Source organism: Mycobacterium sp. SM3041, assembly GCF_039668335.1.
In the GTDB taxonomy this organism is placed as follows: Bacteria; Actinomycetota; Actinomycetes; order Mycobacteriales; family Mycobacteriaceae; genus Mycobacterium.
Genome location: NZ_JAYXBQ010000020.1, coordinates 1 through 57,671, shown reverse-complemented (window position 1 = coordinate 57,671; position 57,671 = coordinate 1). Strand labels below are relative to the sequence as shown.

The 57,671-nt window shown below is 68.0% G+C and carries 41 protein-coding genes (1 of these 41 running past the window's edge); 26 read left to right on the top strand and 15 right to left on the bottom strand.

Features of this window, described 5'->3' with window-relative positions; all coding sequences use genetic code 11:
* The 3 genes in view from VXD91_RS05815 to VXD91_RS05805 are tightly spaced (at most 3 nt apart) and all read right to left on the bottom strand, a layout consistent with a single transcriptional unit that may run on beyond the window.
* Nucleotides 1-745, bottom strand: partial view of an FAD-dependent oxidoreductase gene (locus tag VXD91_RS05815; protein ID WP_346414902.1) — the 5' end (the start) only. 977 nt of this gene lie to the left of the window's left edge; the window shows 745 of its 1,722 coding nt (coding positions 1-745); the start codon lies at nucleotides 743-745; the stop codon falls past the left edge of the window.
* Entirely contained in the window at nucleotides 742-1,533 is a 792-nt protein-coding gene (locus VXD91_RS05810) for a carbon-nitrogen hydrolase family protein (RefSeq protein ID WP_346414905.1), read from the bottom strand. The genes VXD91_RS05815 and VXD91_RS05810 overlap by 4 nt, the downstream gene beginning before the upstream one ends.
* A gap of 3 nt (nucleotides 1,534-1,536) precedes the next feature.
* Nucleotides 1,537-2,934: an amino acid permease gene (locus VXD91_RS05805; RefSeq protein ID WP_346414901.1), complete on the bottom strand. Its 1,398-nt coding sequence runs from the start codon at nucleotides 2,932-2,934 to the stop codon at nucleotides 1,537-1,539.
* Nucleotides 2,935-3,151: 217 nt separating this feature from the next.
* Here VXD91_RS05805 and VXD91_RS05800 point away from each other — a divergent pair, with 217 nt between their 5' ends.
* Complete coding sequence (locus VXD91_RS05800; RefSeq protein WP_346414900.1) at nucleotides 3,152-4,555, top strand: cytosine permease; 1,404 nt, start codon at nucleotides 3,152-3,154, stop codon at nucleotides 4,553-4,555.
* Nucleotides 4,556-4,560: 5 nt separating this feature from the next.
* Here the strand turns inward: VXD91_RS05800 and VXD91_RS05795 are convergent, their stop codons facing one another.
* Nucleotides 4,561-5,160 carry an XRE family transcriptional regulator gene (locus VXD91_RS05795; protein WP_318984592.1) on the bottom strand — a complete coding sequence of 200 codons (600 nt, stop codon included), beginning with the start codon at nucleotides 5,158-5,160 and terminating at the stop codon, nucleotides 4,561-4,563.
* 88 nt (nucleotides 5,161-5,248) lie between these two features.
* Between VXD91_RS05795 and speB the strand changes: the two genes are divergently transcribed.
* A complete protein-coding gene (speB, locus tag VXD91_RS05790; protein ID WP_346414899.1) occupies nucleotides 5,249-6,229 on the top strand; it encodes an agmatinase in 981 nt (326 codons plus the stop codon).
* Here speB and VXD91_RS05785 read toward each other — a convergent pair whose 3' ends face one another.
* A complete protein-coding gene (locus VXD91_RS05785; RefSeq protein ID WP_318984594.1) occupies nucleotides 6,230-6,796 on the bottom strand; it encodes a helix-turn-helix domain-containing protein in 567 nt (188 codons plus the stop codon). It abuts the gene before it with no gap.
* Between the two features lie 74 nt (nucleotides 6,797-6,870).
* Entirely contained in the window at nucleotides 6,871-9,693 is a 2,823-nt protein-coding gene (gene acnA, locus VXD91_RS05780) for an aconitate hydratase AcnA (protein ID WP_346414898.1), read from the bottom strand.
* Nucleotides 9,694-9,854: 161 nt separating this feature from the next.
* On the opposite strand from acnA, the gene VXD91_RS05775 reads away from it, so the two are divergent.
* From VXD91_RS05775 to VXD91_RS05740, 8 genes are all read left to right on the top strand, one after another.
* Nucleotides 9,855-10,484, top strand: coding sequence for a DUF6676 family protein (locus VXD91_RS05775; RefSeq protein ID WP_135355955.1), 630 nt, complete (start codon nucleotides 9,855-9,857; stop codon nucleotides 10,482-10,484).
* A 237-nt stretch (nucleotides 10,485-10,721) separates the two neighbouring features.
* Nucleotides 10,722-12,155, top strand: a complete 1,434-nt coding sequence (ripA, locus tag VXD91_RS05770; RefSeq protein WP_135355956.1) for an NlpC/P60 family peptidoglycan endopeptidase RipA — start codon at nucleotides 10,722-10,724, stop codon at nucleotides 12,153-12,155.
* A 58-nt stretch (nucleotides 12,156-12,213) separates the two neighbouring features.
* The gene (gene ripB, locus VXD91_RS05765) at nucleotides 12,214-12,894 is read left to right on the top strand and encodes an NlpC/P60 family peptidoglycan endopeptidase RipB (RefSeq protein WP_209841001.1); all 681 of its coding nucleotides are present in this window, start codon (nucleotides 12,214-12,216) and stop codon (nucleotides 12,892-12,894) included.
* A 149-nt stretch (nucleotides 12,895-13,043) separates the two neighbouring features.
* Complete coding sequence (locus tag VXD91_RS05760) at nucleotides 13,044-14,192, top strand: MoxR family ATPase (RefSeq protein ID WP_020100548.1); 1,149 nt, start codon at nucleotides 13,044-13,046, stop codon at nucleotides 14,190-14,192.
* Nucleotides 14,193-14,245: 53 nt separating this feature from the next.
* Nucleotides 14,246-15,163 carry a DUF58 domain-containing protein gene (locus VXD91_RS05755; protein ID WP_346414904.1) on the top strand — a complete coding sequence of 306 codons (918 nt, stop codon included), beginning with the start codon at nucleotides 14,246-14,248 and terminating at the stop codon, nucleotides 15,161-15,163.
* Nucleotides 15,164-15,250: 87 nt separating this feature from the next.
* Nucleotides 15,251-16,015, top strand: coding sequence for a 3-oxoacyl-ACP reductase FabG1 (gene fabG1, locus VXD91_RS05750; RefSeq protein WP_135355959.1), 765 nt, complete (start codon nucleotides 15,251-15,253; stop codon nucleotides 16,013-16,015).
* A 48-nt stretch (nucleotides 16,016-16,063) separates the two neighbouring features.
* The gene (gene inhA / locus VXD91_RS05745; RefSeq protein WP_061000853.1) at nucleotides 16,064-16,873 is read left to right on the top strand and encodes an NADH-dependent enoyl-ACP reductase InhA; all 810 of its coding nucleotides are present in this window, start codon (nucleotides 16,064-16,066) and stop codon (nucleotides 16,871-16,873) included.
* A gap of 84 nt (nucleotides 16,874-16,957) precedes the next feature.
* On the top strand, nucleotides 16,958-17,959 hold the full coding sequence (locus VXD91_RS05740; protein WP_346414897.1) for a ferrochelatase: 1,002 nt from the start codon (nucleotides 16,958-16,960) through the stop codon (nucleotides 17,957-17,959).
* Between the two features lie 6 nt (nucleotides 17,960-17,965).
* On the opposite strand, the gene VXD91_RS05735 is transcribed toward VXD91_RS05740, so the two are convergent.
* On the bottom strand, nucleotides 17,966-18,802 hold the full coding sequence (locus VXD91_RS05735; protein WP_135355961.1) for a hypothetical protein: 837 nt from the start codon (nucleotides 18,800-18,802) through the stop codon (nucleotides 17,966-17,968).
* A gap of 59 nt (nucleotides 18,803-18,861) precedes the next feature.
* On the opposite strand from VXD91_RS05735, the gene VXD91_RS05730 reads away from it, so the two are divergent.
* The 3 genes from VXD91_RS05730 to VXD91_RS05720 are packed head-to-tail and all read left to right on the top strand — an operon-like array spanning nucleotide 18,862 to nucleotide 20,882.
* The gene (locus VXD91_RS05730) at nucleotides 18,862-19,293 is read left to right on the top strand and encodes an NfeD family protein (protein WP_020100542.1); all 432 of its coding nucleotides are present in this window, start codon (nucleotides 18,862-18,864) and stop codon (nucleotides 19,291-19,293) included.
* An 18-nt stretch (nucleotides 19,294-19,311) separates the two neighbouring features.
* Nucleotides 19,312-20,517: an SPFH domain-containing protein gene (locus VXD91_RS05725; RefSeq protein ID WP_244872557.1), complete on the top strand. Its 1,206-nt coding sequence runs from the start codon at nucleotides 19,312-19,314 to the stop codon at nucleotides 20,515-20,517.
* 2 nt (nucleotides 20,518-20,519) lie between these two features.
* Nucleotides 20,520-20,882: a DoxX family protein gene (locus VXD91_RS05720; RefSeq protein ID WP_318984597.1), complete on the top strand. Its 363-nt coding sequence runs from the start codon at nucleotides 20,520-20,522 to the stop codon at nucleotides 20,880-20,882.
* Here the strand turns inward: VXD91_RS05720 and VXD91_RS05715 are convergent, their stop codons facing one another.
* Nucleotides 20,883-21,605 (bottom strand): TVP38/TMEM64 family protein, encoded by a 723-nt coding sequence (locus tag VXD91_RS05715; RefSeq protein ID WP_212811505.1) that lies wholly within the window; start codon nucleotides 21,603-21,605, stop codon nucleotides 20,883-20,885.
* A gap of 223 nt (nucleotides 21,606-21,828) precedes the next feature.
* Between VXD91_RS05715 and mutA the strand changes: the two genes are divergently transcribed.
* The 8 genes from mutA to VXD91_RS05675 all read left to right on the top strand — a co-directional run bounded on the left by mutA (nucleotide 21,829) and on the right by VXD91_RS05675 (nucleotide 39,898).
* Nucleotides 21,829-23,694, top strand: a complete 1,866-nt coding sequence (gene mutA, locus VXD91_RS05710) for a methylmalonyl-CoA mutase small subunit (protein WP_346414896.1) — start codon at nucleotides 21,829-21,831, stop codon at nucleotides 23,692-23,694.
* 2 nt (nucleotides 23,695-23,696) lie between these two features.
* Complete coding sequence (gene scpA, locus VXD91_RS05705; protein WP_346414895.1) at nucleotides 23,697-25,946, top strand: methylmalonyl-CoA mutase; 2,250 nt, start codon at nucleotides 23,697-23,699, stop codon at nucleotides 25,944-25,946.
* A 10-nt stretch (nucleotides 25,947-25,956) separates the two neighbouring features.
* Nucleotides 25,957-26,931 (top strand): methylmalonyl Co-A mutase-associated GTPase MeaB, encoded by a 975-nt coding sequence (meaB, locus tag VXD91_RS05700; RefSeq protein ID WP_212811502.1) that lies wholly within the window; start codon nucleotides 25,957-25,959, stop codon nucleotides 26,929-26,931.
* Between the two features lie 357 nt (nucleotides 26,932-27,288).
* Nucleotides 27,289-28,581 (top strand): serine hydrolase domain-containing protein, encoded by a 1,293-nt coding sequence (locus VXD91_RS05695; protein WP_346414894.1) that lies wholly within the window; start codon nucleotides 27,289-27,291, stop codon nucleotides 28,579-28,581.
* 623 nt (nucleotides 28,582-29,204) lie between these two features.
* Nucleotides 29,205-35,480: a type I polyketide synthase gene (gene pks2 / locus VXD91_RS05690; protein WP_135355966.1), complete on the top strand. Its 6,276-nt coding sequence runs from the start codon at nucleotides 29,205-29,207 to the stop codon at nucleotides 35,478-35,480.
* A gap of 63 nt (nucleotides 35,481-35,543) precedes the next feature.
* Entirely contained in the window at nucleotides 35,544-37,013 is a 1,470-nt protein-coding gene (locus tag VXD91_RS05685; RefSeq protein ID WP_346414893.1) for a condensation domain-containing protein, read from the top strand.
* Between the two features lie 3 nt (nucleotides 37,014-37,016).
* Nucleotides 37,017-38,429: a hypothetical protein gene (locus tag VXD91_RS05680; protein WP_346414892.1), complete on the top strand. Its 1,413-nt coding sequence runs from the start codon at nucleotides 37,017-37,019 to the stop codon at nucleotides 38,427-38,429.
* Between the two features lie 56 nt (nucleotides 38,430-38,485).
* Nucleotides 38,486-39,898, top strand: coding sequence for a hypothetical protein (locus tag VXD91_RS05675; protein ID WP_318984605.1), 1,413 nt, complete (start codon nucleotides 38,486-38,488; stop codon nucleotides 39,896-39,898).
* 21 nt (nucleotides 39,899-39,919) lie between these two features.
* Here VXD91_RS05675 and VXD91_RS05670 read toward each other — a convergent pair whose 3' ends face one another.
* Nucleotides 39,920-41,158 (bottom strand): glycosyltransferase, encoded by a 1,239-nt coding sequence (locus VXD91_RS05670; RefSeq protein WP_346414891.1) that lies wholly within the window; start codon nucleotides 41,156-41,158, stop codon nucleotides 39,920-39,922.
* Nucleotides 41,159-41,377: 219 nt separating this feature from the next.
* Between VXD91_RS05670 and VXD91_RS05665 the strand changes: the two genes are divergently transcribed.
* Nucleotides 41,378-44,575: an RND family transporter gene (locus VXD91_RS05665; RefSeq protein ID WP_234785276.1), complete on the top strand. Its 3,198-nt coding sequence runs from the start codon at nucleotides 41,378-41,380 to the stop codon at nucleotides 44,573-44,575.
* Between the two features lie 149 nt (nucleotides 44,576-44,724).
* The gene (locus tag VXD91_RS05660; protein ID WP_061000822.1) at nucleotides 44,725-45,564 is read left to right on the top strand and encodes an FkbM family methyltransferase; all 840 of its coding nucleotides are present in this window, start codon (nucleotides 44,725-44,727) and stop codon (nucleotides 45,562-45,564) included.
* A gap of 60 nt (nucleotides 45,565-45,624) precedes the next feature.
* On the opposite strand, the gene VXD91_RS05655 is transcribed toward VXD91_RS05660, so the two are convergent.
* From VXD91_RS05655 to VXD91_RS05645, 3 genes are all read right to left on the bottom strand, one after another.
* A complete protein-coding gene (locus tag VXD91_RS05655; protein ID WP_073696517.1) occupies nucleotides 45,625-47,364 on the bottom strand; it encodes an AMP-binding protein in 1,740 nt (579 codons plus the stop codon).
* A 166-nt stretch (nucleotides 47,365-47,530) separates the two neighbouring features.
* Nucleotides 47,531-48,265, bottom strand: coding sequence for a hypothetical protein (locus tag VXD91_RS05650; RefSeq protein WP_043396370.1), 735 nt, complete (start codon nucleotides 48,263-48,265; stop codon nucleotides 47,531-47,533).
* Between the two features lie 45 nt (nucleotides 48,266-48,310).
* Complete coding sequence (locus VXD91_RS05645) at nucleotides 48,311-48,664, bottom strand: hypothetical protein (RefSeq protein ID WP_020100525.1); 354 nt, start codon at nucleotides 48,662-48,664, stop codon at nucleotides 48,311-48,313.
* 134 nt (nucleotides 48,665-48,798) lie between these two features.
* Here VXD91_RS05645 and VXD91_RS05640 point away from each other — a divergent pair, with 134 nt between their 5' ends.
* Nucleotides 48,799-49,443, top strand: a complete 645-nt coding sequence (locus VXD91_RS05640; RefSeq protein ID WP_138249237.1) for a hypothetical protein — start codon at nucleotides 48,799-48,801, stop codon at nucleotides 49,441-49,443.
* Between the two features lie 292 nt (nucleotides 49,444-49,735).
* The gene (gene ileS / locus VXD91_RS05635; RefSeq protein WP_346414890.1) at nucleotides 49,736-52,882 is read left to right on the top strand and encodes an isoleucine--tRNA ligase; all 3,147 of its coding nucleotides are present in this window, start codon (nucleotides 49,736-49,738) and stop codon (nucleotides 52,880-52,882) included.
* 16 nt (nucleotides 52,883-52,898) lie between these two features.
* Here the strand turns inward: ileS and VXD91_RS05630 are convergent, their stop codons facing one another.
* A complete protein-coding gene (locus VXD91_RS05630) occupies nucleotides 52,899-53,108 on the bottom strand; it encodes an RNA-binding S4 domain-containing protein (protein WP_061000815.1) in 210 nt (69 codons plus the stop codon).
* A gap of 33 nt (nucleotides 53,109-53,141) precedes the next feature.
* Here VXD91_RS05630 and VXD91_RS05625 point away from each other — a divergent pair, with 33 nt between their 5' ends.
* Complete coding sequence (locus VXD91_RS05625) at nucleotides 53,142-54,503, top strand: DNA polymerase IV (protein WP_346414889.1); 1,362 nt, start codon at nucleotides 53,142-53,144, stop codon at nucleotides 54,501-54,503.
* On the opposite strand, the gene VXD91_RS05620 is transcribed toward VXD91_RS05625, so the two are convergent.
* A complete protein-coding gene (locus VXD91_RS05620; protein ID WP_346414888.1) occupies nucleotides 54,500-56,533 on the bottom strand; it encodes an acyltransferase family protein in 2,034 nt (677 codons plus the stop codon). The two genes, VXD91_RS05625 and VXD91_RS05620, sit on opposite strands and share 4 nt — an antisense overlap.
* Nucleotides 56,534-56,692: 159 nt before the next feature.
* The gene (locus VXD91_RS05615) at nucleotides 56,693-57,616 is read right to left on the bottom strand and encodes an asparaginase (protein WP_346414887.1); all 924 of its coding nucleotides are present in this window, start codon (nucleotides 57,614-57,616) and stop codon (nucleotides 56,693-56,695) included.
* Between the last annotated feature and the right edge of the window lie 55 nt (nucleotides 57,617-57,671).

The window sequence follows — 57,671 nt, the reverse complement described above, 5'->3', positions numbered from 1 at the left end:
AGCTCGGGTAGTCGGTGTCCCAGCCGCCCGTGCCGAAGCCGACCTTGCCGAAGATCTCGCGCAACTCGAACGACTTGAAGTGGTGCGACTTGGTCAGGAAGCCCCAGAACGTCTCGTCGTCGAGTTCGCGAACGAGCTTGCCCCACGCCGACTTCAGGGCCTGCGTGTCGCGCTCGCGGATGGCGTTCTGGATCGCGTGCAGGTCGGCGCCGTCCTCGAGCGTCTGGCGCCACGCGTCGGCGACGTCGGTGAAGGCCTGCGGCAGGTCGGCGAGTTGCTCGGCGTAGTACGTCTTGCCCTTGAGGTCGACGACGGTGCTGGGCGCCGCCGCCGACAGCGGGTTGGGGAACTCGAACGTTTCGATGCCGACCTTGTCGAAGTACTGGTACAGCGTCGTGGACGTGGGTGGGAACCGCATCGATCCCATTTCGGCCACCGCGTCCGGGGCCTGCTCGAAGGGGATGGACCGCATGCGGCCGCCGATCTGATCCGCCTCGTAGACAACGGGTTTCAGGCCCATCTTCATGAGCTCGTAGGCGGCGGTGATGCCAGCGCAGCCGGCGCCGACGATCGCGACCTCGGTGCCGTGCCGGTCGGCCGGGATCTCACCGAGGCCGTCGGCGGAGGACACGTAGTCGTCGTAGGCGAACGGGAAGTCGGGACCGAACATGGTGATCGGCTTGTCGGACGACCGTGGTCCGGTCTCCGACAGCTGCGTCTCTTCGATGGGCTGGGGGACGGTCATCGGGTCTGGTTCTCCTGGTAGAGATCTCGGCGGCGATCGCCGAGATGGGTGTTGACGGCGCGGGACACGGCCACCGCGGCGGGATCGATATGGGTGACGAGCAGTTCCTCGGTGCGGCCACCGCGACTCAGTTCGGTCGTGTCGGGCGCGATGGTGCAGCTCAGTCCGCAGTACTCGAGGCCGTTCTCGAACCCCGTGCGGTTGACGTACGACAGGAACAGCTGGCTCTCGTAGGCGCGGGCCGGAACGATGTGTGTCGCAACGAAACTCCACGGCTCCATGAGTCCGGTGGGGACGACGAGCCACTGGGTGCCGGCGTCGGCGTGGGCGCGCGCGTTCTCGGGGAATTCGATGTCGTAGCAGATCAGCAGTCCGCAGGTGACGCCGTCGAGTTCGAACTGGGTGACCCACTGCGAACCGGGGGTGAAGTGGTCGCGGTCGAAGCCGTACAGGTGCGTCTTGCGGTAGTTGGCGAGGGCTTCGCCGTCCGGGCCGACGACCTGGACGCTGTTGTACGGCTTCTCCGGTCCCGCCTCGGGATACCCGTAGACGACGGCGATTCCGTTGTCGCCCGCGATCTTCCGGACTGCTTGGAAGATCGGGCCGTCGGCGGGTTCGGCGCGTGCGGCGATCTCGGTGCCGATGTTGTAGCCGGTGGCCGACATCTCCGGTGTGACGATGATCTGGCAGCCGGCAGCGGCGGCCTGCTGCGCCGCCGCCGCGATGGCGGCGAGGTTCTCGGCGACGGTCCCGGATTCCTGCGGACCTTGGAACATGCCGACGGTGATCATCTACGCAGCGTCCACTCGCAGCTTGGACCTGCGAATGCTGTAGCCGAAGTAGACCGCCAGGCCGAGGGCACCCCAGATGCCGAACGCGATCCACGTCGCGATGGGCAGCGCCCACATCAGGTAACAGCAGAACAGGAATCCCAGTACCGGTGCGACGGGGAACAGTCGCAACCGGAACGTGCGGTGCAGATCGGGGCGTGTGCGCCGCAGGATGATGACGGCGATGTTGACCAGCGCGAAGGCGAAGAGGCAGCCGATCGAGGTGGCGTTGGCCAGCTCACCCAGCGACACGAAGCCGGCCAGCAGCGACACGACGACACCGCAGATGACGATGTTCCAGGTCGGCACGAAGGTCCGCGGGTTGATCTTGGCGAACAGCGCGGGCACCAGGCCGTCGACGGCCATGGTGTAGAGGATGCGGGTCTGCCCGTACTGGACGGCGAGGACGACGCTGGCGATCGCGATGACGGCACCGATCGACAGGATGATGGCCGGCACATTGCTGGTGGTGATGCCACTGAGTGCGACGGCCAGGGTGGCGCCTTCGTCGGCGCTGAACTTGGTCCAGCTCATCGCGCCGAGAGCGGCGAGCGCGACGGCGAGGTACAGCACCGTCACGATCAGCAGTGAGGCCATGATGGCGCGCGGCAGATCCCGCTTCGGATCTTTGGCCTCGTTGCCCGCGGTGGATGCCGCATCGAAGCCGATGTAGGAGAAGAAGACCTGCGAGGCGGCGGCGGAGACGCCGAGGAAACCCAGGGGCATGAACGGGGTGAGGTTGCCGGCCTTGAACGCGGTGAAGGCGACGGCGCAGAAGAACACCAGCACGACGCACTTGAGGACCACCATCGCGGTGTTGACGGCGGCCGACTCGGACGCGCCCTTGAGCAGCAGGATCGACGCGAGGACCACGATCGTGATGGCGGGCAGGTTGATGACACCGCCTTCGCCCGGCGCGCCGGTGATGGTGGCGGGAAGCTCGATGCCGAACAACTGGTGGAGCAGTGTGTTGATGTAGCCGCCCCAGCCGACGGCCACGGCAGCGACCGAGACGCCGTACTCGAGCATGAGACACCAGCCGCACACCCAGGCCCAGAATTCGCCGAGGGTGGCGTAGGCGTAGGAGTAGGAGCTGCCGGAGACGGGGATGGTGCCTGCCAGTTCGGCGTACGACAGCGCCGAGAACAGTGCGGTGACGGCGGCGAGGATGAACGAGATCAGGACGGCCGGGCCGGCTTTCGGGACCGCGGCGCCGAGAATGACGAAGATTCCGGTGCCGAGCGTCGCGCCGATGGACAGGGCGGTCAGATGGATGAAACCCATCGAGCGCTTGAGGTGCGGGCCGTCGGGCGTTTCGTTGGCGGCGACGATGTCGTCGACGGATTTTTGTGCGCTCATGGCGCGCAGAATGCCCGGCCGTGGGGCCTCGGTGATGGCCAAGGGGAGCTCCGTGGAGAGGAGGGCGCGCCACGAGATTTGTGACTCGCGTAACAGAGTGCGGTACGTCACTCCCATCTGTCAACATGTGGAGTGAACTAGGAAACAATTGTTGCCTTTGGCGGTCGGAAATGCCTACCCTAGGGCCAGTGATCTGAGCCACATCAAAGGGGATGCCATGGCAGGCGCAATCGAGACCCGGTCCATCGACTGGATTCCGACCGGCGAACGCAGGGGCAAGGTGCACCACCAGGCGCCGTTCTGGTTCACCGGGAACTTCGTGTTGACCACGATGGTGACGGGCTTCCTCGGGCCGGCCAACGGCCTGTCCGCCGGGTGGTCGGTGCTCGCGGCGGTCGCAGGCGCCTGCTTCGGGACGCTCTTCATGTGCTTCCACGCCAACCAGGGCCCCACGATGGGCCTGCCGCAGATGATCCAGTCGCGCGCGCAGTTCGGCTCGCGGGGCGCGCTCGTCCCGTTCGTCGCCGTCGTCTTCGTGTACATCGGCTTCAACGTCTTCAACACGATCCTCGCCACGTCGGGCTTCAAGACGGTCTTCGCGGGCCCGAACTGGCTCTGGTATCTCGGGCTGATGGTCGCGGCGATCGTCATCGCCGTCGTCGGCTTCGACCTGATGATGGTCGTGCAGCGGTGGCTGACGTACCTGCTGATCGTGGTGTTCGGTGTCCTCACCGTCTACGCGTTGTCGACCCTGCATCTCAACGCCGCGGTTCCCGACGGCGGCAAGTTCTCGCTGACGGTGTTCCTGATGCAGTTCGCCGCGGCGGCCGGATATCAGATCTCGTATGCGGTGTACGTGTCCGACTACTCGCGGTACCTGCCGGAGAACACCTCGGCCAAGCACGTCATCTGGTGGACCTATCTGGGTGCCGCGGGTTCGTCGGTGTGGCTGATGTCGCTCGGCGCGGTGCTGGCATCGGCGCTGCCGACGCCGGACGCGATCGTCTCGATCCAGACCGTCGGCAACCAATTACTGCCCGGCTTCGGCACTTTCACCGTCGTGGTGGCGTCGATCGCCCTGGTGACCATCATGTCCGTCAACGCCTACGGCGCCAGCCTGACGAGCATGAGCGCCCTGGACGCCTTCCGGCCCATCACGCCGACCGTGCGCCTGCGGGTGATCGGCATCGCGCTCACGTCGTTCGTCGCGTTCGTCGTCGCGCTGTCGCTGCCCGAGGGTTACCTCGAGTCGTTCAACACCTTCGTGCTGCTGATGCTGTACTTCCTGATCCCGTGGACGGCCGTCAACCTCGTCGACTTCTATTTCGTTCGGCGCGGGCACTATTCGATCGTCGACATCTTCCGGCCCGACGGCATCTACGGCCGGTGGTCATGGCGCGGACTGGCGGCGTACCTCGTCGGCATGGTGTCGATGGTGCCGTTCATCTCACTGCACTTCTATGAGGGGCCGGTCGCCAAGATGCTTGGGGGAGTGGATATCTCGTTCCTCGTCGGGCTGGCGGTGTCCGGCGTGGCGTACTACGTCCTGACCCGTGGTGTGGACCTGGCGCCCGAGCATGCCGCCGTCGAGCGCAGTCGTCAGGAGCTGACCGCCGCGTAGGCGGTTTACTCGGCGGCCTCGGCCAGGCGCCGGTGCGCCAGGGCCGGCGTCAGCACCCACAACACCTTCGCGCCGGACTGTGCGTCGGCGTGGAAGGCGTGCGGGCGGTCGGCCTCGAACGTCAGGGCATCGCCGCGGTCGAGGGTGATGCGGCTGCCGTTGCCCTCGACGAAGTCGATGTGCAGCCGGCCCTCGATCACCATGGCGAACTCGACCTCGGCCGGCAGCGAGTAGGTGTCGGTCCCGCTGCCGCCGCCGGGCGCGATGTCGCTCATCAGGACCTGGAACCGTCGCTCGCCCGTCGGCGTGAGCTGGAATTCGGTCATGTGGGTGCCGCCGAACTCGATGCGCGGGTACTCGCCGGCGCGGACCACCTCACCGACGGGCGTCTCGTCGAACAGGGATCCGACCTGGAGTTCGAGCGCTTCGCAGATGCGGATGAGCGCGGCGACGGACGCGTTGGACTGGCCGCGTTCGACCTTCGAGAGGTAGCCCTTGGTCACGCCGCTGGCCGCGGCGAGCTCGTCGAGGGTCATGCGCTTGGCGCTGCGGGCGGCCTTCAACCGTGCGGCGATCGTTAGTTGCGTTGCCGGCGAACCGCCCACGTTTTCCTCCTAGGAAACAAAGGTTGACAATAATTCTACTGCCGGAAACAATGAGACCCAAGCCACACGCCACGACTTTGGAGAACTGATGAGCTTCGACCGGTACATCACGACCACCGCGCCCGACGGCCGCGAGATCATCGGCCAGGTCGACGCCAGCCGGTTCCCGCGCTACGCCGAACCGGCGACCTTCGCCCGGGTACCGCGTCTGGACCAGGTCTCGTCGCCCGACGTCACGATCCTCGGCGTCCCGTTCGACTCGGGGGTGTCCTACCGTCCGGGCGCGCGGTTCGGCCCCGGGCACATCCGTGCCGCGTCCAAACTGCTGCGGCCGTACAACCAGGCCCTCGACGTGTCGCCGTTCGCCAATCAGCAGGTCGCCGACGCCGGTGACATCGGCGTCAACCCGTTCAACATCAGCGAGGCCATCGAGACCATCGACTCCGAGGTGACGGCGCTGCGCAAGGACGGCAGTGCCGTGCTCACGCTCGGCGGCGACCACACCATCGCGCTGCCGATCCTGCGGTCGCTGCACCGTGACCACGGCCCCATCGCCGTGCTGCATTTCGACGCCCACCTGGACACCTGGGACACCTACTTCGGCGCCGCCTACACGCACGGCACCCCGTTCCGGCGGGCCAGCGAAGAGGGCCTCATCGACATGGAGCGTTCACTGCACATGGGCATCCGCGGTCCGCTGTACAGCAAGAAGGACCTCGAGGACGACGCGATCCTCGGCTTCCAGGTGATCCGCTCCGACGACTACCAGGTCGACGGTCTGGCCAGCGTGCGCGAGCGCATGGTCAAGCGGCTGGCCGGTGGTCCGGTCTACGTGTCGGTCGACATCGACGTGCTCGACCCGGCGCACGCGCCCGGGACCGGCACCCCGGAGGCCGGCGGACTGACGTCGCGTGAACTGCTGCATTCGCTGCGCTCGCTGACCGGGCTGAACGTCGTCGGCGCCGACATCGTCGAGGTGTCACCGGCCTACGACCATGCCGAGCTGACGGGCATCGCCGCCGCGCACGTCGGTTACGAGCTGCTGTCGGTGATGAGCGCGAACCGCTAGCTAGGGCTTGCGCCGCACGGACGCCTCGACGATGTCGAGCACGGCGCTCAGATCCTCGCCGGTCTGACCCGACGCGAGCCGCGCGATGAGGCCGTCGAGCACCAGGTCGAGATAGATGTGCAGCACTTCGGTGGGCACGTCGTCACGCAGGGTGCCGGCGGCCTTCTTGCGTTCCAGGCGCGCGATGGTGGCCTGGTTGAGTTCCTCGTAGCGCTGCTGCCACTCGGCGCGGAACTCGGCGTCGGTGCGGAGCCGCCGGGCGATCTCCAGCCGGGTGCCCAGCCACTGGTAGTTCTCCGGCTTGGCCAGCATGTTGCGCATGACCTGTACGAGGCCGTCCTTCTCGACGGTCTCGGCCATCCGCTCGCCGTCCTCCTCGGCGAGCGCGAAGAACAGCGCGTCCTTGTCGCGGAAGTGATGGAAGATCGCGCCGCGCGACATCGCGGTGGCTTCTTCGAGAAGCCGCACGGTCGCACCTTCGTACCCGAACTCGGAAAAACAGCGTCGGGCACCGTCGAGGATCTGCGCTCGACGGGCGGCGAGATGGTCGTCGCTAACTTTGGGCACCAGGACTCCTACTGGCGTTCGGTTGGGCAGCGCCCTCGTATGTCCAGGGGCTGCCCAACCGAATCAGCCAGCTATCAGGCCTCGCTACCCGACCGCAGCATGTTGCGCAGCACGTACTGCAGGATGCCGCCGTTGCGGTAGTAGTCGGCCTCACCGGGGGTGTCGATGCGGACCACGGCCTCGAACTCGACCTTGGTGCCGTCCTCCTTGGTGGCGGTCACGTGCACCGTCTTCGGCGTCTTGCCGGCGTTGAGCTCCTCGATGCCGGTGATGTCGAAGGTCTCGGTGCCGTCCAGGCCCAGCGACTTGGCGCTCTCGCCCGCCGGGAACTGCAGCGGGATGACGCCCATGCCGATCAGGTTGGAGCGGTGGATGCGTTCGAACGACTCGGTGATGACGGCCTTGACGCCCAGCAGCGTGGTGCCCTTGGCGGCCCAGTCACGCGAGCTGCCCGAGCCGTATTCCTTGCCGCCCAGGACGACCAGCGGGATGCCGGCCTTCTGGTAGTTCATGCACGCGTTGTAGATGAACTCCTTCGGGCCACCTTCCTGCGTGAAGTCGCGGGTGTAGCCACCCTGCGTGCCCTCCAGGCCGATGGTGTCGAGGATCCGGTTCTGCAGGCGGATGTTGGCGAAGGTGCCGCGGACCATGACCTCGTGGTTGCCACGACGGCTGCCCAGCGAGTTGTAGTCCTTGCGGGCCACGCCGTGCGCGTCCAGGTAGTCGGCGGCCGGGGTACCCGGCTTGATCGGGCCGGCCGGGCTGATGTGGTCGGTGGTCACCGAGTCACCCAGCAGCGCCATGACGCGGGCGCCCTTGATGTCCGAGACCGGTGCCGGCTCGAGCTCCATACCGTCGAAGTACGGCGCCTTGCGGACGTAGGTCGAGGCGTCGTCCCACGCGAAGGTGTCGCCGTCCGGGGTCGGCAGGTTGCGCCAGTTGTCGTCGCCCTTGAACACGTCGGCGTAGGACTTGCGGAACATGTCCTGGCTGATCGCGCTCTTGATGGTGTCGTCGATCTCCTGAGCCGACGGCCAGATGTCGCGCAGGAAGACGTCGTTGCCGTCGGTGTCCTTGCCGAGGGAGTCCGTCTCGAAGTCGAAGTCCATGGTGCCGGCGAGGGCGTAGGCGATGACCAGCGGCGGCGAGGCCAGGTAGTTCATCTTGACGTCGGGGGAGATGCGGCCCTCGAAGTTGCGGTTACCGGAGAGCACCGCGGTGACGGTCAGGTCCTCTTCGTTGACGGCCTTGGAGATCTCCTCCGGCAGCGGGCCGGTGTTACCGATGCACGTGGTGCAGCCGTAGCCACCCAGGTAGAAGCCCAGCTTCTCCAGGTACGGCCACAGGCCGGCCTTCTCGTAGTAGTCGGTGACGACCTGGCTGCCCGGGGCCATGTTGGTCTTGACCCACGGCTTGCTGGACAGGCCCTTCTCGACGGCGTTGCGGGCCAGCAGGGCGGCACCGATCATGACCGACGGGTTGGAGGTGTTGGTGCAGGAGGTGATACCCGCGACCGCGACGGCGCCGTGGTCGAGGATGAACTCGCCGCGCTCGCCCTTGACGCGCACCGGCTTGCTCGGGCGGCCCTCGGCGCCGTTGGCGGCGGACTGGACGTTGACGGCACCGTCGTCCGCGAACGACAGGGCGGCCGGGTCGGAAGCCGGGAACGACTCCGCAACGGCCTCGTCGAGCTTGGTCTCGGGCGCCGGGTGCTGCTCCTCGACGTAGTTGTGGATGTCCTTACGGAACGCGATCTTGCTCTCCGACAACAGGATTCGGTCCTGCGGGCGCTTCGGGCCGGCGATCGACGGCACGACCGTCGACAGGTCCAGCTCGAGGTACTCCGAGAAGGCCGGCTCGCGGTCGGCGTCGTGCCACATGCCCTGGGTCTTGGCGTAGGCCTCGACCAGCGCCAGCTGCTCGTCGGTGCGGCCGGTCAGGCGCAGGTAGTTGATGGTCTCTTCGTCGATCGGGAAGATCGCACAGGTCGAGCCGAACTCGGGGCTCATGTTGCCCAGGGTGGCGCGGTTGGCCAGCGGCACCTCGGCGACGCCCTTGCCGTAGAACTCGACGAACTTGCCGACGACGCCGTGCTTGCGCAGCATGTCGGTGACGGTCAGCACCACGTCGGTGGCGGTGACGCCCGGCTGGATTTCGCCGGTCAGCTTGAAGCCGACGACGCGGGGGATCAGCATCGAGACGGGCTGGCCCAGCATGGCGGCCTCGGCCTCGATACCGCCGACGCCCCAGCCCAGCACGCCCAGGCCGTTCTCCATGGTGGTGTGGCTGTCGGTACCCACACAGGTGTCGGGGTAGGCCTGGCCGTTACGGACCATGACGGTGCGGGCCAGGTACTCGATGTTGACCTGGTGGACGATGCCGGTGCCCGGCGGGACGACCTTGAAGTCGTCGAAGGCGCCCTGGCCCCAGCGCAGGAACTGGTAACGCTCGGCGTTGCGCTCGTACTCGAGGGCGACGTTCTTCTCGTAGGCGTCGGCGGTGCCGAACACGTCGAGGATGACGGAGTGGTCGATGACCATCTCGGCGGGTGAGAGCGGGTTGACCTTGTTGGGGTCGCCGCCGAGGGCGGTGACGGCCTCACGCATGGTGGCCAGGTCGACGACGCAGGGCACGCCGGTGAAGTCCTGCATGATCACACGGGCCGGGGTGAACTGGATTTCGATGCTCGGCTCGGCCGACGGATCCCAGTTGGCCAGGGCCAGGATGTGATCCTTGGTGATGTTGGCGCCGTCTTCGGTGCGCAGCAGGTTCTCCGCAAGCACCTTGAGGCTGTAGGGAAGCTTCTCGGTACCCGGAACCGCGTCGAGGCGGAAAATCTCGTAGCTGTTTTCCCCGACAACGAGCGTGTCACGGGCTCCAAATGAATTGCTGCTCACATCAACTCCCGGCTAGATCTCGCCGCGACGGGCTGTGTCAGCGGCGCGTTGCTACCCTAACAGTACGCTTGTCCTATGAGCGCCCAGGGGGTGGCTACAGTCTTGTCGGGTTCCGGGTGCGCCGTCAGGGAGTTCGAGGAAATTCCAGTACCGTTTGCCGCGTGACAACTTTCGCGGCATTCATTCCGCCGGACGTCTGCGCCACGGTCGGGCAGGACCCGGCCAAGACCCCTGTCGACGTGTGTATGGCGACAGTGATCACGCAGGTGCGTGACGGTGGGGTCAGCGCGCCGGGCATCGCGCCCGCCAAGACGCCGGCCACGCCGCAGGAGGCGAAGCAGGCGGCCGAGGCCGCGCAGGAGGCCGCCGCCCTGCGTCAGGTCGTCGCCGACGCCCACGCCAAGGGCATCGACCTCAAGATCGTGGTGCTGCCGACGAGTCCGGGCATCGACACCCCGCTGCGCGACATCGCCGCGGACGTGGGCCGGGTGTACCCCGAGTCGACGGTGCTGACCCTCAGTCCCGGCTTCGCCGGCTCGGTCAGCCCGACCTATGACAGGTCGCTGTTGGAGGCCGGTCAGGATCTCGCGAAGACACCGAGCGTTGTGCAGAACTCGAAGAATTTTGTGAGCCAGCTGGAAACCCCGATATTTCCCTGGACGTCGTTCACTGTGGTGGTCATCCTCGGCGTGGTGGCGGCTGCCGTGGGCACCCGGTTTCTGCAGGTCCGGGCCCGGAAAGCGGCCGCGGCTGCGGCGCCGCAGGACGCCGCCGCGCCCGCATCTCGGTAGCTGCGCGCGGGGCGCCGCGAATTCGAATATCACTATTCGGTCACACCTTTTTCAATTACAACGGTGTGGTTTGTTACTAACGTTTCATTTGTGCAACCTGTGACGTACGGTGCAGTTGGTACCGCTTGTTGCAGTTGTGATGATTTGTGATTTCTGCGACTTACGGGACCAACGGATCGAGCCCGCTTTTGCCTTAGGCGGGCACCAGCGCGCTGGAGCCTTAGGAGACCTGAGTCAATGGGACGCAGCATTCGGCCCTTCACCGGTGGGCTGGCCACCCGGCTGGGCAGTCGCGTCGGCACCGGGTCGCTCGTATTCGGTGTCATGACCGCGTCCGTCTTCGCCTCCGGTATCGCGTCGGCCCAACCCGGCAGCAGCGAGATCGCCGCCCTGGTCACCGAACTCGCCAATGCCAACCAGAAACTGCAGGACCTCGGCGCCGCCATCCAGACCCGGCAGGAATCGGTCAACAAGGCGATCGCCGACGTGCAGACCGCCCGGGACGACGCCGCGACCGCCCAGCAGGACATCGACACCAGCCAGACCGGTCTTAAGGACGCCAACGCGGCCATCGCCGCCGCCCAGGCGCACTTCGACAAGTACGCCGAGGCGGCGTACATCAACGGGCCGTCCGCGTCCTACCTGACCGCGACCGATCCCGGCGAGATGATCAACACCGCCGCCACCGGCCAGGCGCTGACCATCAGCTCACAGGAGGCCATCGCCGATCTGCAGCGCAGCCGGACCGAACTGGCCAACCGCGAATCCGCCGCCCGACTTGCCAAGCAGAAGGCCGACCAGGCCGTCAAAGATGCCCAGGCCAGGCAGGACGACGCGGTCAAGGCCCTGACCGACGCCCGGACCACGTTCGCCGACCAGCAGACCCAGTTGGACCAATTGGTCAGCCAGCGCGACGCGGCGCAGGCCAAGCTCAACGCCGCGCGCACGCAGTGGGCCGCGAGCGCCCCGGCGTCCGGAACTCCGGCGGCCGACCCCGGCCGGTATGCCGACAACTGGGACGGCGCGCCCGCCGCGGCCGGCCCCCGCAAGTGGGACGACGGCGGCTGGGACCCGACCCTGCCCAAGATTCCGAGCGCCAACATCCCCGGTGACCCGATCGCCGTCATCAACAACGTGCTCGGCATGACCGCGACCTCGGCACAGGTCACCCAGCAGATGGGCCACAGCTTCCTGCAGAAGCTCGGCCTGGTGCCCGCCACCGTCACCAAGTCGGGATACACCAACGGCGCCATCCCGCGCGTGTACGGAAAGCAGGCCTCGGAATACGTCATCAAGCGCGCCATGTCGCAGATCGGCGTGCCGTACTCATGGGGCGGCGGCACCGCCGCCGGTCCCAGCACGGGCATCGACTCGGGTGCCGGCACCGTCGGCTTCGACTGCTCGGGTCTGATCCTCTACGCCTTCGCCGGCGTCGGCATCAAACTGCCGCACTACTCCGGCAACCAATATGAGGCGGGCCGCAAGATCCCGACATCGCAGGCCCGCCGCGGGGACGTCATCTTCTACGGCCCGGGTGGCAGCCAGCACGTGACCCTGTACCTCGGCAACGGGCAGATGCTCGAAGCGCCCTACACCGGTTCCAACGTCAAGGTGTCGCCCGTACGAACCAGCGGCATGACGCCGTACGTGATCCGTTACATCGAATACTGATACAGGGGTTATTGCATTGCAGGGCAAGGAATTTCACCGGAGAGACCTCCTCGCGGGCGTGGGCGCGCTGGCGCTGGCGCTCGCGTTCGGGCCTGCGCCGAGTGCGGTTGCCGACCCCGACGGCGGCTGGGATCCGACCTTGCCTGCGAAACCCAGCTCCGGCGCGCCCGGTGACCCGGTGGCCATCGCCAACGCGACGTTCCAGGCCAGCCAGCTGGCCCTGCAGACCACCCAGAACCTCGGCCAGAGCTTCCTGTCGAGCCTGGGCCTGGGCGGCAAGCCCAGCGGCGGTGGCGGCGGCAGCGCCACGATGATGCCGGGCGGCCGCGTCGGCGGTAAGCAGGCCATCGAATACGTCATCCGGCGCGGCGGCTCCCAGATGGGCGTCCCGTACTCGTGGGGCGGCGGCACCCTGACCGGTCCCGGCCCCGGCGTGGACTACGACGCCGGCAAGATCGGCTACGACTGTTCGGGTTTCACCCGCTACGCCTACGCCGGTGTCGGCGTGCAGATCCCCAAGTACTCGGGCGACCAGTACAACACCGGGCGCGCCATCCCGCCGTCGCAGGCCAAGCGCGGCGACCTGATCTTCTACGGCCCCGGCGGCAGCCAGCACGTCACGATCTACCTCGGCAACGGGAAGATGCTGGAGGCGTCCGGCAGCGCGGGCAAGGTGACGGTCAGTCCGGTCCGGACGGCCGGCATGTCGCCGCACCTGTCCCGCATCATCGAGACCTGATAATCACCTAAGTCCGTCGTGGCAACGTCGACGGATACGCAGCCGCCTGGAATAGTTGACTCCGGGCGCGCCGCTATATTGGCGGCTACCCGCTAGACCAGCGATTTTGCGCCGGACACCCGGCCGAAACAATTGTGGGAGGAAGCTAGATGACGTCACCGAGTGGGCCGCCCGACGGCGCCGGAGGCTACCCAGGCCCGGCACCCACACAGGGTTACCCGCCCGGGGCGCACGCCGCCCCCGCCGCGCAGCAGCCCGTCAGCGGCTCGTTGCAGTCCGAGGTGCACACCCTCGAGCGCGCCATCTTCGAGGTCAAGCGCATCATCGTCGGCCAGGACCAGCTGGTCGAGCGCATGCTGGTCGGCCTGCTGGCCAAGGGCCACGTCCTCCTCGAAGGTGTCCCGGGTGTCGCCAAGACCCTCGCCGTGGAGACCTTCGCCAAGGTGGTCGGCGGCTCGTTCGCCCGCATCCAGTTCACCCCCGACCTGGTGCCCACCGACATCGTCGGTACCCGCATCTACCGCGTCGGCAAGGAAGAGTTCGACATCGAGCTCGGCCCGGTGATGGTCAACTTCCTGCTCGCCGACGAGATCAACCGCGCACCCGCCAAGGTGCAGTCGGCGCTGCTGGAGGTCATGGCCGAGCGCAAGATCTCCATCGGCGGCAAGACGTTCCCGCTGCCCAGCCCGTTCCTGGTCATGGCGACCCAGAACCCCATCGAGCAGGAGGGCGTCTACCAGCTGCCCGAGGCGCAGCGCGACCGCTTCCTGTTCAAGCTCAACGTCGGCTACCCGTCGCCCGAGGAAGAGCGCGAGATCATCTACCGGATGGGCGTCAAGCCGCCGGAGCCCAAGCAGATCCTCACCACCGAGGACCTGCTGCGCCTGCAGGACGTGGCCGCCAACACCTTCGTGCACCACGCGCTCGTCGACTACGTGGTGCGCATCGTGACCGCCACCCGCGAGCCGGAGAAGTTCGGTATGCCCGACGCCAAGGCGTGGATCGCCTACGGCGCCTCGCCGCGCGCCTCGCTGGGCATCATCAGTGCCTCCCGTGCGCTGGCGCTGGTGCGTGGCCGTGACTACGTCATCCCGCAGGACGTCGTCGAGGTCATCCCGGACGTGCTGCGGCACCGCCTCGTGCTCACCTACGACGCGCTCGCCGACGAGATCTCCGCCGAGACCGTCGTCAACCGCATCCTGCAGACGGTCGCGCTGCCGCAGGTGAATGCCATTCCGCAGCAAGGACATTCGGTTCCGCCCGTGATGGCCGGCGCAGCTGGGGCCTCTGGTCGGTGACCGCCCCCGGGTCTGATCGTTCGGCTTCGCCGCAGACCGGCCGGTCCGTCGATCTGCCGTCACTGCAGCGCGGCCAGATTCGCGATCCCGAACTGTCGGCCGCCCTGCGCAAGCTGGAGCTCACCGTCCGGCGCAAGCTGGACGGTGTCCTCCACGGCGACCACCAGGGTCTGATCCCCGGGCCGGGTTCCGAGCCGGGGGAGTCCCGGCTCTACCAGCCCGGCGACGACGTCCGCCGGATGGACTGGTCCGTCACGGCCCGTACGACGCATCCGCACGTGCGGCAGATGATCGCCGACCGGGAGCTGGAGACCTGGCTGGTCGTCGACATGTCGGCGAGCCTGGACTTCGGCACCGCCGGCTGCGAGAAGCGTGATCTGGCGGTCGCCGCGGCGGCCTCCATCGCGTTCCTCAACAGCGGTGGTGGCAACCGGCTCGGCGCGATCATCTCCAACGGCGACACCGTCCGCCGGGTGCCCGCACTGTCCGGCCGGTTGCACGAGCAGGAGCTGCTGCGCGCCATCGCCACCACACCCAAGGCCCCGGCCGGGGTCCGTGGTGACCTGGCCGCCGCCATCGACGCGCTGCGCCGGCCGGAGCGCCGCCGCGGCATGGCCGTGATCATCAGTGACTTCCTCGGCCCGATCAACTGGATGCGCCCACTGCGGGCCATCTCCGGGCGCCACGAGGTGCTGGGCATCGAGATCATCGACCCGCGCGACGTGGAGCTGCCGGCCGTCGGGGACGTGGTGCTGCAGGACGCCGAGTCCGGCATCACCAAGGAATTCACCATCGATGAGCAACTTCGGGACGACTTCGCCCGCGCCGCCCAGGCGCACCGCGACGAAGTGGCTCGCACACTGCGCCGATGCGATGCCCCGCTGCTGACGCTGCGCACCGACCGGGACTGGATCGCCGACGTCGTCCGGTTCGTGGCGAACCGTCGCCGCGGCGCCATGGCGGCGCGCTGAGCGGACAACGCGTGCACAGACCGTTGTGCGGCTCGCCGCAGCGTGCCGATTTAGGCGTGCACCGGCCGAGACGATAAGTTGACCAGCATGAGTGACACTGTTGCCACCGAGGGTGCCGCCACGCCCGCAGCCGGCCGTCCGGCCTTCGTTTCCCGTTCCGTGCTGGTCACCGGTGGTAACCGGGGTATCGGCCTGGCCATCGCGCAGCGTCTGGCCGCCGACGGCCACAAGGTCGCGGTGACCCACCGCGGTTCCGGTGCGCCCGAGGGCCTGTTCGGCGTCGTGTGTGACGTGACCGACGCCGAGGCCGTCGACCGGGCGTTCAAAGAGGTCGAAGAGCACCAGGGCCCGGTCGAGGTGCTGGTGTCCAACGCCGGTATCTCCAAGGACGCGTTCCTGATGCGCATGACCGAGGAGCGGTTCACCGAGGTCATCGACGCCAACCTCACCGGCGCGTTCCGCGTCACCCAGCGCGCGTCGCGCAGCATGCAGCGCAAGCGTTTCGGCCGCATCATCTACATCGGCTCGGTCTCGGGCATGTGGGGCATCGGCAACCAGGCCAACTACGCCGCCGCCAAGGCCGGCCTGATCGGTATGGCGCGCTCCATCTCGCGCGAGCTCTCCAAGGCCGGCGTCACCGCCAACGTCGTCGCCCCCGGCTACATCGACACCGAGATGACGCGTGCCCTCGATGAGCGCATCCAGGAAGGTGCGCTGGAGTTCATCCCGGCCAAGCGCGTCGGCACGGCCGAAGAGGTCGCCGGTGCCGTCAGCTTCCTGGCGTCCGAGGACGCCGGCTACATCGCCGGTGCGGTCATCCCGGTCGACGGCGGCATGGGCATGGGTCACTGACCCGAATTCTTTGGCTTAGCAGAACTTTCGTTTAAAGGAGTCAGCACAATGGCAGGTTTGCTCGAAGGCAAGCGGATCCTCGTCACCGGGATCATCACCGACTCGTCCATCGCGTTCCACATCGCGAAGGTCGCCCAGGAACAGGGCGCCGAGCTGGTGCTCACCGGCTTCGACCGGATGAAGCTCATCCAGCGCATCGCCGACCGGCTGCCGAACCCGGCGCCGCTGCTGGAGCTCGACGTGCAGAACGAGGAGCACCTGGCCTCGCTCGGTGAGCGCGTCACCGAGGTGATCGGCGCGGGCAACAAGCTCGACGGCGTCGTGCACTCCATCGGCTTCATGCCGCAGAGCGGCATGGGCATCAACCCGTTCTTCGACGCACCCTACGAGGACGTCGCCAAGGGCATCCACATCTCGGCCTACTCGTACGCCTCGCTGGCCAAGGCCCTGCTGCCGATCATGAACGAAGGCGGCGGCATCGTCGGCATGGACTTCGACCCGACCCGCGCCATGCCCGCCTACAACTGGATGACGGTCGCCAAGAGCGCCCTCGAGTCGGTCAACCGGTTCGTCGCGCGCGAGGCCGGCAAGTACGGCGTGCGCTCCAATCTCGTTGCGGCAGGCCCCATCCGGACCCTGGCCATGAGCGCCATCGTCGGCGGTGCCCTCGGCGACGAGGCCGGCCAGCAGATGCAGCTGCTCGAAGAGGGCTGGGACCAGCGCGCGCCGATCGGCTGGAACATGAAGGACCCGACGCCGGTCGCCAAGACCGTCTGTGCGTTGCTGTCCGAATGGCTGCCCGCGACCACCGGCTCGATCATCTACGCCGACGGTGGCGCCAGCACCCAGCTGCTCTGATTCGATTTGTTTTCCGCCGAAACGGCGTTCCAGCAGGTTTCGACTGCCGGGACGCCGTTTCGCGTCTGAGGAGGGGACAAACCCGTGGATTTCGACGCACTGCTGCTGTTGTCGTTCGGCGGACCCGAGGGTCCCGACGACGTCCGCCCGTTCCTGGAGAACGTCACCCGCGGACGCAACATCCCGCCGGCGCGGCTCGACGAAGTGGCCGAGCACTACCTGCATTTCGGTGGCGTGTCGCCGATCAACGGCATCAACCGCGCCTTGATCTCGGAGCTCGAGGCGGCGATGCCGGATCTGCCGGTGTATTTCGGCAACCGTAACTGGGAGCCGTACGTCGAGGACACCGTCATCGCCATGCGGGACAACGGAGTTCGCCGGGCAGCGGTGTTCACCACGTCGGCGTGGGGCGGCTACTCGAGCTGCCGGCAGTATGTCGAGGACATCGCGCGCGGCAGGGCTGCGGCGGGGCCGCAGGCGCCGGAGCTGGTGAAGCTGAGGCAGTACTTCGACCATCCGCTTTTCGTCGAGATGTACTCCGAATTCGTCTCGCAGGCATTGCATTCCGCGCCTGCGGGCGCGCGCCTGGTGTTCACGGCGCACTCCATACCGGTGGCCGCCGACGAACGGTACGGACCGCGGCTGTACAGCCGGCAGGTGGCGTACGCGGCGCGTCTGGTCGCTCAGGCCGTCGGGGTGGGCGACTACGACCTGGTGTGGCAGTCACGGTCCGGCCCGCCGCAGGTGCCGTGGTTGGAACCTGACGTCGCCGACCATCTCGCCGCGCTCGGGGACGCGGGCACCACAGCTGTCGTGGTGTGTCCCATCGGATTCGTCGCCGACCACATCGAGGTGGTGTGGGACCTCGACAGCGAGCTCGCCCAGCAGGCGGCCGACGCCGGAATCACGTTGGTGCGCACCGCAACTCCCAATGCCGACCCGCGGTACGCGCGGCTGGCCGCGTCGCTGGTCGACGAACTGCGCACGGGTGCGGCGCCGGCGCGGGTCGAGGGCCCGGAGCCGGTGCCCGGGCACGGCTGCAGCATCAACGGCGCATCGTGTCTGCCGGGCTGCTGCGGCGACTGACCGGTCCTACCGCTCCCAGGCCGAGTGCAGGATGGCCGTCACGGCGGCCAGCCGGGCCGAGCGCACGATGTCGGTCAGGGGCCGCATGGCCTCGGTGGCGATCTGCATCTCCGATGCGCTCTGCAGGCCGATGGGCGCCAGCCCGGCGCTGACCGTGATGATCGCGTCGATGTGGGCCGCGGTCTCGAGCACCCGCACCGCGCGGGTGGGCGCGTGGTCCGGCAGCTTGTGCAGGTGCCCGGCCTCGAGCAGCTGCTCGACCATCTCGCGCGGATCCTCGATGTCCGAACCGGGTTCGGCCCGCAGGCGGCCGAGGGCGTCGGCCGCCGACCGAACCGCGTCGCGCAGGCGGTACTCCTCTTCGCCGAGGTCGAAGTGGCCGGCCACGGGAGCGCTGGGCAGCGAGTACACCGTCCAGGACAGGGCCTTGACCTCGGCGTCGTCGGTGTCGTCCTCGTATTCGAAATCGGGGACCAGCCCGACGGCCTCGCCGTAGTTGGAGGTGACGACGACGGCTTCGCCCATGTCGACGGCGTCCTGCTGGAACTGGGTGCCGGGGGTCAGTCCACGGACATCCCCGGGTACGGGCAGTACCAGGTTCAGGGCCGGCTCCGAGCGCGCGGCGCCGGCCGCGTGCCGCAGCGTCTGCAGCAACGTGACGCCGCCGTAGTTGGTCAGGTCGGGCCACGGCAGCCCCGTCCGGCTGGCCGCCACGGCGTCGTAAGCGGCAATGGAATGCCTTGGTGCCCACGGCGATAGCGCATCGAGGACATCGTCGGGTGCGGCCAGGCCGGCATGCCAGGCATTGGCCCACACCGTCAGCGAAACACTTGGACACCACATGATGCACGCAGTGTAAAACGCTCCGGCCGATTAAGCCTGCAAGGCGCTACTCTGGTCGCATGCCGGTGCCGTTGCTGTGGCTCATCGTGGCGATCGGGCTCGCCGGTGCCGAAGCGCTGACCGGTGACATGTTCCTGCTCATGCTGTCTGGCGGTGCCCTCGCGACGGCAGGTCTGAGCTGGGCCACCGACTGGCCCATCTGGGCCGACGGTCTCTCCTTCCTCATCGTGTCGGTGCTGTTGCTGGTCCTGGTGCGGCCGGCGCTGCGCAAGCGGCTGGGTGCCGCGGGCCTGCCCGAACCGGTGAAGGCCTTGGAAGGCAAGTCGGCGCTGGTGCTGGAACGGGTGACCCGCCATGAAGGGCAGGTAAAACTCGACGGCGAAATCTGGACGGCGCGCCCGATGGCCGACGACGATGTCTTCGAACCCGGCGATCACGTCACCGTGATGCGGATCGACGGCGCGACCGCGGTGGTCTTCCGGGCCATCTGAACGCAAGAGGAGCTGAAATTGACTGGTGCACTTGTCCTTCTGCTGATCCTGGTGGCGTTTGCCATCGTGGTGGTGGTCAAATCGGTGGCGCTCATCCCGCAGGCCGAGGCAGCGGTCATCGAGCGGCTGGGCCGCTACAGCAAGACCGTCTCGGGCCAGCTGACGCTGTTGCTGCCGTTCATCGACAAGATCCGGGCCCGGGTGGATCTGCGTGAGCGCGTCGTGTCGTTCCCGCCGCAGCCGGTGATCACCGAGGACAACCTGACGGTCAACATCGACACCGTCGTCTACTTCCAGGTGACCAGCCCGCAGGCCGCGGTGTACCAGATCAGCAACTACATCGTCGGCGTCGAGCAGCTGACCACCACGACGCTGCGCAACGTCGTCGGCGGCATGACGCTGGAGCAGACGCTGACCTCGCGTGACCAGATCAACGCCCAGCTGCGCGGCGTGCTCGACGAGGCCACCGGCCGGTGGGGTCTGCGCGTCGCGCGCGTCGAGCTGCGCAGCATCGACCCGCCGCCGTCGATCCAGGACTCGATGGAGAAGCAGATGCGCGCCGACCGCGAGAAGCGCGCCATGATCCTGACCGCCGAGGGCGCCCGGGAGGCGTCCATCAAGCAGGCGGAGGGGCAGAAGCAGTCACAGATTCTGGCGGCCGAGGGTGCGAAGCAGGCGGCGATCCTGGCCGCCGAGGCAGACCGGCAGTCGCGCATCCTGCGCGCGCAGGGTGAGCGGGCCGCCCAGTACCTGAACGCGCAGGGCCAGGCCAAGGCCATCGAGAAGACGTTCGCGGCCATCAAGGCCGGCCGGCCGACGCCCGAGCTGCTGGCCTACCAGTACCTGCAGACGCTGCCGCAGATGGCCAAGGGCGAGGCCAACAAGGTGTGGGTGGTGCCCAGCGACTTCGGTTCGGCGCTACAGGGTTTCACCAAGCTGCTCGGCGCCCCGGGGGAGGACGGCGTGTTCCGCTACACGCCGTCGCCGGTCGACGAGGCCCCCGCCAAGGATGACGACGACGAGGTCGCCGACTGGTTCTCCACCCAGACCGATCCGGCGATCGCGCAGGCGGTGGCAAAGGCGGAAGCCGAGGCCCGCACGCCGGTGCAGCAGCCCGGCTACGGCGTCCCGTCGGTGCCGGTGCCCCCGGCCCCGCCGACGCAGCCGCTCGAGGCGCGTCCGTTCCCCGAAATCGACCCGCCCGCCGGGCAGCACTCGAGGTGACCATGAGCCTGTTGACGTCCCGCCGCACCTACACCGCGCTGGCGCTTCTGATGGCCGGCGACGCGGCGGCGTGTGCCGTGCCCGTCGCACCCATCGAGAAGGCCCTGAACGGCGTGCACTTCCCGCTGGAGTACCGGTGGATCCTCGTCGGCTCCAAGGCGGCGGCTGCCGTGGGCCTGCTTGCCGGACAACGTAATTCGGCCCTGGCCCGGCTGACCACCGCGATGCTGGCGCTGTACTTCACGCTGGCCGTCGGCGCACACATCAGGGCCCACGACAAGCCGGTGAACGCGGCGCCGGCCGTGCTGTTCCTGGCGCTGTTCACCGCGATGACGGCGAAGGGTCTGCCCGAGCGCGAGTCGTAGTCAGCTGTGCGCGTCGACCGGGTGCTGCGCGGCGTGGGCGCGGCGGTGCAGCCGGATCTCGTAGATCAGCCCGCAGATCCCGATGGTCGCGGTGCAGGCCGACACGACCAGCAGCGACGGCCGGATCTGTCCGGTGAGGGCGTCGCCCAGGATGACGACGGCCGCGGTACCGGGCAGCAGCCCGAAGAACGTCGCGAATGCGTACGGCACCACCCGGACCGATGAGGCCCCGGCGGCGTAGTTGAGCACCGAGAACGGCACCGCCGGGATCATGCGCATCGACAGGATCGCCGCCCAGCCGCGTTCCTTGAGTCGCGCGTCGAGGCTGTCGATGTGCTTGTGCGACAGCTTGCTCAACTGCCAGCCGAGCACGCGCACCAGCCAGAGCGCGATCAACGCGCTCAGCGTGCTGGCAATGACGGCCAGTGTGACGCCGAGGGCGGAGCCGAACAGCAGGCCCGCGGCGAGGGTGAACGCGGTGCGCGGGAACGGCAGCACCGTGACGACGGTGTGCGCGAGCAGGAACGCCAGCGGGAACCACGGCCCGGCGGCGGCCGCCCAGTCGCGCATCTGCACCGCGTTGGGCAACGGCACCCAGATGGCGATTGCGACAAGAATCACAATTGCCGCCCCGATGCCCACGGCCCGTCGCAGCGGCATCTGTGCCGCAGTGGCCTGCACGGCGGACAGGACCGTGCGCAGCGCGCTGACAACGGAGTTCACGTGTTCCAAGGGTACGGGTTGACCGCCCGATCATCGCTGTCAGGAGCGGGCCCATGCGACGTTCGAGCGCCCTGACCCGTCGCTGTCCGGGGTATGCGCAACCGGTGTGCGGTGGAGCTACTGGGTAGTAGCGACCTGCGTGATTTAGCCTGAAAATCAAGTGTGATAGGCATTTCTGCATGCAGTGCCAGATGTCTGATGGCCGAAAGATTGGGAGTCGCCGGTGACTGTCGACGCGTCCACCGTTCGGGACCGCTACGCGCGGTGGCAAGAGAACGTCGCCGGTGTGCTCGCCAAGAGCACGCGCAAGGCTGTCGAGGATCTGCCTGCCGAACCCGAGCGTTTGCTCGATTCACCCACGTACGACGGTTTCCCGGTCCGTCCGCTCTACACCAGCCTGGACGGCTTGGCCGAGCCCGCGCTGCCCGGACACTGGCCGTTCACCCGCGGCGGTGACGCCCACCGCGACGTGCTCGCCGGCTGGAAGGTGGCCGAATCCTTCCCGATCGCCAGCGATGCCGACGTCGCCACGGTCAACGGTGCCATCCTGCTCGCCCTGACCGACGGCACGAGCGCCCTCGAGGTCCGGGTCGGTTCGGGCGGCGTGCCCGTCGACCAGCTCGACCGCGTATTCGAGGGCGTCTTCCTGGATCTGGTTCCGGTGCTCCTGGATGCCGGTGCCGACCTGGCGGCCGCCGCTGACCAGCTGCTCACGCTGGTCAAGCCGTTCGACGCCGACCAGCGTGCCCGGCTGTCGATCGACCTGGGTGCCGACCCGCTGACCGCGCCGCTGTCCGGCCGCGCTGCCGCGACCGACGCCGACGTCGTCGCCACCGCCGCGAAACTGACCGAGTACGACGGGGGAGTGCGCGCCGTCACGGTCGACGCCGCCGCGCTGCACAACCTCGGCGCGAGTGCCTCGCTGGAGCTGGCGGGCGCCATCGCCGCCGGTGTGGCGTACCTGCGTCTGCTCACCGAGAGCGGACTGTCGGCCGCCGACGCGCTGCGGCAGCTCAGCTTCCGCTTCGCCGCCGACGACGACCAGTTCGCCACCATCGCCAAACTTCGTGCGGCGCGCCGGCTTTGGGCCCGCGTGGCGGAGGTCGTCGGTGACCCCGCCGCCGGCGGAGCCGGCAATACTAAAGAAGCCGGCGCCGCGACCATCCACGCCGTCACCTCGAAGGCCATGATGTCGCAGCGTGACCCGTGGGTGAACATGCTGCGCACCACCCTCGCCGCGTTCGCCGCCGGCGTCGGTGGCGCCGACACCGTGCTGGTCGAGACGTTCGACGCCGCCATCGACGGTGGATTGCCCGGCACGGCAGTCACTTTCAGCCGCCGCATGGCGCGCAACACCCAGTTGCTGCTGCTCGAGGAGTCGCACCTGGGTCGCGTCGTCGACCCGTCGGGCGGCTCGTGGTTCGTCGAGGACCTCACCGACCAGCTGTCGCAGCAGGCCTGGGCGAAGTTCCAGGAGCTGGAGTCGTTGGGCGGCTTCGTCGCGGCCCGTGATCAGTTGAGCGCCCAGATCGCCGAGGTCGCGGCCCGTCGCGCCGACGACATCGCGCACCGGCGCACGGCGCTCACCGGAGTCAACGAATTCCCCAACCTCGCGGAAACCCCGCTCGCACAGACGGATTCGTTCCCCGGCGTGGTGCGCTACGCCGCGGCTTTCGAGGCGCTGCGCAACCGCTCCGACGCGTACCTGGCCAAGACCGGCAAGCGCCCGCAGGCCGTGCTGCTGCCCGTCGGCCCGCTCGCCGAGCACAACATCCGCACCACGTTCGCCGCGAACCTGCTGGCTTCCGGCGGCATCGAGGCCGTCAACCCCGGCACCGTCGACGCCGCGGGTGTCGCGGCCGCCGCCGCGGGCCAGGTGGCCGCGGTGGTCTGCGGCACCGACGCCCGGTACGCCGACGAGGCGAGCGATGTCGTCAAGGCCGCCCGCGCGGCCGGCGTCGCGCACGTGTACCTGGCCGGGCCGGAGAAGGCCGTCGCGGACGCGACCGACAAGCCCGACGAATACCTGACCATGAAAATCGATGCCGTCGAAGCGCTTTCGACCCTGCTCACCCGATTGGGGGCATGACAATGACCGCTTCTGACGTGACCACCATCGGTAGTTTCGCCGACGTCCCGCTGCACGGAGAAAGCCCGGTAGCGCCGTCCTCCAGCGCCGTTGACACCCACGTCGCCGACGCCGCGCAGGCGCACGGCTACACCGCGGAGCAGCTCACCTGGTCGACGCCCGAGGGCATTGACGTCAAGCCGGTGTACATCGCCGAGGACCGTGACGCCGTCGCCGCGGCCGGCTACCCGCTGGACAGCTTCCCGGGCACCCCGCCGTTCATCCGCGGGCCGTACCCGACCATGTACGTGAACCAGCCGTGGACCATCCGTCAGTACGCCGGGTTCTCCACCGCCGCCGAGTCCAACGCCTTCTACCGCCGCAACCTGGCCGCCGGCCAGAAGGGCCTGTCGGTCGCGTTCGACCTCGCCACCCACCGTGGCTACGACTCGGACCACCCGCGCGTCCAGGGTGACGTCGGAATGGCCGGTGTGGCAATCGATTCCATCCTCGACATGCGCCAGCTGTTCGACGGCATCGACCTGGGCAGCGTCAGCGTCTCGATGACGATGAACGGTGCCGTGCTGCCGATCCTCGCGCTCTACGTCGTGGCCGCCGAGGAACAGGGTGTGCCGCCGGAGAAGCTGGCCGGGACCATCCAGAACGACATCCTCAAAGAGTTCATGGTCCGCAACACCTACATCTATCCGCCGAAGGCGTCGATGCGGATCATCTCGGACATCTTCGGCTACACCAGTACCAAGATGCCGAAGTTCAACTCGATCTCCATCTCGGGCTACCACATCCAAGAGGCCGGGGCCACAGCGGATTTGGAGCTGGCCTACACGCTGGCCGACGGCGTCGAGTACATCAAGGCCGGCCTCGACGCGGGCCTGGACATCGACAAGTTCGCGCCGCGCCTGTCCTTCTTCTGGGGCATCGGCATGAACTTCTTCATGGAGGTGGCCAAGCTGCGCGCCGGCCGTCTGCTGTGGAGCGAGCTGGTCGCCGAGTTCAGCCCCAAGAGCGAGAAGTCGCTGTCGCTGCGCACGCACTCGCAGACCTCGGGCTGGTCGCTGACGGCGCAGGACCCGTTCAACAACGTCGCGCGCACCTGTATCGAGGCCATGGCCGCCACGCAGGGCCACACGCAGTCGCTGCACACCAACGCCCTCGACGAGGCGCTGGCGCTGCCCACCGACTTCTCGGCCCGCATCGCGCGCAACACCCAGCTGCTGCTGCAGCAGGAGTCGGGCACCACGCGGCCCATCGACCCGTGGGGCGGCTCGTACTACGTCGAGTGGCTCACCCACCAGCTCGCCGAGAAGGCCCGCGCGCACATCAAGGAGGTCGCCGAGCACGGCGGCATGGCGCAAGCCATCGGCGAGGGCATCCCGAAGCTGCGCATCGAAGAGGCCGCCGCACGTACCCAGGCCCGCATCGACTCCGGCGCCCAGACGGTGATCGGCGTCAACAAGTACCAGGTGGACGAGGACCAGGAGATCGAGGTCCTCAAGGTCGAGAACAGCCGGGTGCGGGCCGAGCAGCTCGCCAAGCTCGAGCAGCTGCGGGCCGACCGCGACGAGGCCGCGACGCAGGCGGCGCTGGCCGAATTGACCCGCGCCGCAGGCGAATCCGGTCACGCCGGGGAAGACGGACTGGGCAACAACCTGATGGCGCTGGCCATCAACGCGGCTCGCGCCAAGGCCACCGTCGGCGAGATCTCCGACGCGCTGGAGAAGGTGTACGGCCGGCACCAGGCCGAGATCCGCACCATCGCCGGCGTCTACCGCGACGAGGTGGGGAAGACCGGAAACGTGAGCACCGCAACCGAATTGGTCGAGAAGTTCGCCGAGGCCGACGGCCGCCGCCCCCGCATCCTGGTGGCCAAGATGGGCCAGGACGGCCACGACCGCGGCCAGAAGGTCATCGCCACCGCGTTCGCCGACATCGGCTTCGACGTGGACGTCGGCTCGCTGTTCTCCACGCCCGACGAGGTGGCGCGGCAGGCGGCGGACAACGACGTGCACGTGGTCGGGGTGTCGTCGCTGGCGGCGGGTCACCTCACGCTGGTGCCCGCACTGCGCGACGCACTGGCCGAGGTGGGGCGTCCGGACATCATGGTCGTGGTCGGCGGCGTGATCCCGCCGGGCGACTTCGACGAGCTGTACGAGGCGGGCGCCGCGGCGATCTTCCCGCCCGGGACGGTGATCGCCGACGCCGCGATCGGCCTGTTGGGCAAGCTCGCCGAGCGGCTGGGTTACAAGCTCTGAGGTGGCGGGCATGACGACCCCGGTGCCCGAACTCGCTGCCAGGATCCGGGCGGGCGACCGGGCGGCGCTGTCGCGTGCCATCACGCTGGTCGAGTCCACCCGGGCCGACCACCGTGATGCCGCGCAGCAGTTGCTGCTCGAACTGACCCCGGAGGCCGGCAGTGCGCTGCACGTCGGCATCACCGGCGTCCCCGGCGTCGGCAAGTCGACGACGATCGAAGCGCTCGGCATGCACCTCATCGAGCGGGGCCACCGCGTCGCGGTGCTGGCCGTCGACCCGTCGTCGACCCGCACCGGCGGTTCGATCCTCGGCGACAAGACCCGGATGGCGCAGCTGGCCGTGCAGCCGGAGGCCTACATCCGGCCGTCGCCGACGTCGGGCACGCTCGGCGGGGTGGCCAAGGCCACCCGCGAGACCATCGTGCTGCTGGAGGCGGCCGGCTACGACGTGGTCCTGGTCGAGACCGTCGGCGTCGGCCAGTCGGAGGTGACGGTGGCCAACATGGTCGACACCTTCGTCTTCCTGACGCTGGCCCGCACCGGTGACCAGTTGCAGGGCATCAAGAAGGGCGTGTTGGAGCTCGCCGACGTCATCGTGGTCAACAAGGCCGACGGCGAGCACGCCGTCGAAGCCAAGGCCGCGGCACGGGAACTGTCCGGGGCGATCCGGTTGATCTATCCGCGCGAGACGTTGTGGCGGCCGCCGGTGCTGACCATGAGCGCACTGACCGGCGACGGTCTGGCGGCGATGTGGGACACCGTGCTCAAGCATCGTGAAACCTTGAGTGCGGCAGGCGAATTCGAGGCCCGGCGCCGGGCCCAGCAGGTCGACTGGACGTGGACCATGGTCCGTGACACGGTGCTGGACCGGGTGCTGTCGAATCCCGCCGTCAAGGCCAATCGCGACGAGGTGGAACGTCAGGTGCGCGAGGGTGAGCTGACGCCGGCGCTGGCGGCACAGCGCATCATCGACCTCGCGAATTGACTCCGGCCGAGCCCGGCCCGGGATTGCCGAACGGTTTGCCGGCGCAATAGGGGAATCGGCCGCACGGGTATTCGGGCCGACCGCTGGCGAAACCAATTTCGGCGCGGTGCCGTGGCCGGCCCGACATGCGGACAAAAATGCGATCCGGTGTTTCCGGCTACCTGACTTTTCTCCAGGCAGGCACCTTGACCACTGAGTTCGCCATCAGAACGCTTGCTCGGCAAGCGGTTACGCCGGCGTAAGTGCGATCTTGAAGTGGGTATACCGGACACGCCGAACCTGTGTATCCAGACTATTTAGCTAACAGATTGATAACGTCGGAGATGATCTGCGGCAGGCGCACGTCATCATTTGGTAATGACCAACGCTATTCGCCGGGAGCGCAACGTCGCGCCTCTCCGGTCCGCCGGCGGACCTCTTCCGCAGGGCGTCCACGGTGCCGCTGACCCCAACTTCGCAACTGTGGTGCGGGCGTTTTCCGCCCTGTTCCCCAGCCGATATCTGGGTGGCGGCGCCCTCTCGGTCTACCTCGACGGTGTTCCCGTCGTCGACGTGTGGACGGGGTGGGCCGACCGGTGGGGCCACCGGCCGTGGGACGCCGACACCGGCGCGATGGTGTTCTCGGCGACCAAGGGGTTGGCCTCGACCGTCATCCACCGACTGGCCGACCGGGGCCTGATCGAATACGACGCGCCCGTCGCCGAGTACTGGCCGGCCTTCGGGGCCAACGGCAAGGCCGGCGTGACGGTGCTGGAGCTGATGCGGCACCGCGCCGGGCTGTCGCAGCTGAACGGCGCGACGCGCGACGAGCTGATGGACCACCGCCTCATGGAGCGGCGGCTGGCCGCGGCTCCCATGAGCTGGATGAAGGGGCGTCCGGCGTACCACGCCATCACCTACGGCTGGCTGTTGTCCGGCCTGGCCCGCGCGGTCACCGGTCAGAGCATGCGGGAGCTGTTCCGCACCGAGCTCGCGGAGCCGCTCGGCACCGACGGTCTGCATCTCGGCCGCCCGGCCGCGGATGCGCCCACGCAGCCCGCGCAGATCATCGGCCCGCAGTTCCGCATCCGCAATCCGCTGTTCGACGCGGTGGCGCCGCACGTGGCGAGGTTGCCGTTCTCGGGCGGCTTCGGCTCGATGTACTTCACCGGCATGCGGTCCATGGCGCAGGGCGACACACCCTTGCTGGATGCCGAGATGCCGGGCGCCAACGGCGTGGCCACGGCTCGATCACTGGGACGCGTGTACGGCGCGATGGCCAACGGCGGCCAGATCGACGGGCTGCGGTTCCTGTCCGCGGGCACGGTGGCGCAGCTGCGGGGGACCGGCAGCGTTTTCCCCGACCTGGGCCTCGGCCTGCCCATGGATTTCAACCTCGGGTATCACGGCGTGCCGTTCCCGGGTGTCATGCCGGGGTTCGGGCACGTCGGCCTCGGCGGGTCGCTCGGATGGGCGGATCCGGACCGCGGTCTGGCTTTCGGCTTCGTGCACAACCGCCTGCTGACGCCGCTGATGCTGGCCGATCAGGCGGGTTTCGTGGCGCTCGCGGCAATGGTGCGGTACGGCGCGGCGCAGGCGCGCAGCAACGGCTTCTGCCGGGTCACGGAGTTCGGTGCGCCATACGCCGATCCAGCTCCGGTTGCGGGCTGACGGAGTTTGCGCGCGCGAGATATGCGTCCGCATCGGAAGCGATGCGGACCGCCCTGTGCACCGGACTTTCGAATACGCGCAGATGTCCGGCATGTTGATTTTTTGCCCGTATCGAGCGGAGTTCGTCACAGTAGATATTTCGTACCATGCGTATCGACCATTGCCGACAATACGATTTTATGGCCGCAGCCTGTAGTTCTACGATTTTCGCTGCGTTGCTCGAATTTCAATAACCATATCCGCGCAAACATTTGTGCTGCCGCAGGTCCTGTGCGGGCGCGGTGCTGGGGTGAACGATGTTCGCTACGGACCGCTATGCTTCCGCCCCGTGGCTGGTTCGAAATGGCTCCGAACCAAACCCCTGCGCAACGGCGCGCCGGGCGGGTTGGGCCTTCCGCAGCGAGTGTGCTGCGGATATCCGCTGCTGACGGTCGCCTGGTAGCGATTCGACCGAAACGGGTAGCCCCGAATCGGCGGATCAGTTAATTTGACCCGGTAGGATTTCGAGCCAGTTTGTTTAACGCGGCAAAGACGATTTCGCAGAGATTTTGAGCGCGGTCTGCAAAGCCACCCGGCACGGTGTGTCGGAGTCCGGCCGGACTGCACGGAGAGGCGGTAGCTAAGTGGGTGGGTCACCGACGACACCCGTCGCGATCATCGGCATGGCATGCCGGCTTCCCGGCGGCATCAGCTCGCCGGACGAGCTGTGGGAAGCCCTGCTGCGCGGTGACGACCTGGTTACCAAAGTTCCGCTGGAACGGTGGGACGCCGAGGAGTACTACGACCCGGAGCCCGGCGTGCCCGGCCGGTCGGTCTCCAAGTGGGGCGGTTTCCTCGACGACGTTGCCGGCTTCGACGCCGACTTCTTCAACATCAGCGACCGCGAAGCCACCGCGATCGACCCGCAGCACCGCCTGATCCTCGAAACCTCCTGGGAGGCCGTGGAACACGCGGGCATCGATCCGGCCACCCTGGCCGGCTCGCTCACCGGCGTCTTCGTGGGCATGACCCACGGCGACTACCAGCTGCTGGCCGCCGACGCCCACGCCATCGAGGGCCCGTACGGCTTCACCGGCAACAACTTCAGCCTGGCCTCGGGGCGCGTCTCGTACCACCTCGGCGCGCACGGCCCGTCGTACACGGTCGACTCGGCCTGTTCGTCCAGTCTCCTCGCGATCCACAACGCGTGCCGCAGCCTGCACGACGGCGAGAGCGACGCCGCCCTCGCCGGTGGTGTGTCGATCATGCTGGAGCCGCGCAAGATGTCCTCGGGTTCGGCCCAGGGCATGCTGTCGCCGACCGGCCACTGCCACGCCTTCGACGTCGCCGCCGACGGCTTCGTCTCCGCCGAGGCGTCGGTCATGTTCATGCTGAAGCGCCTGGACGACGCGCAGCGCGACGGCGACCGCGTCCTCGCGGTCATCCGCGGCACGGCGAGCAACCAGGACGGCCACACGGTCAACATCGCGACCCCGGGCGCGGACGCCCAGGTCGCCGTCTACCGGCGGGCGCTGGACCTCGCCGCCATCGATCCCGCCACCGTCGGGTACATCGAGGCGCACGGCACCGGAACTCCCGTCGGCGATCCGATCGAATACTCAAGTCTGGCAACGGTTTACGGCAAGCAGGGGCCCGTCGTGCTGGGCTCGGTCAAGACCAACGTCGGGCATGCGCAGTCGGCGTCGGGTGCGGTCGGCCTGTTGAAGACCGTCCTGGCCCTGCAGCACGGCGTGGTGCCGAAGAACCTCTACTTCAACGAGATGCCCGCCGAGATGGCGGCCATCGACACCGGGCTGTTCGTGCCGACGGACCTCGTGCCGTGGCCGGCGACCGCCGACCACCCGCGCCGCGCCGCCGTGTCCGCCTACGGCCTGTCCGGCACCAACGTGCACGCCGTCGTCGAGCAGGCGCCGGCCGAGTCGTCGCCGCGCGTCGTCGGGTCCGAAGGACAGGGGCTCGGCGGCAAACTGCTGTTCCCCGTGTCGTCCACCTCGGCCGAGGAGCTGCGCCGCACCGCCGGCAAACTGGCCGACTGGGCCGCCGCCCAGGGCGAGGCCCTCGACCTGGCCGACACCGCCTACACGCTCGCGCGTCGCCGCGCCCACCGGCCGGTGCGCGCTGCCGTCCTCGCCGAGGACGCCGCCGGCCTGATCCAGGCGCTCCGTGACGTCGCCGACAGCGAGACCCCGTACCAGGCCGCGGCCGGTAAGGGTGACCGCGGCCCGGTGTGGGTGTTCTCGGGTCAGGGTTCGCAGTGGGCGGCCATGGGCGCCGGCCTGCTGGCGGCCGAGCCCGCATTCGCGGCCGCCATCGCCGAGATCGAGCCGCTCATCGAGGCGGAGTCGGGCTTCTCGATCACCGAAGCCATCACCGCCGGTGAGACGGTGACCGGCATCGACCGCATCCAGCCCGCCGTGTTCGCGATCCAGGTGGCGCTGGCCGCCACGCTGCGGTCCTACGGTGTGCAGCCCGGCGCGGTCATCGGCCACTCGATGGGTGAGTCCGCCGCCGCCGTCGTCTCCGGCGCGCTGTCGCTCGAAGACGGCGTGAAGGTGATCTGTCGCCGGTCGAACCTGATGCTCAAGGTGTCGGGCTCCGGCGCCATGGCCTCGGTGGAGCTGCCGGCCCAGCAGGTGCTCTCCGAGCTGGGCGCCCGCGGCGTGAGCGACGTCGTGCTCGCCGTCGTCGCCTCGCCGCAGTCGACCGTCGTCGGTGGTGACAAGGACGCCATCCGCGCCCTGGTCAAGGAATGGGACGAGCGTGGCGTGATGGCCCGCGAGGTCGCCGTCGACGTCGCGTCGCACACCCCGCAGGTCGACCCGATCCTGGACGAGCTCGCCGACGCCCTCGAGGACCTCGAGCCCGACGAGCCGGCGGTGCCGTACTACTCGGCCACGCAGTACGACCCGCGCGACCCCGCGGACTACGACGCGGACTACTGGGTCGACAACCTGCGCCACACCGTGCGCTTCGGTGCGGCCGTGCAGGCCGCGCTCGACGACGGCTTCCGGGTGTTCATCGAGCTGGCCCCGCACCCGCTGCTGGTGCACGCGGTCAACCAGAACGCCGCGCACCAGGACATCGGCATCGCCGCCCTGGCCGCGATGCGTCGCGAACAGGACGTGCCGAACGGTCTGCGCGATGTCGTCGCCGATCTGCACACCGCCGGTGCCGCCATCGACTTCTCGGTGATCTACCCGGACGGCGTGCTGGTCGACGTACCGCTGCCGACCTGGACCCGCAACCACCTGATCCTCACGCGTGATCCGCACGAGCAGGCCCCCGGCGGTGCGTCACTGGCGGTGCACCCGCTGCTCGGCGCACACGTGCGGCTGCCGGAGGAGCCCGAGCGGCACGTCTGGCAGTCCGACGTGGGTACCGGCGTGCAGCCCTGGCTGGGTGACCACCAGGTACACAACGTCGCGGCGCTCCCGGGTGCGGCGTACTGCGAGATGGCGCTCGGCGCGGCCCGCGAGGTGCTGGGCGAGGCCTCCGAGGTCCGCAACGTGTCGTTCGAGGCCATGCTGCTGCTCGAGGAGGAGACCGCCGTGTCGGCGGTCGCCACGGCCGTCCCGTCGGGCGACATCGACTTCCTGGTCGAGACCTACCAGGACGGCGAGCAGGTGCGCCGTGCGGCCGCGACGCTGCACGCCATCGAAGACGACGCCTCCCGGCCGAGCTACAACCTGGCCAAGCTGGTCGCCGCCCACACCGAAGACGTCGACGGTGGTGACCTGCGTGCCTGGTTCGCCGAGCGGGGCATTCAGTACGGCCCGGCGTTCTCCGGTCTGACCGCTGCGCACACGACCGCGGGCACCACGGTGCTCGCCGCGGTCGCGCTGCCCGGTGCCATCCGGTCGCAGCAGAGCGCCTACACCGTGCACCCCGCACTGCTCGACGCCTGCTTCCAGGCGGTGGCCGCGCATCCCGATCTGCACGGCGACACCACCGGCGCGCTGATGCTGCCGCTGGGCGTCGGCAAGCTGCGGGCCTACGAGTCGACCCGCAACGCGCACTACTGCTACGTCAAGCTCGTCAGCCTCTCGCCGACCGCGGTCGAAGCCGACATCGACGTGCTCGACGAGAACGGCGCGGTGCTGCTGGCCGTGAGCGGCCTGCGGCTCGGCACCGGCGTGTCCGAGGAGGGCCAGCGCGAGCGGCTGCTCAACGAGCGACTGCTGAACATCGAGTGGCGCAGCCAGGACGCGCCGGTCGCCAACGTGGTCGATCCGGGTCGCTGGCTGCTGATCTCGGCCGCCGCCGACGCGGACAGCCTGACCGAGAAGCTCTCCGAGGTGCTGCAGTCCGACGAGGCCGACGTCTCCACCATGGCGTGGCCGGCCGACGCCGACCACGCGTCCAACCTGGAGTCGCTGCAGGAGACGCTGACGGCCAAGCCGTTCAAGGGCGTCGTCGTCGTCACCGGTGCCCCCGACGGCCCGGCGGCCTCGGCGTCGCTGTCCACCGCACAGCGTGGCGTGGCGCAGGTCGAGCAGCTCGTGCACATCGTGCGGGGTCTGCCGGACGTGCCGGGCCAGCCGGCGCGGCTGTACGTGCTCACCCGCGGTGCCCGCACCGTGGCGCCGGGCGACGTGGCCAACCTGGAGCAGGGCGGCATCCGCGGCTTCATCCGGGCGATCGGCATGGAGTACCCGGCGATGCGGCCGACGCAGATCGATCTCGACGTGCAGGCCGACGTGGCGCACGTCGCCGCCGAACTGCTGTCCGGCTCCGAAGAGGACGAGACGGCCTGGCGGTCGGGCGAGTGGTACACCGCGCGCCTGAACCTGAGCCAGCTGCAGCCCGAGGAACGTCGCACCACCGTCGTGCGGCCCGAGACCGACGGTGTGCAGCTGCAGATCCGGACCCCCGGTGACCTGTCGTCGGCGGAGCTGGCGGCGTACGAGCGCGTCGCTCCGGGACCGGGCCAGATCGAGGTGTCGGTCGCGGCGTCCAACCTCAACTTCGCCGACGTGCTGGTCGCCTACGGCCGGTACCCGAGCTTCGAGGGCCGGCTGCCGCAGCCGGGCGCGGACTTCGCCGGTGTGGTCACCGCGGTCGGCCCGGGTGTCACCGATCATCAGATCGGCGACCGGGTCGCGGGCATCTCGCTGACCGGTGCCTGGAAGACGTTCGTGACCTGCGACGCCAACCTGGCCGTGAAGATTCCGGACGACCTGCCCGAGGGCAGCGCGGCGGCGGTGCCCAGTGCGCACGCCACCGCGTGGTACGGCCTGCACAACCTGGCCCGTATCCAGGCCGGCGACAAGGTGCTGATCCACTCCGCCACCGGTGGTGTGGGCCAGGCCGCCATCGCCATCGCGCGGGCCGCGGGCGCCGACATCTACGCCACCGCCGGTAGCGAAGATCGTCGAAACCTGTTGCGCAGCTGGGGAATCCAGCATGTCTACGACTCGCGCAGCACCGCCTTCGCCGAGGAGATTCGTCGCGACACCGACGGCTACGGCGTCGACGTCGTGCTGAACTCGCTGCCCGGTGCGGCGCAGAAGGCCGGTGTCGAGCTGCTGACCTTCGGTGGCCGGTTCGTCGAGATCGGTAAGCGCGACATCTACGGCGACACCCGGATGGGCCTGTTCCCGTTCCGCCGGAACCTGTCGTTCTACGCGCTCGACCTGGCGCTGTTGACGCTGACCAACCCCGACATCACGCGCGGCATGCTCGAGACGATCTTCGGGCAGATCGCCGACGGTGTGCTGCCGGTGCCGGACACGACGCACTACCCGCTGGCCGAGGCCGCCACCGCGATCCGCGTGATGGGCGCGGCGGGCCACACCGGCAAGCTCGTGCTCGACATCCCGCACACCGGGGAGTTCGAGGCGGTGCTGTCGCCCGAGCACGCTCCGGTGTACCGGGCCGACGGTTCCTACATCGTCACCGGCGGTCTGAGTGGCCTGGGCCTGTTCCTGGCCGACAAGCTGGCCGCGGGTGGTTGCGGACGCATCGTGCTCAACGCGCGTTCGGAGCCGAGTGCGGCGACCGCGAAGGCCATCGAGGCCGTCCGGAGCAAGGGCGCCGAGGTCGAGGTGGTGCTGGGTGACATCGCAGCCGCCGACACCGCCGCGCGTCTGGTCGCCGCGGCCGAGTCGACCGGCAAGCCGCTGCGCGGCGTGCTGCACGGCGCCGCGGTGGTCGAGGACGCGACGTTGCCGAACATCACCGACGAGCTGATCGAACGCGACTGGGCGCCGAAGGTGTACGGCGCGTGGCACCTGCACGAGGCGACGGCCGGGTCCGAGCTGGACTGGTTCTGCTCGTTCTCGTCGGCTGCCGCCATGGTGGGCTCGCCCGGACAGGGTGCGTACGCGGCGGCGAACAGCTGGCTGGACGCGTTCACCCAGTGGCGCCGCGCGCAGGGGCTGGCGGCGACGGTCATCGCGTGGGGTGCCTGGGCCAAGATCGGCGCCGGGCAGGGCATGGCGGCCGACGAGGCCATGGCGATCGATCCGGAGGACGGCGCCTACGCGTTCGACGCGATCATCCGCCACGACCGCGCCTACGCCGGCTACGCGCCGGTCGCAGGGGCCGACTGGCTGGTGGCTTTCGCTCAGGCCAGCAAGTTTGCGGAGTCGTTCGCCAACATCGGGCGGGGCGGGGCGGGCACCAGCGAATTCCTCGCGGAGTTCCACGCCCTGTCGGAGGAGGAGCGGCCGGCTCGTCTGAGGCGCCTGATCACCGACGCTATGTCTATGATACTTAGGCGATCTGTCGATCCCGACCGTCCGTTGGCCGAGTACGGCCTCGATTCGCTCGGGGCGCTGGAACTGCGGACCCGTATCGAAGCTGAGACGGGAGTCCGGATCGGTTCGTCGGACATCACGAATGTCCGAGCACTGGCAGAACGCCTGGGGGAGGCGATTTCGACGGCGATTTCGACATGACGGGTCAGAGTAGGGCGTCACAGAAGCCGCGCGCTGAATTCACCGAAGCACAGGAGAGTGAACATGGTTGCGATTAGGACCATCCATGACTGGATGGGTTCCTCGGGTGTTCTGACTTCCTGGAACCCTTCGTCTGCATCGCTTGCCAAGCTGCGCAACGCACCGGTCAGCTCGGTACCGGTCAGCTATCAGCAGAGCCAGCACATCCGCGCGTTCCGTTCGCACGAGCGCAACGGCACGGACATGGCACGGCTGAACATCGCCGCATGGGACATGCCGGGCAAGTGCGACGTCCGGGCCATGACGCACGTCATCAACGCCTACGTGCGGCGGCATGACACGTTCCACAGCTGGTTCGAGCTGACGGAAGACGACGTCGTCGTCCGCCGGACGGCGAAGAGCCCGCGCGACATCAAGCTGGTGGCCACCGAGCACGGCGAGATGAACGCGCAGCAGTGGCGCGACCACGTCCTCGCGACGCCCGATCCGCTGCAGTGGGACTGCTTCCACTTCGGGATCATCCAGCGCGACGACCACTTCACCTTCTACTTCAGCATCGACCACGTGCACACCGATGCACTGCTGATGGGACTGGTGCTCGTCGAAATCCACCTGATGTACGCGGCTCTCGTCAGTGGCGCCCCGCCGATCCCGCTGGCCGACGCCGGCAGCTACGACGACTACTGCATCAAGCAGGCGGAGTTCACGTCGGCGCTGACGCTCGAGTCGCCGGAGGTCAAGGACTGGATCAAGTTCGCCGAGGCCAACGACGGCACCCTGCCTTGCTTCCCGCTGCCCCTCGGCGACCCGTCGGTGCCCTGCGGCGGTGAGATGCTGACGGTTCGGCTGATGGACAAGCACCAGTCGGAGCGGTTCGAGTCGGCCTGCCTGTCCGCGGGTGCCCGCGTGATCGGTGGCGTCATCGCGTGCGCGGCGCTCGCCGAGCACGAGCTGACGGGCCGGCCGATCTACAACGTCATCACCCCGACCACGACGCGCCGCACCCCGGCCGAGTTCATGACGACGGGCTGGTTCACCGGCGTCGTGCCGATCAGCGTCCCGGTGGTGCCGGAGTCGTTCGGCGACACCGCCCGCGCCATGCAGAAGGCGTTCGACGCCGGCATGGACCTGGCACACGTCCCGTTCGAGCGCGTACTCGAACTGGCCGAGGGCAAGGTGCCGGGCATTCGCAAGGCCGACCCGGGCGTGCCGATGGTGTCGTACCTCGACACCAACCTGCCGCCGCTGTCGCCGGCGATCATGAACGAGTGGGAACGGCTCAACGGCCGCGTCTACAGCGACGCCCGCTCGGCGTACCAGATCGGCATCTGGGTGAACCGTTCCGAGAAGGAAACCTCGGTCACCATCGCCTACCCGGACAACCCCATCGCCCGTGAATCGGTGGACAAGTACCTGCACGCGATGCGCGCGGTGTACCTGCGGGTCGCCGACGGCGGTTCTGGTGCGGGACGTTCGGAAGCCTTGCGCCACAACGGTTGCCGCAGCGAACTGATTCGAGCTGTGAAGGGCTGAGTTGTGACGACCTCCACGCGCCCGCCGCGCGTGCCTTTGTTGCGCCGCTGGTTGGCAGACAACAACGACGGTGATGAGAGCCGCGTGCTCGACTACGTCGACCAGGCGATGTTCCTCGGCCTGCGGGCCACCGGCCAGGCCGCTGTCATGCAGTGCGTCTGGGTGTACGAGCATCCCGTCGACATGGAGGGCCTGCGCCGGTTCCACTACAACTTCGGTCACGGCCTGGCCGGTCGGCGCATCGAGCCGTCGATCCTGCCGTTCGGCCGGCACCGGTGGGTGTCATCGCTGGGGCCGCCGGCGCCGCTGCGGGTGTACGAGACCGTGCGTCCGCGGGCCGAGCTCGGCGACTTCCTCGACGAGCATGCGCAGATCCCCGTCGACCCGGAGTTCGGCCCGGCCTGGCACATGGGTGTGCAGCCGCTCGACGACGGCGCCACGGTCGTCAGCCTCGTCGGTTCACACTGCATCGGCGACGGCGGCGGTGCCATGCTGACGGTGTTCGAGTCGGTGACGGGCCAGCTGCGCGACCTCGGTCTGCCGCAGCCGCGGACCAGGTCGTCATGGCAGGCGTTGCGTGCCGATTTCCGCCAGACCTTCCGTGACCTGCCCGAACTCGGGCGCTCGATCAAGTCGGCGGCCAAACAGGCTTACCAGAAGCGCAGCGAGCTGCGGCGTTCCGGAAAGTCGGCGGCAGCCCATCTTGATGAGGCCAGCGCCAAGGAAAACCTGCTGGTGCCGGCGATCTGGGCGTTCATCGACGCCGCGGAGTTCGACGCGCGCGCCAAGGCGCTCGGCGGGAACAGCTACGCGCTGATCGCCGGGTTCGCGGCGCGGTTGTCCGAGCGGATGGGCCGGTTCAGCGAGGCCGAGGGCGTGGTGCCGCTGGTGGTGCCGATCAACGACCGCACGCTCGAGGACACCCGTGCCAATGCGGTGCTGATCGGTGATGCCCGCGTCAACCCGAAGGGCGTCGCCGAGGATCTGACGGAGACGCGGGCGGTCATCAAGGAAGCCCTGCGCAAGATGCGCGAGGAGCCCGACGAGAAGTTGGAGCTGCTGCCGCTGACGCCGTTCATCCCGAAGCGGGCCGTCATCCAGGCCGCGGACATCGCGGTCGGGTTCGGTGAGCTCCCGGTGTTCTGCTCGAACCTCGGTGTGCTGCCGGACGATCTGGCGCGTGTCGACGGGACGCCCGCCGAGTACGTCATGGCCCGCGGGGTCGACGGTCAGGTGCCGCGTGCGGTCATGGAGCACCGCAAGGGCATCCTCACGGTCATCTCGATGCAGCTGATCGGCCGGGTGTCGATGGCGGTCATCGGCTACCAGCCGGGCGCCGAGAACACCAAGGCGACGTTGCGTGCGCACGTGGAAGCGACGCTGGCCGAGTTCGGCCTCTCCGCGGTCTACGAATAGTCCGCGTAATCCCAAGTTCGACAACCGAATAACCGAAGTGAAGGGCCAGGTCTATTTTGTCCACTGATACCCGGTCGAACGGAACCGGCCGCGGCCGGTTCGCCAAGCTGCCCCCGGAACTGGACCGTCCGCAGGACCGGCTGGACTACATGGACGAGGCGACCTTCCTGTCGTACCGGGCCAGCGGTCGGGTCCAGGTCATGCTGGCGCTGTGGTTCTACGAAGGACCCGTCGACCTCGATGGCCTGCGCCGCTTCCACGAGAACTTCGGCCGGAGCCTGGCGGCCCGGCGCATCGAGCGCTCGCCGCTGCCGTTCGGCCGGGCCCGCTGGGTGGCCGCGCCGGCCGTCGAGCGCCCGCTGGACATCGTCGAAACCGCCCGCCCGCGTTCGGAACTGACCGACTGGCTGGAGGAGCGGTCGCAGATCCCGATCGACCCGGAGCACGGTCCCGGCTGGCACCTGGGCGTCCAGAAGTTCAGCGACGGTTCGACGGGTGTCGCGCTGGCGCTGTCGCACTGCCTGATCGACGGCACCGGTGCGGTGGCCGCGATCATGGAGTCGGTGCTCGGGCAGGGCCGCGATCTGGGTTACGCCCAGCCGGGCTCCCGCACCCGCTGGCAGGGTCTGCGCGCCGACCTGCGTCAGGCGCGGCGGGACTGGCCCGAGGTCCGGCGCACGGTGGTGGCCGCCGCCAAGATGTTGCACCGCAGGCGCCACGAGATCTCCAAGTCCGGCGACACCCGGCCCGCGGTGACGGCAGGCAACCCCGACGAGTACGTGCTGCTGCCGTTCGCCGGCACCCACATCGACGTCGAGCAGTGGGACGCCAAGTGCGCCACGCTCGGCGGCAACACCTACTCCCTGGCGGCGGCGTTCGCCGCCCGGCTCGGTGTGCGGATGGAACGGCATCGCAAGCACGACAACAACATTGCGCTCATGGTGGCCGTCAACGACCGGACCTCGATGGAGGACACCCGGGCCAACGCCATGGCTTTCGCCAATCTCACCGTCGATCCGACGCACGTCGCCAAGGACCTGACGGATCTGCGGGGCGCGCTGCGTACGTCCCTGTCGACGGCCAAGGAGCAGCCGGACGAGTCGTTCATCCTGCTGCCGCTGACGCCGTTCATCCCGCTGCGCGCGGTGAACAAGACGGCCGACCTGGTGCTCGGCGACATGCCGGTGACGTGCTCCAACTTCGCCGAGCTGCCGGACCTGATGTGCCGCCCCGATGGCGTCAACCAGGCGACGTTCCTGAACTGCTGGGGCGTCGAGCAGAAGGTCAAGCGGGCCGACATCGAGCGGCCCGGCGGCCTGCTGGTGGTCGCGTCCGGCCGCTACAACGGCCGGGTGAACCTCGGCATCGTCGGCTACCAGGTGGGGGCCGAGAACAGCCGGGCCATGCTGCGTGAACTCGTCCGCGAGACGCTCGAGGAATTCGACCTCACGCCGCTGACCATCTACTGACGGGCGTTCCCGCCCAGGCCCCTAATGGGCCTGGGCGGCCTTTTCCAGCAGATCCGCGGTGCGTGCGACGCTGTCCGCGGGCTTCGTCATGCGCGCGGCAGCAGCCCGCACCCGCTCGGCGCACTCCGGCTGCAGCGCGGTGCGCAGCGCGGACTTCAGCGACGCCGGCGTGGTCTTCGAGAACCGGCGCGACGCGCCCAGCCGGAGCTTCTTGACCTGCCCGGCCCACACCGGCTGATCGGCGCTGACCCACAGCACCACCGTCGGTATCCCGGCGCGCAGCCCGGCCGCGGTGGTGCCGGCGCCGCCGTGGTGGACCAGGGCCCGGCACAGCGGGAACACCGCGGCATGGTTGACCGCGCCGACCAGCTTCACGTGATCGCCCAGCCGGGTGTCCGGCAGATCCCAGACGCCCGAGCTGATCAGCGCCCGCTCGCCGAGTTCGGCGCACACCGCGTCGATCATCGCGACAGCGTCGGCGGGCGACTCCACCGGCATGCTGCCGAAGCCGAAATAGATGGGCGGCTTGCCATTTGCGATCCACGCCATCACGTCGGTGTCGGTATCGGTCTGCAGTTCCATCGACATGGACCCGACCAGGGGCTTGGCGTCGCCGTATTCGGCCGCCAGCCCGGGGAACAGCACCTCGTCGTAGGCCTGGATTTCGAGCGCCCCACGGTCCTCGATACGGCGGACGGCCCGCACGGTGGCCGGCGGCAGCCTCAGGGTACGCCGCTGGATGTCCTCGGCTTCCTTGAGCATGCGCCAGTGGAACCATTCACCGACCGCGAAGCCGCGGCGGATCAAGGGCAGCGGCAGCGGTACCGGCAGCACCTGGCTGTTGGGGCGGAACGGGAAGTAGTGCAGCGCCGCCAACGGGATGTCGAAATGCTCGGCGACGTTGGCGGCCACCTCCTGGTAGGTGGTCCCCGCGAGCAGCAGATCCGCGTCCGCGGCGACCTCCGTGAGGGTGGCGCTCATGTCCTGCCAGCCCTGCGTCATGTAGTCCCGGAGTTCGCGGACGACGCTCACGGGGTTCTTGAGGCTCAGATGGTCGCGAAAGATGTCCGCATCCAGTTGCTGCTGAGAATCCACACCGTAGCTGGCGGGCTCGGGAAGCCCCGCCGAAGCGACGAATGAAACCAGGTTCGGCGGCACTGCCATACGGACTTCGTGGCCGCGACGCAGCAATTCTCTGGCCACGGCACCGCTGGGCTCGATGTCTCCACGCGTGCCATGGATGGCGATAGCAAACTTCACAGGACGCCAAGCATAACGGTCTGCCGCTGATCTCCGCATTGCTGGGGCATGGATGGCAACGAGGACGCCCGGCACCCGGAGGTGCGGCACAGGAGAGATGACTTCGTCAGTGGCACACCCGATTACAGCACGGCGGGGCTCAGGCGGCTCTCCGGCGGCTTCGATATTGAGGTGCCGGTCGGTGCATCAGATCGGTTTGCGGCGTGTAGCCTGTCGGGGATGCTGAAACGTGCCAGGCCAAGCGGTGCTTTGGCACATGCGGGTTTCGCCGCACTCGGCAAGTTCGTGGTGCGGCGTCCCGTCGTGGTCTTGGCGTCCTGGGTCGGCATCGCGATCGTCCTTTTTCTCGCACTTCCGACGTTGGTCGACGTCGCCAGCCGCCGCCCGCCGCCGTTCCTCCCGCCGGATTCGTCGACGCTGATCGCCAGCAACGCGATGAAGAACGCGTTCCGCGAGGCCGACGCCGGCAACATCGCGGTCGTCCTGCTGACCAACGACAAGGGCTTCAGCAAGGAAGACGAAGAGGTCTACCGGCGCCTCGTCGACAAGCTCAACGCCGACAAGACCAACGTCAGGTCGACGCAGGACTTCATCCACATTCCCGAGCTGCGCCAGGTGATGGCGAGCAAAGACGGGAAAGCGGTGCAGCTGCCCGTCAGCCTCGTCGGAAGCATGGGCACCGGCCCGGGCCAGCTGGCGTTCCGCAATGCCAAGAAGACCATCGAAGAGGTGGTCAAGGGCAGCGACCTGACGCTGAACATCGTGGGCGCATCGGCCACGTTCCAGGACATCAACGACATCGGTGCCCGCGATCAGCACATGATCGAGACGGCCACCGGCATCCTCGTCTTCTCGATCCTGATCATCGTGTACCGCAGTGTGGTCGCGATGTTGCTGCCGCTGGTCACCATCGGCGTCTCGCTGATCGTCGCGCAACAGTTGGTGGCGGGGCTGGGCCTATTGGGTCTCGCGGTGGGGCCCCAGACCCTGGTGCTGATGACCGGCATGATGATGGGCGCCGGGACCGACTACGCCATATTCCTGTTCAGCCGATATCAGGAGTTCATCAGACAGGGCGTCGCCACCGATGCCGCGCTGGTCTCCGCGCTCACCTCGATCGGTGAAGTCATCGCCGGCTCGGCCGGCACCGTCGCCATCACGTTCCTGGCGCTCTCGTTCGCCACCCTCGGGGTCTTCGCCACCATCGGACCGGCGCTGGCCGTGACCGTGCTGGTCGGCTTCCTCGCGTCCGTGACCATGCTGCCGGCGCTGATCGTCCTGGTCGGGCGGCGCGGCTGGATCAAGCCGCGCAAGGACATGACGGGCAAGTTCTGGCGGCGCTCGGGCGTCAACATCGTGCGCCGTCCGGTCACCCACCTGGCCGGCAGCCTCGCGGTGCTGCTGGCGCTCGCCGGGTGCGCCACGATGGTCCGCTACAACTACGACAACCGCAAAGACCTCGACCCCGACGCGGCGAGCAACGTCGCCTACGAGGCGCTGAACAAGCACTTCCCGATCAGCACGACGATGCAGCAGTTCATCCTGATCCAGTCGCCACGCGACCTGCGGGCGCCGAAGTCGCTCGCCGACATGGAACAGATGGCGCAGCGCGTCGCGCAGCTGCCGCACATCGACGCCGTTCGCGGTATCACCCGTCCCACCGGCGACGTGCTGGAGCAGGCCAAGGCGACCTACCAGGCCGGTGAGGTCGGCAGCAAGCTCAAGGACGCCTCGAACCTCATCAACGGCAACGACGCGCTGCTGCAGAAGCTCGTCGACGGCGAGTACCAGCTCGCCGACGCGCTGAATCAGATCCGCACGCAGGTGCTCGGTGGGATCGGCCCGGTGCGGCAGATGCTGACCCAGATGTCGGCGCTGCAGAAGCAGTACGGCGGGTCGAAGACGCTGGACGATCTCGACAAGTCGGCCAAGATGGTGTCCCAGATGACGTCGTTGGGCGACGCCGTGGGTGGGCAGCTGGTCCGCGTCGGGGATGTCTACAAGTGGTCCGGAAAGGCCCTCGAGACGCTCAACGCGACGCCGTTCTGCAACTACTACCCGGCGTGCAACGACCTGAAGATCGGGCTGCAGAACGTCAACGAGGGCAACGACCCCGAGACGGTGCAGAAGGTCATCAACCTCGGTCACATGCTGCAGCAGTACAAGAGTGACCCCGGCATGGACGACAAGGTGCGCGGGATGGGCACCAACATCGAGAGCATCACGAGCCTGCTCAAGCAGCTGCGCCTGTACGACACCGCGGATCTGGAGCGGCGCCTGCAGCAGGCGGTCGACGGCGTCAACCTGCTGGCCGATTCGAGCAAGCAGCTCGCCGACGGTGTGAAGTTGCTGGTCGACCAGGTCCGGGGGATGGGCGGCGGTCTGAACCAGGCCTCGTCGTTCCTGCTCGGTATGCGCCGCGATGCCAACACCCCACAGATGGCCGGTTTCTACGTGCCACCGGAGATTCTGAGCCGCAACGAGTTCGAGAAGGCCGCGACGCTGTTCGTGTCCCCGGACGGACACACGGTGCGCTATCTGGTGCAGACGGCGCTGAACCCGTTCGGTACGGAAGCCATGGACCAGACCAACGCGATCGTCAAGGCGGCCCAGACGGCGCTGCCCAACACGACGCTGTCCGACGCGAAGGTGTCGATGGTCGGTCTGTCCGCGGTGAACCGCGACATCCGCGACTACTACAACAGCGACATCCAGTACATCGTCATCGTGACGCTGATCGTGGTGTTCCTGATCCTGGTGCAGCTGCTGCGGTCGGTCGTGGCACCGCTCTACCTGGTGCTGTCGGTGGTGCTGTCGTACGGCTCGGCGCTGGGCATCGGCGTGGTGTTCTTCCAGTTCATCCTGGGCTACGACATCTCGTGGAGTGTGCCTGGTATCGCCTTCCTGGTGTTGGTGGCGGTCGGCGCCGACTACAACCTGCTGCTGATATCCCGAATACGTGACGAAGCGAAATGGGGCGTGCGCTCGGCGATCGTGAAAACGGTCGCCGCGACCGGCGGCGTCATCACCTCTGCCGGCCTGATCTTCGCGGCGTCGATGCTCGCGATGACGGTCAGTAGCATCCTGGGCGCCGTGCAGCTCGGCTTCATCATCGGTGTCGGCCTGCTGCTGGACACGTTCATCGTCCGTACGGTGACGGTGCCGGCGATGGCGGCACTGCTCGGCGACGCCAACTGGTGGCCGTCAAAGTCGCCGCGACGCAAGCGGGAAGAGGCCGAGGAGGCCGAGGCCCTCGCCGCCACCGAACGGCTGCTGGCCGAGCGCAAGGCCCGCCGGGAGTCCGACGAGGTCGAACCCTGCCCGGAGTGCGGTTACGCCGCCACGTGTGATGCCTGCCAGATGACGACGGCCTTCGAGGCGGCCGGAGCGGTGCAGCACCGCGGCTTCTTCGGCTGAGCCGATATCGAATTCCGGGAAATTGAACTTTCTCGTCAATAAAGCTGGTTGAATTCCTGCTGTCCGGTGGGGGGATTTAGACGTCGATTTGTGCGAAGGGCCCGACGCGATCGCACCGCGACTCTAAAGAACAGGATATTCGATCAGCTATGGATCTCCGGAAATTCGCTGACTCATTGCGGCCACTCCCAGGATGGATCGGGGGTGGCATTCTCGACTGGTATCAACTCGGGCTCAGAAAGCCGCGAGACGCGACCACTTATTACGGGGCCACCGTGCATTGCGACCCCGTCGACTCGATACAGCGGAGCATCATCTACTACGGCGTGTGGGAACCCGCCATTTCGCGAATCATCGAAAGCAGTCTGGCTCCGGGCGATCTGTTTGTCGACATCGGCGCGAACATCGGCTACGACTCCATGCTCGCGGCGACGAAAGCCGACGTCGTGGCCATCGAGGCGGCACCGCACATCTACCGGAAGCTGCTGCACAATCTCGACCGCAACCCCGAACTCGCCGACCACATCCGCCCGGTGAATGTGGCGGTTTCCGACCGTGTGGGCGAACTCGACCTGTATGACTTCGGCCCCCGAAACATCGGTGCCACCACCACCTTGCCGTCGCGCCGCGGGAAGAAATGCGCGACAGTCGCAGCGGCTCCGTTGCTGGATATTCTCTCGGCCGAGGAATTGGCACGTATCCGGCTGATCAAGATGGATGTCGAAGGTGCTGAAACAACCATTCTCAACGACATTTTCGACCATATCGATGCGTTTCCCGAGAATATGAGCATCATCTTCGAGGCCAATCCCGAAGACGACCAACCCGCATTCGATGTGCTGTTCAAGCGAATTCAGCAAAACTTCGTGGCATACGAAGTGGAGAACGGTTACAGCAATGCGTGGTATCTGAAATGGAGAGAACGCCCGCTCACCGAGATTCGAACCACCCCGGTCCGGCGAACCGATATTCTCCTCACCCGCGCCTAGCGCAGGATCAGTCCACCGCGAATCCCGGGCCGCGCTACGCAGCCCGGGACCGGAGGTGGATCACGCGTCCAGGCGCGCCAGTTCACCCTTGCGGTACAGCTCGGTGCAGGCCTGGCGGCGGATCTTGCCGCTCGTGGTGATCGGGATCGAGCCCCGGCCGACCAGCACCAGGTCGGCGGCATTCACACCGTGCACCTGGGAGATGGCCGAGGTGATGTCGTGCTTGACCTGTGCCAGGTTCTCGCGGACCTCGTCCTCGGTCTCGCCGCGCTTCTTCATCTCGATGACGACGGCGAACTGTTCGACACCGTCCTCCTCGAAACCGACGGCGGCGGTACGGCCACCCGAGACCGCGCTGACGGTGGCCTCGATGTCGTCGGGGTACAGGTTGCGGCCGCGGATGATCAGCAGGTCCTTGATCCGGCCGATGATGAACAGCGAGCCTTCGGAGATGAAGCCGAGGTCGCCGGTACGCAGCCAGTACTCCGACGGGGTGCCCTCGGGAGCGTCCTCGAGTACGCCGCGGAAGGTCTTCTCGGTTTCCTCGGGCTTGTTCCAGTAGCCGGCACACACGTTCTCGCCGTGCGTCCAGATTTCACCGACGGTGCCCTCGGCAGCCTCGCGGCGGGTCTCCGGGTCGACGATGCGAACCAGGGGGGAGGGCGAGAAGCCGTAGCTCACGAGCGGGCTGCCGGACTCGACGCGCTCGACGATGCCGTCGGCAAGCTTCTCGGTGTCGAATTCCACGACCGTCGGCGGCTCGCCGGATTCGCGGGATGCCACGTAGAGGGTCGCCTCGGCCAGGCCGTAGCTCGGGCGGACAGACTTGCCCGGCAGCCCGAACTTGGCGAAGCGCTGGATGTAGCGCTTCACGGTGGTCGGCTGTACGCGCTCGGCGCCGCTGAAGACCGTCAGGACCGTGCTCAGGTCCTTGCCGGCCATGTCCTCGTCGGTGGTCCGCGCGGCGGCCAGGTCGAAGGCGAAGTTCGGCGCGGCGGTGATGACGTTCTTGTGGCTGCCCATCAACTGCATCCAGCGGGCGGGCTTGACCAGGAACGAGATGGGGCTGGTCATCACGGTGTGCCAGCCGCCCAGGATCGGCGTGCACACGCCGAGCAGCAGGCCCATGTCGTGGTACAGCGGCAGCCATGTCACCACGGTGCTGCCGGCCGGCGCGACCTTGCCCCACTCGGAGAAGAAGACCGCGATCATCTGCTCGTAGTTGGCCGAGACGTTGCGGTGCGAGACCATCACGCCGGCGGCGGTGCGGGTCGAGCCGGAGGTGTACTGCAGGTACGCGGTCTCGGGCCGAACTTCGCGGCGGGAGAACGGCTTACGACGCGTCTCCAGGTCCAGTTCATCGACGGCCAGCACGACGGGGCTGCGGCCGTCGTCGTTCGGCGTCGCGTACTGCGCGACGGCGTCCTTGCTGGCCGCGGTGGTCAGGGCTACGACCGGCTGCGCATCCTTCATGACCGAGATGACGCGCTCGTCGTGGTGGCCCATGATCGGCTGGGTCAGCGGGACGGCGATCATGCCGGCCTCGAGGGCGCCGAGGAAGCCGACGACGTATTCGAGGCACTGCGGGGCGACGATCACCACGCGGTCGCCGATCTCACCGTGCTGGCGCAGTTCGTGCGCCACTGCGACGCTCTGCTGGTACAGCTGAGCCCAGGTGAGGGTCTTGGCCACGCCATCGGGGTCGGTGTCGTAGTCCATGAACGTGAAAGCCACGTCGTTGGGTTGCAGGCTGGCGCGCTCGCGCAGGACGGCCGGCAGAGACGACTCGATCACGGACACTTCCTCCTCGGGGATGTTCGGGCAGGGGTGAAGGCCGGGTGTCGTCGAAGGTGGTGAAACACAGTCAAACTGACACCGGGTGCCGGATAGCAGAGTAAGGCATCCTCGCAGATTTTGACGGATCGGGCCTTTTGCTGACGAGTCTCCGACGGTCAGCGCTGGAGGCTCAGTGGGCCGCCTTCGAGAACCACTTGGTCTTGATCAGCCACGAGTGCGCGGACGCCAGCGCGAAGACCCCGCCGCACATGCAGGCGAAGACCCAGACGAACTTGCCGTCTTCGAGGGGCTGCAGCTCGGGCACCAGCGATGTCAGGATGCGGGTGGCGCAGGCCATGATGCCGCTGGCGGTGGCGAACAGATAGATGTTGGCGATGCGCCGCGAGTCGGGGTTCTTGCGCAACACCAGCAGGGCGCGGCCGCCGAACACCAGCAGGTAGGTCAGGGTGCCGCACAGCACCAGCCAGTACGCGGCCAGCCAGCCGTCGGTGGGCATGGTGAACAGGTCGGGGGAGTACTCGCGACCGGCCACGCTCATCGAGAAGAGCGCGAGCAGCACCGGGATGCACAGGGTCGCGGGCCGCTCGATGTACTGCGTGAACATCTTCTGCATGGCGGCGTCGTCGGCCAGGCGGCCGATGGCGTTGTAGACGATGGCCGAGGCGGCCACGATGTAGCAGTCATGTCCGAGGTAGGCGGGCAGGTTCCACACACCGGTTGCCGAGTGGATGGCGCGGCCCAGGGTGTCGGCGGCCATCGGGGACATCAGGGCGACGGCGGCGGCCTGCAGCGCGATGTTGAGGGTCGCTGCCACTTCCCAGCGGCACGACCAGGTGACGCGACGAATCCACAAACTCCACGCCATACAGGCGAGAGTGATGGTTATGAGCAATGTGAGAGCCATGGTTGGAGCCTTTGCCAGCGCCTGCGAACGCTCAGATTCTACTGGTCATAGCGGCGGCGCATCAGCGCGTCGCGTCATCTCCGACAACTTTGTGGCGCGTTTGGGGACCGCCGGCGCCGCCGTGGCAACCGCGAGGGGTGCCGATTGGATGTAGTTGATGACCTCGTCGTGGCTCATCAGGCCGAACCGAACCTGCAGGTCGGGATAGCTCAACCGGAAGTGATCGGCCACCAGGCGGAGTTCTTCCGCGTTGGGATAGTCGGCCTCTTTGATTCGCCGGTAGTACGTACTGCTCGACGTTCCGAGCGCACCGTAGATCTCCCTCGCTTCGACGTCGCCGTCGAAGATGTAGTCGAGCAGCGCCTTGAGCTGTCTGCCGTTCTGGTCTGTTCGGGGCACTCTGCCACGATAGACCCTTCCCCCCTTTGGTTGCTAGCAACTGTTTTTGCGACACATAAGCCGTAATTGACATGGGCGTCACAGTTTCGGGAGCTATGTCCCAAATTTGGGAATCGTGTTGTAGTCTGCATCACATGACTCTTGCGTACGCCGGTGAGTTCGACGCCGTTCTCCCTTCTGCTGCTGCGGCGACGATGCATGTCGCCGACTACGAGTTCGGCGGCTTCGACACCGCCGGTACTGCGGTCGACATGCGGCGCCTCGAGGCCCCGCTGTCGCCGGTGATCACCGCCGAGCTCGAGGGCGCGGTCGAATACCTGGGAGTCGATGCCGAGGTGCTGCTGATCGCCGCCCTCGGCCGCGCGATCGAGCGGGTCATCGGGCCCGGCCGAGCCGCGGTCGACGTGGCCGCAGCGAAGGAACGCTCCGGCGGCGGCCTGGCCGTGATCCGGCGGCTCGAGGTGGAGGCGGCCTCCGCATCGGACGTCGACGCCACCGCGATGGTGCAGGCGGTCCGCGGCGCCCTGGCGGCCGCCGCGGCCGACCCGAACGACGTTGCCGACGTGTTGTTCAGTTACGGCATGTCCGCCATCGACGGCGAGCACCCGGGCCCGGCCCACACGCTCGAGGTCCGCGCGTTCCACGCCGACGACGCCTTGCACGTCGACTGGTGGTACGCCCGGCACCAGTTCGAGCCCTACACCGTGGAAGAACTCGCCGAGCAGTTCTCTTACGCCGTCATCGAGCTCGCCTCGGAGGCCCTGCCGGTCGCGGAGTAGTCCGGCGTGATCCGCGGCGGCCCGCGCCCGTTAGAATCGCTGCATTCGCATCGATCCGGCCATCACCGGGGAGCATTCGGAAGAACGGCCGGCGCCATCAACGCCGCGGCTCAGTAGAACCGAACGGGTGGGCCCGTCATCGCCTGCAGTTGAGCGGCGCACGCGTGCGACCTTCCGGGGTCGGCGGTGCGCAAGCGGGGTGGTACCGCGGCACTCGCGTCCAGACGCGAGATCGTCGTCCCCGTGCCTGGAACTGAGCACCGTTTGGTGCTGACGGCACTGGAGACCAGACGTGAGCGCGTACCCCAAGACAGCCAGTGGCACACCGAATTTCCCCGACCTCGAGACCGAGGTTCTGGAGTTCTGGGCCCGTGACGACACCTTCCGCGCCAGCATCGCGCGCCGCGACGGCGCCCCCGAATACGTCTTCTACGACGGTCCGCCGTTCGCCAACGGGCTGCCGCACTACGGCCACCTGTTGACCGGCTACGTCAAGGACATCGTTCCCCGGTACCGCACCATGCGCGGCTACAAGGTCGAGCGCCGATTCGGCTGGGACACCCACGGCCTGCCCGCCGAGCTCGAGGTGCAGCGCCAGCTCGGCATCTCCGACAAGGCCCAGATCGAGGCCATGGGTATCGGCGCTTTCAACGACGCGTGTCGGGCGTCGGTCATGAAGTACTCGAACGAGTGGCAGTCCTACGTCACGCGCCAGGCCCGCTGGGTCGACTTCGACAACGACTACAAGACCCTGGACCTGACGTTCATGGAGTCGGTGATCTGGGCGTTCAAGCAGCTGTGGGACAAGGGCCTGGCCTATGAGGGCAACCGCGTGCTGCCGTACTGCTGGAACGACGAGACGCCGCTGTCCAACCACGAGCTGCGGATGGACGACGACGTCTACCAGAGCCGGCAGGACCCGGCGCTGACCGTCGGGTTCGTCGCCACCGACGGCCCGGTGGCCGGTGCCCGCCTCCTGGTCTGGACCACGACGCCGTGGACCTTGCCGTCCAACCAGGCCGTCGCCGTGCACCCCGAGGTCACCTACGTGCAGGTGGTGGGCCCCGACGAGCAGAACTACGTGCTGGCCGAGCCGCGGCTGGCGGCCTATGCGCGCGAGTTCGGCGAAGAGCCGGTGGTCGTCGGCACCTACCTCGGCGCCGAACTGCTGGGCACGCACTACCTGCCGCCGTTCGCGTTCTTCGTCGACAGCGACAAGGCGCAGAACGCGTTCCAGGTGCTGCAGGGCGATTTCGTCACCACCGAGGACGGCACCGGCATCGTCCACATGGCGCCGGCCTACGGCGAGGACGACAAGGCCACCTGTGACGCCGCCGGGATCGTCGCCGTCACGCCGGTGGACTCCACGGGCCGGTTCGATTCGACGGTGCCCGACTATCAGGGTCAGCAGGTCTTCGAGGCCAACCCGCAGATCATCAAGGATCTCAAGAACGGCACCGGCCCGGCGGCGGTCAACGCTCCGGTCCTGCTGCGGCACGAGACCTACGAGCACTCCTACCCGCACTGCTGGCGGTGCCGCAACCCGCTGATCTACCGCGCGGTGTCGTCGTGGTTCGTCAAGGTCACCGAGTTCCGGGACCGGATGGTCGAGCTGAACCAGCAGATCACCTGGTACCCCGAGCATGTCAAGGACGGCCAGTTCGGCAAGTGGCTGTCCAATGCGCGCGACTGGTCGATCTCGCGAAACCGCTACTGGGGCAGCCCGATTCCGGTGTGGAAGTCCGACGACCCGGCCTACCCGCGCATCGACGTCTACGGGAGCCTCGACGAGCTGGAACGCGACTTCGGCGTCCGGCCCGACAACCTGCACCGGCCCTACATCGACGAGCTGACCCGGCCCAACCCCGACGATCCGACCGGCAAGTCGACCATGCGCCGCATCGAGGACGTGTTCGACGTCTGGTTCGATTCGGGTTCGATGCCCTATGCGCAGGTGCACTATCCGTTCGAGAACGCCGACTGGTTCGACGGCAGTGCGGATGAATCGGCCCATTTCCCGGGCGATTTCATCGTCGAGTACATCGGCCAGACGCGCGGCTGGTTCTACACCATGCACGTGCTGGCTACCGCGCTGTTCGACCGCCCGGCCTTCAAGACCTGTGTGGCGCACGGCATCGTGCTGGGCAACGACGGCCAGAAGATGAGCAAGTCGCTGCGCAACTACCCGGACGTGTCCGAGGTGTTCGACCGCGACGGTTCGGACGCCATGCGCTGGTTCCTGATGGCCTCGCCGATCCTGCGGGGCGGCAACCTGATCGTCACCGAGCAGGGCATCCGCGACGGTGTCCGGCAGGTGCTGCTGCCGGTCTGGAACGCGTACTCCTTCCTGGCGCTGTATGCACCGAAGAAGGGCACGTGGCGCACGGATTCGACGCACGTGCTGGACCGGTACATCCTGGCCAAGCTCGCCGACCTGCGGGACACCCTCACTGAGTCGCTCGACGCGTGCGACATCTCGGGCGCCTGCGAGCAGCTGCGCCAGTTCGCCGAGGCGCTCACCAATTGGTATGTGCGCCGGTCCCGTTCGCGGTTCTGGGAAGAAGACGCCGACGCCATCGACACGCTGCACACCGTGCTCGAGGTGACCTGCCGCCTGGCCGCACCGCTGCTGCCGCTGGCCACCGAGAAGATGTGGCAGGGGCTGACCGACGAGCGTTCGGTCCACCTGACGGACTGGCCCGAAGCAGGTGTGGTCCCGGCCGACCCCGAGTTGGTCGCGGCGATGGACCGTGTGCGCGAGGTGTGCTCGGCGGGTTCGTCGCTGCGCAAGGCCAAGAAGCTGCGCGTGCGGCTGCCGTTGCCGAAACTGACTGTGGCCGTAGATAATCCGTCGGCCCTCGCGCCGTTCAAGGATCTCATCGCCGACGAGCTCAACGTCAAGGCCGTCGAACTGTCCGACGACATCGACGCCTACGGCAAGTTCGAACTGACCGTCAACGCGCGCGTCGCGGGTCCGCGCATCGGCAAGGACGTGCAGGCCGCGATCAAGGCGGTCAAGGCGGGGGAGGGCGTCGTCAATCCCGACGGCACGCTGACCGCAGGCCCCGCCGTGCTGCTGCCGGCGGAGTACAGCTCGAAACTCGTTGCGGCAGAACCGGACTTCACCGCGGCGCTGCCCGAGGGTGCGGGTCTGGTGGTGCTCGACGCCACCGTCACTCCCGAGCTGGAAGCCGAGGGCTGGGCGAAGGACCGGATCCGTGAACTGCAGGACCTGCGCAAAGCCACGGGCCTCGACGTGTCCGACCGCATCACCGTGACGTTCGCGGTGCCGGCCGACAAGCAGCAGTGGGCGACCACCCACGCCGACCTGATCGCCGGCGAGATCCTGGCCACCGGTTTCACCGTGGTGGATGCGGGCGAGCTGGCCGACGGCGCCGACGTCGGTGACGGCGTCCGGGCCGCGATCGCGAAGGCCTGACGGCCCCGGGCGCGGGTCAGCCGCTGACCCGCGCCGACTGCCCCTCGAAGGTCACGGTGTCGCCGGGACGCAGCTGCCGTCCGCGCCGTGTCTCGACCTGGCCGTTGACGCGCACCATGCCGTCGCCGATGACCGCCTTGGCGTCGGCGCCACTGTCGATGAGGTTGGCCAGTTTGAGGAACTGCCCCAGCCGGATCGATTCGTCACGGATCGGCACGTCGTTCATGCCGAGAAGGGTATCGACATAGCATTGGCGACTGTGGATCGCTGGGTCCTGCACCTCGACATGGACGCCTTTTTCGCGTCCGTCGAGCAGCTGACCCGGCCTACGTTGCGGGACCGCCCGGTGCTGGTCGGCGGGCTCGGTGGTCGTGGCGTGGTGGCCGGGGCCAGTTACCAGGCCCGCAGATTCGGCGCCCGCTCGGCGATGCCCATGCATCAGGCCCGGCGGCTCGTCGGTGCCTCCGCCGTCGTGCTGCCGCCGCGTGGTGCGGTGTATTCGGTGGCCAGCCGGCGCGCGCTCGACGCGGTGCGTGCCGTGGTACCGGTGCTGGAGCAGCTGTCGTTCGACGAGGCGTTCGGTGAGCCGGCCGAATTGGTCGGCGCCGAGCCTGACGAGGTCCGGCAGTTCTGTCAGGACCTGCGGGCCGCCGTGCGCGCCGAGACGGGGTTGGTGGCCTCGGTCGGCGCCGGTTCGGGCAAGCAGGTCGCCAAGATCGCGTCGGGTCTGGCCAAGCCCGACGGGGTCCGGATCATCAGTGGCGACGAGCAGGGCTCGCTGTTGGCGGCGCTACCGGTCCGCAAGCTGTGGGGAATCGGGCCGGTAGCCGAGGAGAAGCTGCACCGGCTGGGCATCGAGACCGTGGGCGCGCTGGCGGCGCTCACCGATGCCGAGGCCGCCGACGTCCTCGGCGGCACCGTCGGCCCGGCGTTGCACCGGCTGGCCCGCGGCATCGATGACCGGCCGGTTGTCGAGCGCGCCGAGGCCAAACAGATCAGCGCCGAATCCACGTTCCAGGTCGACCTGACGACCCTTGACCAATTGCGCGAGAGGATCGGGCCCATCGCCGAGCACGCGCACCGCCGGCTGCAGCGCGACGGGCGCGGTGCCCGCACCGTCACGGTGAAGCTGAAGAAGTCAGACATGAGTACGTTGACCCGCTCGGCCACGTTGCCGTACGCGACGACCGACCCGTCGACCCTGGCGGCGACGGCCCGCCGGTTGCTGCTCGATCCCATCGAGATCGGTCCGATTCGCCTTGTGGGCGTTGGATTTTCGGGCCTGACCGACGCCCGGCAGGAGTCCCTGTTCCCGGAGTTGGAGATGGCGGACGATGCCGAGGTCGCCACCTCGGCAGGTGAGGCCGGCCCGCTGAGCGCCACGCCGGCCGAATCCCCGTGGCGCGTCGGCGATGACGTGCGGCATCCGGATCACGGCCACGGCTGGGTGCAGGGCGCCGGGCATGGCGTCATGACAGTGCGATTCGAGACCCGGGCCAGCGGTCCCGGGGTGGCCCGCACCGTCGCGGCCGACGATCCGGAGATCACCCGCGCCGATCCCGTCGACAGCCTGGACTGGCAGGAGTACCTGGCGCAGTTGCCGGCCGACGACGCGAACTAGTCGTGGTGGGGCGGCAGGCCGTGCCCCCGATCCGGCAAGCCGGGGCCCGTGACGGCCATCTCGGCCGGTCCCGGCTCGAGGTGTTCGTCGTCCGCGCTGAGCAGCGGCATCAGGCCCGCAGCGACCACTGGTGCCAGTTGGACACTCACGTCGGTCGTGAGGTGATGCCCGTCGCGGTAGACGAGGGTGTCACCGAGGATGGTCGGACAGACGGTGTCATTGCACAGGTAGTCGGTGTAATCCAGATAGCTGAATGCGCCCCTGGCCGCCAGATCCCGTTCGGCCAGGCGGACGCGCGCGTCGAGCGCCTTGCTGCGCGGAAGCGCGCACCGCTGGGTGTCGGTGGGGAAGAGACCCAGGCAGTACGACGGCGGGACACCGGTCGACGGGGTGTCGGCGAGCATCGCGACGCGCGACTGCGTCGGCAGTTCGTCGAGAGTGTCTGTGAGTGCTTTCCGCCAGTGCGCTGTTGCGTCCGCGTCGTCGCGCACATAGCTGGCTCCCCAGCCTGCCAGCAAGATCAGCGTGGGCTTGGTGTCTGCCAGGCTGTCGAGCACTGCTTCGCGCCACCGGTCGCAGCGCGGGTAGTGGGCGATGTGGATGTGGGCCGACGGGCAGTGGCTCTTGGTGCGGTTGTCCAGCCGGATCAAGCCCTGGTCGGCCAACTTTGACAGCGCCGGATACCACTGCGCGGCATGGGAATCGCCGAACAGGACGACCACTGGGGCCGCAGGGTTGGTGCCGATCACGCAACCGGCCGCATTTGTGGCCCATTCGTCACGGTGGCAATGGTTGGCATAGATGACGGGCTGGGCACTCTCGCTGGCAGACAGCCGGGGATTCAGATTGCTCGGCACATATGGGGTGCCGGCCGGTTTCAGACTCAGCCGGGCAGGTGCTGCGGGTCGGCCCGCGTCCAACGTCGGGCTCTGTAAGACGGCGACAGTGAGAACCACGGCGCAGACAGCGGCCATCACGCCGGCGGTCGCGGTGAGCGTGCGGCGCGGGCGGGCCGCGTTCAGCCATGTCAGATGCTGGCCCGGTTGCTCGACGTAGCGGTAGAGCAGCCACGCCAGCGGGACACAGGCCGCGACGATCGTGACACGCAACCACAGGGGCGAGGTGTGCATGTAGCCGGTGGCGGCGACGGGCAGCACGAGCAGGGGCCAGTGCACGAGGTACAGCGAGTACGAGACATCGCCGATCCAGGTGAGCGGGCGCAGGCTCAGGAGTGCCGCGGGTCCCCGGCGGACGGGGCCGGCCGCGATCAGCAGCGCGGTGCCGAGCACCGGCACCGCCACGGCGTCGCCGGGGTATTCGGTGGCGGTGGAGAACAGCACACCGCTGCCGACGATCGCGGCCAGCCCGGCCCAGCCGGCGACGGCACCGACGCGGTCACCGAAGACGCGGCCACGAGTCAGCAGGATGAGCGCGACGAGGCCGCCGACGCCGAATTCCCAAATCCGTGCGAACAGGATGAAGAACGCGTTCGGTTGCGAGAAGCCGGTCAGCCACACGCACAGCGCGAACGATGCCGCGACGACCGCGGCGATGGCAGCCACGCGACGGCTGCGCAGCTTGACCAGGCCGAACAGCCCGACGAGCAACGCCGGCCACAGCAGGTAGAACTGTTCCTCCACGCCGAGCGACCAGTAGTGCATGAACAGCGACGGCGTCTTGTCGGCGAGGTAGTCGGTCGCGCGGTAGGCGAACAGGACGTTCGGCACGTAGAACGTCGCGGCAATGGCGTCCTTGACGACATACCCGAACTGCAGGGGAGACACCCAGCAGGCGGCTGCGGCCACCGTGGCGACGATGACGGTCAAGGCGGCCGGCAGCAGCCGTCGCACCCGCCGGGCATAGAACGCGCCGTACCGGATATGCCCGCGCTGGCGTAGCTCGCTCAACAGGTGCGTGCTGATCAGGAATCCGGAGATCACAAAGAAGACGTCGACACCGACGTAACCGCCGCCGAATCCGGGGAGCTCCGCGTGGAACAGCACGACGAGGGCCACTGCGATCGCGCGCATGCCCTGAATGTCGAGGCGTTTCTGCGGTTGGTGTCGGCTACCGAGCGCCGTCGATTCCACTGTCATCCCCCCGGGAGTTGGGCGTGGGGGAAATTATCATTGGGTCGTCAATTCAGCGCATGTTGACGGACAAATCGTCCACTCAGTGGGACGGTTTCGCTAAACCCACTCAGCGAACAGGTCTGTCACCGATATCTCGGCGGCGAGTGCCGCCATCAGCAATACGCGGGCCTGGGCGGCGCGCAACCCGCCCGCGGACACCGCCCCGGCGTCCAGCAATGCCCGTCCGGGACCGTAGCCCGATGTGACGCGTGCACCGGGCACCCGCGTCGCAATCGCCACCGCGACGCCGGCGGCACACAGCCGCTGCACCCCGGCGAGCACCTTGGACCCGGCATTGCCCGAGCCGAGTGATTCGAGCACCAGTCCACCGGCGCCCGCCGCGGCAAAGGCGTCCATGGCCAGTGCGTCGCTGCCGGCATACGCGGCAACGATGTCCACCCGCGGCGCGGACGCCGCCGACAACGCGCCGAGTCGTGGCCGTCTTTTGACCGCACCGGGGACGAACGAGCCGTCGCTGAGCGACCCGACCGCCGTGCCGAGCAAACCGTGCCCGGTCTTGGTCAGGCCCAGGGGCTGCCACACCTGGCCGGCCATACTGACCAGCACCCCGAGGTCGCGAGCGGACCCAGTGGCGGCCACGCTGATCGCATCGCGCAGATTGGCCGGGCCGTCGGCATCGGGCGCGTCGCTGCTGCGCATCGCGCCGGTCAGGACCACCGGTACGGCTCCGTCGTACGTCATGTCGAGCCACAACGAGGTTTCTTCCATGGTGTCGGTGCCGTGCGTGATCACGATCCCATCGGCGTCACCGGCGGCCCGCACCGCCACTGCGATCCGGTCCCAGTCGGCCGGGGTCAGTTCGGAACTGTCGACCGACATGAGGTCGACGGTGTCGATCTGGACTCCGGCGCCCAGATCGTGGACCAGGTCGGTGGCGCTACGTGTCGGGCGGGCTATTCCGTGTTGGTCGGTACTGGTGGCGATGGTGCCTCCGGTGGCGATCACGACGACGCGAGTCATGGGCGAAATTGTTCCTCACGGTGTCTTTGGGATGATGGGGTAGTGACTGATGAAT

What these genes read in the sequence shown, in the direction of transcription:
- VXD91_RS05760 (WP_020100548.1), top strand. Translation starts at nt 13,044, where the DNA reads ATGACGTCACCGAGTGGGCCGCCCGACGGCGCCGGAGGCTACCCAGGC.
- VXD91_RS05630 (WP_061000815.1), bottom strand. Translation starts at nt 53,108, where the DNA reads ATGAACGACGTGCCGATCCGTGACGAATCGATCCGGCTGGGGCAGTTC.
- VXD91_RS05805 (WP_346414901.1), bottom strand. Translation starts at nt 2,934, where the DNA reads ATGAGCGCACAAAAATCCGTCGACGACATCGTCGCCGCCAACGAAACG.
- scpA (WP_346414895.1), top strand. Translation starts at nt 23,697, where the DNA reads ATGACCGCTTCTGACGTGACCACCATCGGTAGTTTCGCCGACGTCCCG.
- VXD91_RS05695 (WP_346414894.1), top strand. Translation starts at nt 27,289, where the DNA reads ATGACCAACGCTATTCGCCGGGAGCGCAACGTCGCGCCTCTCCGGTCC.
- VXD91_RS05720 (WP_318984597.1), top strand. Translation starts at nt 20,520, where the DNA reads ATGAGCCTGTTGACGTCCCGCCGCACCTACACCGCGCTGGCGCTTCTG.
- VXD91_RS05650 (WP_043396370.1), bottom strand. Translation starts at nt 48,265, where the DNA reads ATGGCTCTCACATTGCTCATAACCATCACTCTCGCCTGTATGGCGTGG.
- speB (WP_346414899.1), top strand. Translation starts at nt 5,249, where the DNA reads ATGAGCTTCGACCGGTACATCACGACCACCGCGCCCGACGGCCGCGAG.
- VXD91_RS05640 (WP_138249237.1), top strand. Translation starts at nt 48,799, where the DNA reads ATGACTCTTGCGTACGCCGGTGAGTTCGACGCCGTTCTCCCTTCTGCT.
- ripA (WP_135355956.1), top strand. Translation starts at nt 10,722, where the DNA reads ATGGGACGCAGCATTCGGCCCTTCACCGGTGGGCTGGCCACCCGGCTG.
- meaB (WP_212811502.1), top strand. Translation starts at nt 25,957, where the DNA reads ATGACGACCCCGGTGCCCGAACTCGCTGCCAGGATCCGGGCGGGCGAC.
- VXD91_RS05620 (WP_346414888.1), bottom strand. Translation starts at nt 56,533, where the DNA reads ATGCGCGCGATCGCAGTGGCCCTCGTCGTGCTGTTCCACGCGGAGCTC.
- VXD91_RS05660 (WP_061000822.1), top strand. Translation starts at nt 44,725, where the DNA reads ATGGATCTCCGGAAATTCGCTGACTCATTGCGGCCACTCCCAGGATGG.
- VXD91_RS05730 (WP_020100542.1), top strand. Translation starts at nt 18,862, where the DNA reads ATGCCGGTGCCGTTGCTGTGGCTCATCGTGGCGATCGGGCTCGCCGGT.
- VXD91_RS05800 (WP_346414900.1), top strand. Translation starts at nt 3,152, where the DNA reads ATGGCAGGCGCAATCGAGACCCGGTCCATCGACTGGATTCCGACCGGC.
- inhA (WP_061000853.1), top strand. Translation starts at nt 16,064, where the DNA reads ATGGCAGGTTTGCTCGAAGGCAAGCGGATCCTCGTCACCGGGATCATC.
- VXD91_RS05735 (WP_135355961.1), bottom strand. Translation starts at nt 18,802, where the DNA reads ATGTGGTGTCCAAGTGTTTCGCTGACGGTGTGGGCCAATGCCTGGCAT.
- VXD91_RS05615 (WP_346414887.1), bottom strand. Translation starts at nt 57,616, where the DNA reads ATGACTCGCGTCGTCGTGATCGCCACCGGAGGCACCATCGCCACCAGT.
- VXD91_RS05685 (WP_346414893.1), top strand. Translation starts at nt 35,544, where the DNA reads ATGGTTGCGATTAGGACCATCCATGACTGGATGGGTTCCTCGGGTGTT.
- VXD91_RS05665 (WP_234785276.1), top strand. Translation starts at nt 41,378, where the DNA reads ATGCTGAAACGTGCCAGGCCAAGCGGTGCTTTGGCACATGCGGGTTTC.
- fabG1 (WP_135355959.1), top strand. Translation starts at nt 15,251, where the DNA reads ATGAGTGACACTGTTGCCACCGAGGGTGCCGCCACGCCCGCAGCCGGC.